Here is a 56700-nt window from a genome sequence, read left to right as displayed (position 1 = left end):
TTGCTTCCGTGTATTCAATGACAGAGAACTTGCAGGAGACGTATTGCAAGAGACCTTTAACAGGTATGAGCCAACGCTCAACAACATCAAGCTTATATCTTGTGCTTATAACCTCAGCTAAATAGCAACCTAGCCCCGTCGTGATATTGAACTTTGGTTGATTGCAGGTGACAAACTAACTGTGTCCTTAGGCCTACTGACAAGAGCTGAATGAATAACAGCAGACACCACATTTCAGGATACTTTGTTACCCATAGATCTAGCTCTACAAACTATGGCTGCGACACTCGCGCTATCTGATGAGCCCCTTGGTGGCTTGCCAACAGGACAACCCACAGGCACGGTACTCGTAACCGCTACTGTACAGGCGATTTAACGTAAGGAGATCATGCAAATGAACCGTCGTAACTTTTTAATACAAGGTGTAACCGCTCTTTCGTTAGCGCGCTTATCCATGGTGTCAGGGCCGGCTATCGCCAGCGGCAATGAAACGTTCGAAATAACACGTACAGAACAAGAGTGGCGTGAATTATTAAGCGATATGGAATTTAAGGTCTTGCGCCAGGAAGCCACAGAGCGTTCGGGCACCAGCCCATTATTGATGGAAAAACGCGCGGGTGTGTATCATTGTAAGGGATGTGATTTAGCGCTATACGATGCTAAAACCAAGTACGAAAGCGGCACCGGCTGGCCGAGTTTTTCTCAAAGCTTGCCTAAAGCCATTGGTACAAAAGAAGACAACACCCTTTTCTCAACGCGCATCGAAGCTCACTGCCGCCGCTGCGGAGGTCATTTAGGCCATATCTTTGATGATGGCCCCGCACCTACCGGTAAGCGTCATTGCTTAAACGGCGTTTCATTAGTATTCAAGGCGGCGTAATATTGATAAATATTCACCTTTGTCGATTTTATTTTAAAACCGTATAGAAGTTACGAAAAAGCCTCACCTATTTATTATATAGAGTGAGGCTTTTTATTACTTAATAGATATAATCTATTATTTTGTAACAGTATTATTATATTATATTTATTACAACATCAACATTTCCGCGCGTGGCGTTGGAGTATGGGCACACCTGATGTGCTTTCTCAACCAGTGCCGTTGCTGCCGTATTATCCATACCCGGCACGCTGACATTTAATACCACGCTAATAGCAAAACCGACGCCTTTCGGATTTTCACCAATACCGACATGAGCATTGATAGAAAGATCGGCAGGCAGGCTGATCTTGTCTGCCGCTGCCACATGCTTCATCGCGCCGATAAAGCATGCGGAATAGCCAGCAGCAAACAGTTGTTCTGGATTAGTGCCTGCTCCATCATTACCACCCAACGCTTTTGGCGTTGAAAGCGTTACGGAAAGTTTGTTATCAGAAGACGTGGATTGACCTTCACGGCCGCCTGTTGTTGTCGCTTCAGCAGTATAAATTGCTTTCATTATCAAACTCCCTTCTTTGGTAAACAATTAAGGCTATCATACGCCCCTATTAGGTATTGCAATAATGGATTAATTTTAGAAAACTGATGATGCAGTGCCAGAAGGCATGGAAGCTTGCTCTGCCGGCACGTGCGTTGGAAAACGAATAACAAAGCGACAACCTCCCTCTTCTGGTGTTTCAGTTCGTATAGAGCCTGACATTAACTGAGTCACCCATTGGTGCACAAGATGAAGTCCCAACCCTGTACTGCCATCACTCCGGTTGCTGGTAACAAACGGGTCAAAAATCGTATCCAGAATGTCGAGTTCAATGCCACTACCGTTATCGGTCACCGTCAATTCCACCTGACTCTCTACCACCCGGGCAGCGAGCACTATCCTCGCTCCTCTGCGTTGATCCAAACCGTGGATCATTGCATTGTCTATTAGATTTTGTAAAATTTGCGACAGTATCCCAGGATAACCACAGAGAGTGATTGGTTTTTCGCTATGGAAGACGGCATCAACTCCGGCAGTTTTCAGCCGTGAATGCAGGGACAGTAACAGATCATCAACCACCTGTTTGAGCTGAAATTTTACTATATCTTCACTGACACGGTCGATCGCCAGACGTTTAAACCGCTTCACTAAATTTGCCGAGCGGTTCAGGTTACTTTCTGCCAACACTATTCCCTGCTCTGCATTACTCAGATAGTCATCCAGCATCTTACGGGTCAACCCTTCCTCTATTGCCCTGCTCAGTACAGCCAAACGTTCATGCTGACTGGTAATGGCAATCAGCGCTCCACCGATCGGCGTATTTAACTCATGCGCCACGCCTGCAACCATCATTCCTAATGAGGAAAGTTTGCGTGATTCCACGAGGTCATCCTGCAACATTTGCTGCTGTTCCAATGTACGGCCCAACGTTTCATTGACGCTAGACAACTCCGCTTTTTCATTCGCTAACTGCTGATTCAACTTCAACAACGACAGCCGAAACCTATAGTCACGTCTAAGTAGCGCGCCGTTGAATAAAAAAAACATCAACGCCAAAAAAATGGTCGGGATCAGCGCATCCCTCTTATTTTCCCACATTACAGTAGCTGGCGTTTCTGTCATCAGGTAGACGCGACTTTGCTTATCATCTATATCGGTATGACTGAGGTTGATGCGCTGATAACTGACCAGCGTATTATTATAGTGCATGTCAATCTGAGTGGGGTTTTTAAGCATTGATTGCCACAGATCAGGTTGCTGTTTTTGCAGGTTATTATCTGGCTGCTGCAAGTCTCGACCCCACTGCATAGAAGACATCGGATTTACAATCCAGTAGCCTTCACTATCCACCAGAGTTATACGCATCGTACTACTATTGAGTGCACGAATCCGTGCCAGCAATTCATTTAGATGGTAGTTAATCAGTAATAGTCCTTTTACCAGCCCGTCTCCCTCTCCGGTCCGGATGCCAGCGCGCACCGTCGGGTCATAGGGCTCGACTACACGACCATGCTCTATATTCAGATCAATCGAGGAGATATAAACCTCTGATGGAGGCATCTGTAATGCATTGATAACGTAGTAGCGGTTACTTTTATCCTGCAAAGACGATACAGACCACGCCATTTTATCATCAGATGACTCTGTCCAATCAACCCGTGCACGCTCCATCCCGCTGCTATCTAGCCAACGCACCTGTTGAAGATCCCCGACAGCGATACCAAACTCAATAAACAGATCGTTTACGGCAGCAATATCGACCGTTGGCCGATTCACTGATAACTCTTTCTGTAGAGCTCGATTCTTGTAAAGCAAGTTTGCCAGGTTAGTAATATTTCCCAGTTCTCGGTGAAGTAACGCCATGGCTTCGATTTGCTGATTTTCCTGCTGGCGCATCAGATTGCTGACTTTCTGCTGCAGCAGCGTCTGATAAACCAACACGCTAACCAGTACCACACCACACAGCATGACGACTGCCAGTAGCTGTACATTTTTACGTAAGCGCTGCAGACTTTTCTCTATCCTATGCATGATCTGTCACCCTCTACGCACAAGATAGCTCCGGTTTAAGCCAGTCGATCAGGACGTTAAGAGGCATCGGTTTGGCAAATAGGTACCCTTGTCCCTGCAAACAGCCTTTGCCTATCAGTTGCTCGCATTCTGTCTCGGTTTCAATCCCTTCCGCAACAATCATAAAGCCAAATTTCTCACCCAATTGCAGCACCATATCAACCACATGCGAGCCAGCCTGATCTTCATCCAACATCGCTGATACAAAGGAACGATCTACCTTCAGCGTGGTAGCCGATAGCTTGGTAACATGCGCAAGCGATGAGTAACCCGTGCCAAAATCATCGATACTAACCCCCATCCCCAACTCAACAAATCGATGAAGTAGCGGATTAATCTTTTCATAATCCTCCATTGCCTGCGACTCGGTAATCTCAATATCAAGCAGCACCGGATCAATCCGCCCGCTGCTAACGGCGTTAAAAATAGTCGCTACATACTGGCCGTTCATTAGATCTGCACAGGTCGCATTAAATGAAATGGGTAGCGCAATACCTGCAGCCTGTAGTGCTTCAATTGCTACAAAGGTCATTTCCAGCACCTCTGTGTCGATCCGGCTAATTAAACCCGATGTTTCAGCAAGAGGAATAAACTGATCTGGAGGGACAAAACTACCATCCGGACGCTGCCAGCGTAGCAACGCTTCAAAGCCGACTACCTGACGGCTAACCAGATGCACTTTAGGCTGCAGCACCAGAAACATATCACGGTTCTGTATCGCGACCTGTAATTCCCTTAACAACTGATGGCGGGAGGTAATCTGTTCCAGCATAACCGGCTGATAGCTCATAACCCGTTTGTGCTGCTGACCTGCCTGATAAATCACCGCTTCTGCCAGATGCACAATTCTCTCGGCTTCTTCTTCAGCCAATAGCTCCAGATCAACCCGTGCCACGGTCAGATGCAGATAGTGATCCAGACCATCAATATTAATACACTGATCGGCCAACTTATTTAAGCACTCTTCATCCGGAGCATTGTTATGCGTCAGTAGTGCGAACGAATGATCATCAGTACGAGCAATCGCATAGCATTGTGGACAGGCAAGCATCAGATTCTGACAAAGTTGCGTTAACAATTGCCGGGCATGAATATTACCGATGGTAATTTCCATCTCTTTGCAGTGTTTAACGTCCACCATGATCATGATGCCACTGGAGCGCTCCGTCGTTTTCATTATATTAAGCTCACGCAGTAGCCAGTTACGATTGTGAATCTGCAACTCCTGATCCTTGTAGGCCAAATCGCCGAGACGATTCGTCAACGCCACATTGGTAAATCCACTACGTATATTCTCACTAAAAACCTTCAGTAAATTTAGATTATTCTTATCGAGTGGTTGCTCAGAATCGACTATCATCATGTATCGCTGCCGATGATGGTCAAGTGCTGAGGTATCAAAATAGAGTACATTGAAGCCGGGATAGAACTGATGCTGCTCAGTTGCCACTGCCTTGCGAAGCGCAGCAGAAACTATATCCGCCTTTGTATCACAGCCCTGTGCTAAAAAACCTTCGATGCTGCCATCAAACTCGCCATACGTGCCGCTGGTAGCAATAACCTCTGCCTGTAACGGATCATCGTTATTATTATCTGCAGCACAGAGAATACCACCGCCACAGGAGACACCGATAATTCGACCGATCTCCTCTAACACGGTATGCCCAAATTCAACCAAATTCTGTTTACTGGTGATCGCACGAGCGGCATCAACAACCATCATCAGGCCCTTACGCGCCTGATGAAGCTCATAAATTGACTGGTAAGTACGAATATGGCTGGCCACAATAGTCTGTAACTTATCGCTGGTCAGGTCGGATTTACACCAGTACTCATCAATATCGTAACGCTGCATAACATCTTGACGGGGGATCATTCCTGGCTGTCCTGTGAGCAGAATAATCCGCACCACAGAATCGCCTAACACTTCACGGATGGTATCTACCAGACGCAAACCGGCATCATCAGTCTCCATCACAACATCCAGCAGAATGACATTAATATCGTTATGACGCGCCAGAACCGCCGCCGCTCCCGTAGCCGAATTAGCCGTTAGTACTTGCAGCGGGCGCTGCATCACCTTCAAATCACGCAAACTGTAGAGCAATGTATCCTGATAGTTCTGATCATCCTCCACACTCAGAATTTTCCATGCAGGTAACGACACACTATGAGAATCGCTTGTATTCGATTCGTTGACGAATTCAAACAAATCACTATTAGTCATAAAAACGCATCCATATTAACCCTTATTGTTATTCGCTAATATAATGATCAAGATCAATGTTTTAAAAATATAATTCAGTATAGATCAAAAAATAAATTTGAACTCGAAATAAACAATTATCTGAATTGCACGCGTTCATTCAGTTTGTAGGGAGGGTATCTGGATACTAAAAAAGTCATCAGAAATCAGGGGATGGGATGGGAATGCTCAACAGCAAAACCTATAAGAGAAGTGATGGGATAACCGTGCAAAATGAACCGTTATTAAGCGGAAATGGAAAATACACAGGCATAGTTAAACTTGAGTGACTACAGACGGCCAAAACTTCGTTTTGACCGCCCCCAATACATTTCATTAATCGGGCGCATACTCGCCACCCTTCTTAAATTTTATGCGGACTTGGGGTTTGCACCGAATTTGTTTTCTTCGCGGCTATCCTGGGCCAGGAAAACGATCAAGACGATAGCACCCAAAAGAGGAATAAATGCTATCAGCTGCCACCAGCCAGTCCTACCCGTATCGTGCAAGCGTCTTGCGGCAATACTTATGCTTGGTATAAGCATTCCCAGCGCATATAGAGATGAAAGAAGCATAGTCCCAATGAATGAATCAATTACAGTCAAAATCGCATAAAAAATCATATAGAAAAGAATAAACATCCAATACTCTTTCCGCCGTGCTCTGCCAGTAAAATCTGCGTACTTTTTAAGCGCCCCTGTAAAATATTCCATTTCAACTCCTTGTTGTTTAATGATTTTGACCACGATTTTACGTCTCAAATGCCGAACCAGCAGAATAAGCCCACTACCGTAAACTAATTTCATCAAAATAACAGCTAAGCGATGCCAGAGTTATCTTCTGAAGCATAAAGAGTGATATATGGAGAGAACTTAAACAGAACGTGCTTTTTAAGCTATTCCTCTTGAAAATCGCCGTAACTTGTAGAGTTACTCGGCCCAAAAAAACAGCCTAACAATGATTTTACGATGGTATAAATTTATAATACTCAGCCAGACCAGCTAGTATGTTGGTGGTAGCAACAGACGTAAGAATAAGCCCCATGACCCGGCTTATGACGCTCGCACCACTATTACCAACAAGCCTATGAATAAAACCAGCCAGTATCATTAGTACGTAAACTAATATCAAAACAGACAACATAACTAACGCTGTTTGCATTTGTTCCCAAACAGTAAATACAGAGTTTTTTGTTAATAACACTGCCGCCAACATCGCCCCCGGGCTTGCAATTGAAGGTACTGCGAGTGGAAAAATGGCGGTTTCCTTATGGGAATTTTGTAATAATTTTATCTCTTCATCTGGTTTACTATCACCAAATATCATATTCAGCGCGAATAAAAATAAAACAATCCCACCCGATATTTGAAATGCGGGAAGCGGAATGGACAATGCATTCAACAATAACTCGCCGCCCACTATAAAAAACAACAACACAAACGCCGATACGATCGTTGCAAGCAAAGCAACACGACGTTTTGTTTTTTGATCGTATTTATCGGTTACGGCTATGAAGACCGGTATGGTGCCAATCGGGTCAATAACTGCAAAAAAGGTTATGAAAACAGCGATATAATCTATCATTTACTATTTATTCCATAATGATGATGACCTGAAAGCACTCGTCATTAAGAGCCTTTTCGCCATTAGATCAAGAGTCTGGCAGATCTTGATTTAAAGATTAAATAAACGCTGATAAGTTCATTATTCTTGCTCATTTAATCGAGTTCCGGACTTTTAGATATCGAAGATACCGTCACCTCATGATCGTGAAGAGGCAAGGTTTAGACTAGTGCCTGATGGCTACAACGGCCTTGGGTACGGAGACCCGGGCAATTAGCACATAGACGAAGATCACTTACCTCTTAAGCGACCCCTAACACCTTCTTACGCTGCTCTGCCCACGTATGGATCAAATGGTCTACCGCCAGGCCGATAAATGCAACGCATAAACCGAGCACAATGCCCTGCCCCATACCGTTAGCTTCAGACAAAGACAGCATGATGAGCTGACCTAGGTCGTCGGTACCGATAAAGGCCCCGATGATAACCATAAACAAAGAGAATATAACGGTTTGGTTAATGCCTAACATGATGTGCGGGAACGCCAAAGGTAGTTCAATTTTTAATAAACGCTGTGTGCGATTAACCCCTGACATGGAGCCTGCATCCTGCAAGGTTTGAGGCACCTTACTCAAGCCTTCGACGGTGTAACGTGTGGCAGGAATGGTGGCGTATACGATCACCGCAATCAGCACTGACAAATCACTCACACCAAACAACATAATGACTGGAATTAAATAGACGAATGATGGGAATGTCTGCAAGGTGTCACACACCAGTAATATAACTTTAGTGGCCCGAGGGCTTCGAGAACATAAAATACCGACACTACAACCAATAATAACGGAAATGATGACGGCGAAGGTTGTCATGTAGGCGGTAATGAGGGCGCGGTCCCACCACGGCGTTAACGCAATAAAAGCGATGAAGGCTGTCACAACAAGGGCAGAACGAAGGCCACCTACAATATAACCCGTGCCTGCAACCAATAATAAGGTCGCAGCGACTGGCATCGATAAATAAGCCTCTTTCATGGGCATCAAAATTGAGGTGGTCATGAAAAAATTGAAGCTTTGCACGCTGTGGTAAGTATTGGTGATAATCCAATCAACGATAAAGTCCCAGAATTTTTCAGTAGTGAGCCCTTGCGATTCATGAATGAAGTAGAGGTAGTTAGCCTTGTCCGGGAAGAACATCGACGCAACATAGGCAATAACAGAGGTGAAAATTAAAATACCTAAGAAAGTTAGCGAATATTTATTGCGCAAGTGGAATGGCAAGTTAGCAAAGTAATCAACCTGCTTGTTAGCCCAGGCCAGGGATAATTTATCCAAAACCACAGCAATCAATACAATAGACACACCTAATTCGAGGGCCTGGCCTATTTTGAGCATGTTCAATGACACCAGTAAGTCGTAGCCCAGACCTTTTGCTCCAATAAAAGAGGCGATGACGGCCATAGCTAAACACTGCATGATGACCTGGTTCACACCGATCAAAATGTCATGTCGTGCGGTAGGGATGAGCACTCTAAACATCAGTTGACGAGGGTTGCATCCACTCATCATGCCAGCCTCCAACACCTCTGGAGAGACTTTCTTAAGGCCTAAAATGGTTAAGCGGATCATGGGAGGCGTGGCAAAAATAATCGTTGAAACAGCACCCGCATGGTCACCAATACCAAAGAACACCACCACTGGAATTAAGTAAGAGAAATGAGGCATAGATTGAGCCACGTTTAACAGCGGCGCCAGGATGGACTCGAAGGTTTTGTTCTTAAAGGCAATGACGCCTAATGTTAATCCCAGAAAAACAGATAAGGGCACCGTCACTAAAACAAAGGATAAGGTTTGCATAGCGGGTGTCCACTGACCAAATACAGCGATGTAAATGGTGCTGGTGCCCGCTAAAATAGCCAGATTACGACCACCAAGATAATGGCCTAGCAAAAATGTGCCGGCAGCAACTGCTGGCCATGGTAGTGCAGGAATTCGGGCCCACTCGTGCTCGCTAATAAAATCCCAACTGGTAAAGGCCACAACGGTTTTAACGCCACCTAATAACAGCTCACGAATCAAATTAATGCTAAAAAGAAGCACGCCAGACAGGCCGCGCGTAAATTCTTTCATCATGGTCGATTCTTCGGTGAGGTCTAACTCCGCATCGTAAGTTTCTACGACCCACCAGTCATCGATGAGGAACTTAAGTCCGTCGTTAACAACGTCAGGTAACAGCCAAAAGCTGGTCTCTTGCAGGCGCCAAAAGTTGCCACCTGTGGCTGGATCGATGGCCATTACAAGGACAAAGAACACCGCAAATAAGGCAGCAAACTGAATCCATTTGTGTTCGGTAAAATAGTGCATTAAATTTGGCTCACGACTTAGTTATTAACTGGCATGCTGCTAGCTTCACCAAACAAGACGTGTATTATGGTTTTGCTGTTTAAAACGCCCACAATCTTGCCTTCGTCATCAGTGACAGCTACTGGCTGCTGCTCGGTTAGCACCGCTTCTGCTACGGTTTCGATAATCGCATCAGTAGATACAGTGATGTCACTCACCTTTGCAGAAGCGTCATATTTTTCCATGATATTTTGGCAAGAGAGTACACGCTCGCGTGGCACTTCACGTGTGAATTTGGCGACGTATTCAGTGGCCGGGTTGAGTACGATGTTGGCTGGGGTATCAATTTGCACGATGACGCCGTCTTTCATAATGGCGATGCGGTCGGCAAGGCGCAACGCTTCATCAAAGTCGTGAGTCACAAATAAGATGGTTTTATTTAATACACTTTGTAAACGTAAGAACTCGTCTTGCATTTCCTTGCGAATCAAAGGATCCAGCGCTGAGAATGGCTCATCAAGGAACCAAATATCAGGCTCCACCGCCAATGAGCGAGCAATGCCGACACGTTGTTGCTGTCCCCCGGAGAGTTGGTGTGGGAAGTCATTTTCACGACCGGTAAGCTCTACCAGATTTACCATCTCCATCGCACGATCCATGCTATCAGTGGTGCTGATACCTTTGACTTCTAATGGGAAAGCAATATTTTCTAATACTGTTTTGTGAGGCTGGAGGGCAAAACTTTGGAATACCATGCCCATTTTGTTACGACGAATATTGATGAGTTCTTTTGCATTCATGGCAAGCAGGTCTTCACCATCAATAAAGATATCGCCTGCAGTAGTGTCGATCAGGCGCGAAATACAGCGCAAAAGGGTTGATTTGCCAGAGCCTGACAGGCCCATGATGACCAGCATTTCACCTTTGTGCACTTCAAAAGAGGCATTGTTAACACCAATCACACATCCCGCTTCAAGTAACGCTGCTGTTTCTATTTTCCCGCCTGACTGTTCCAACATTTTCACAGCGTTGTCGCCAAAAATCTTATAGACAGACTCGCACTTAATAACCGGCTGAGGTGGTGTTGACATAATTAAATTCCTGTAAAAAGGTACTAAAACAATGTGTTTATTGGCACTGAATCAATGGAACTGTCGGACTAACAAGCGCAATCGTTTTTGTTATTGAATAGCGAACCACAAGACCTAACCTGAATGCAGCGCACTCAGGTTAGAGGGCTTAGCTTATAGCCAGGCTTTCCAGGTAACTTCGTTGTCCTTCAGCCATTTAACAGCGGCTTCTTCATGGCTCATGCCATCGATGTCAACCAATGCAGCCATGTTGCCGATATCGCTTTTAGTGAAGGAGATGTTATTGAATATTTTGTAAGCTGTTGGCCATTTTTTAGGCATTTGATAGTAAGCAGCCTTTTTCAACCAACCTGCAGGTGGAGAACCACACTTACCATCACCGCCATCTGCCTTCTTACAACCATCACTATACGCGGGAAATTCCACGAAGCTGCCACCGGTACCGGCATCAGTGAAGTTAGGTGACCAGTTAAATACCACGACGGCACGGTTGTCTTTAGCGGCTGACTCTAACTCAGCCCAAAGTGCACCAGAAGACCCTGCAAACTTAGCGGTAAAGTTCATGCCAAGTGCTTCGATGCGGTCCAGAGTTTCCTGGCCATGCCAGTCCATGGGTCCGTCCAGGTAACGACCTTTGCCGCCACTGCCTGCTGTTGCAAACAGATCAGCACAATCATTTAGTGCTTCCCAAGAAGGCAGGCCCGGGCATAATTCGCCAACATACGCAGGATACCACCACTCTTCTTGAGTGGCAGACGCGTGCGTACCCACATCAATGATGCCGCCAGCGTCTAAAGCGTTGTTAAAAGACTTACCAAAAGTAGACTGCCATATTTCGTGAGAAATAGTGACGTCACCGTTACGAATTGACTCGTAAACCGCTTGGCTATCAGCAGGTACGTAAGAAACATTATCGCCAATGCTTTCAAAAATACCACCGATAACGTACGCCATAGTGATTTGGCTGGTCCAATTATGGGTGGGAATGACAATAGGCTCTTTCGAATCTGCCTGGGCTAAAGTAGCACCAAGTACAAGTGAGCTCACTGCAGCAGCAGTCGCGAGTTTGTTTAAAAATTTCATTCATATCTCCGGATAGTATTGTTATCGGTAGTTAATCATTACTTTCTTTCTTTGATTACAGGCAAAGTCCTGTTTCGTTTATTGCGATCATCCAATTTGCCAACGTCGAGCAGCCTGCCTCGCAGTCAATGGACATGCTATACAAGGAATTTTTCACCTTTTGGGACAAGACCAACCCATAGACGCTATGTGTTCACTTTGGACTCAATCAGCGCATCACTGCCAAAAAATTCTGATTGTCATGTTCAGCCGTATAACCGGTGCGAAAGGCAGTGACTGGGGCCTTGTGGTTATGGGTAATGCGGAAGGTGGTAAGTCTTCAATGGTGACTGGTGATCTAAGCTAAAGATGATCTTTTAAAGTCTTTGCACTCAAAGGGCGTCACACAAGTATAGGCAGAACAAATGCCCTTTTGAGTCCAGTGCCCTTTTGAGTCCAGTAAAAACTATTAAATATAGAAACTAAATATGTATATAAATAGGAAAATAATGATAATTATATAGAAACAACACTAATGAAAAGTATAAATATGAGCACTTATAATAAGATTACTGAAAATAATCAATATAGAAAACCTCTTCATTTTTATTTCTAATGATTACCACAAATGATAATCTGAAACGTTGAAAAACCTATTTATAAATATGAAATATAGTATATAAAACAATGGAGCTACGCTTAACATTAAATAGTTTCAGGTAAATAATAATATATATTCTTATATTTATCTGAATTTACTTTTTCAAAAAACTTGTAGATATTTTTTGAATCCTTAATTTTGACATTATTTTTTGTAGCATATAATTTCATATTATTTATCAATCTATGGTTACATGTCCTGTTCAAACAATCAAGTCTCATTTAGTTTCCACTCAATAACGCACGCTAACACTTTAATTTCAGACAATCAGACCTAAGTCAATATTTTAATTAATGATGATAAGCCATAAAGAAACGCTTAAATCATCTTAAGCTGCCCAGGAAATAATTATTTTTCAATCTATAATTTCTAAATTTTCTTCAATATCAGATTCAATACTTATGTGTCATCATAAAATAACTAAATCTCAATTTACATAAGTATCAGGAAAGTAAAAAGGATTGTTCTTGCATCTTGCAATTTTTCTAGTTATTCAATTTCCCGTCGAATAACTAACACCAAAGTAATCACTTATTTCGCTCATAGTATAATATAGGGCTCTGCATTCCTTCATCACCCCTATCTTTCTATTTCCCACCATCACAAGTCAATTATTATTGAATTAACCCATAAAATAATAGCCTTTAAATACAACAATCGACCACAAAAAACTCAACGTATTAAAAAAATAAAAAGGCAAGAAAAACCATCTACATGACTGTTATTAAACACTTATTTTTAAATTATGCCGCTTTATTTTTTCTCGAAAGACCAACTCCGGCCAACCCTAATACAAGTAATGCAAGTGAGGTAGGTTCTGGAACACTTGTCGCCGTCTTCAAATCCCAACCAATAGCGTCAAACGCCAGCATGTCGATAGTAGATATTGTGCCAAATTCACCAAAGCGGATTGTTGGATCCATAATCCCAATATCTAAATTGTCTTTAAAATGACTGGCCTGGAAACCGTCGCCGCCAAATGAACCGGTCGAAAATGGTGCGATATTAGTCGCTCCGCCGTCAACTGAAAAGTATGCATCGGCACCCGGACGCCAATCTAAAACATCGACGCCTTGCGCTAAACTTTCACCAGAATAACGAAATAAGTCCAGGGTTGTTGCATTCGTATATGGGTCAAGGTCAACGGAATTGACTTCATTATAATAATAATCATAAATATCAACGCCGCTGGTAAAGCCTAGTGCATGTCCAATCTCATGAATGGCAACAGCAACAAAATCTATTTTATCGCTGCTAATGCCGTCAGAGCTATCAAAGTCAAAAGAAAAATTTGAGCTAAAGTTAATACTGGCATCTATTGCATCAAATACAGCTCCAGATCCATTTTCTGTAAAACCAAGAGCCTTGGCATTGGCTTGTGTCATTCCTATTCCAATATTATCCGGAGTACCATCTGCGTCTAAACCTGGTGACGCTGTATCTTCCTCCTGGTCTAGAAATTTTAACGCACAAACGCCATTAGCCGCTGCAGCATTGGCTTGTGACCTATCACATGATAAGTTATTGACTGCTGAAACATCAGTCAATGAACTCACGTCATTAATCAACGCTAAAGCAACATCTTCATATAAAAACAACGATAAGGCTGAACCCGTAGAGCCAATAATGTTTTGGCCAAGCGCGGCAAAGCCAATATTTACGTTAATATTTACTGAATCTGAAAACATGCTTTCCCAAAAACTGGCAGCTTCTTCAAATCCTGCCAGAGCCTGCTGGCCTTTTGCATCAGCAAATTGTGTCGGGTCGTTGTAGCTTAAATCAATAGTTGTCGCATACGCATTTGGTATTACTAATGCTGACGATAAAATAGCTATTGCCATGAGTGAATGTTTATTATTTAACATGTTGATCTCTATTTTTCGCTATGATTTATATATCTTTCTAATAAAAAAACTACTAGAGAATTGAGCTTATAATGTTACCGTTAGAATTAAAATAATATTATTTTAACCGCTTGTCATCAGAATATATGGGGACATTATACTACCCTCTATTTCCGAAATAACAAAGCTACCTCAAATGAGATGGCCATTTCTTTGGGACTGTCGATCTGAAAATCAATAAACATGCCGCTCAGATAACAATCAGTATTATTTTTCCAGTTGTGCGTTCAAACCCTAATGTGAAATTCATTACATTAGGTGCTGTGGATGCTGAGATAGCGGATAGCGGACACATCCGTATTTGTCATCAAATTTCGGCCTTTTTCTGATAATTTTCTTCATTGTGCCTTTAAAAGTGTAAAACTTTCCGATGCAGCCGCAAAGCTAATACTACAGATGCTGTAGGGCAGTATCACAGCAGCCCCGACGTAGTAGTTCGGCTAAATAAAGCGTAGCAGGGCCTGCGCCATCAACATCGACGTGGTAAAGGCGAAAGCTCATAGATCGCTGCGCCCCAACTCTCATATTGAGTGCTTTTAAACTTCCATTTTTTAAAAACGGTTCTATTACCGATAGCGGCAACCAGGCATAGCCTAAGCCTTGCACCACCCATGTAACGGATGTCATTAGATTGGATGCCGTCCAGCGCTCTTCTGCGCCCAGCCAGCCGACATTCATCGATAGCGTGTGAGCCGAATCACGCACAACGATTTGTCGATGCAGCTGCAAATCATCCGGGGTCAGCAGATGGTCAATGCGATGCAGCAGATGGTCAGGACGTGCAACTGCAACAAACTCAATGTTCATTAAGCTTCCACCTAACGTACTATCTATAGAACAAGGTGTAATGCCTAAATCGATTTTACCCGCCAGCATCAACTCTTCGGTTCCTGAAAGTACTGACTCATGGAGCTCGACACGCGTCATCGAATAGCGTTGCGAGAAAACGGACAGCACCTGAGCCAGTAAATTTTGTGGTTTCAGCTACCCAACATGGATAAGCGGGTAGCAGCCAAGGTGCGCGAAGCGATCACCCGTCTAGAAACTCAGGGAGCCATCGTCAGTGAGGTTTCAGTGCCAGAACATAGTCTAGCAGGCGCACTCTGGTCCCCTATTGGCTGCGAGGGACTCACGGCCAAATGATGCACGGTAATGGCATGGGGTAAAACTGGGAAGGGCTCTACAATGTCGGCTTGATGAACAAGTTTTCCGACTGGCTCAATCGTACTGACGAGCTTTCACCGTCGCTTAAAGTATGCATGTTTGTCGGCCAATACGGCCTGGACCAATACCACGGACGCTATTACGACAAGGCACAGAACCTGGCTCGGAAGGCACGAGCTGGTTATGACAAGGCATTAGACGATTACGATCTGCTGATTATGCCAACCGTCCCCATCCTGGCGCAGCCGTTACCTAAGACTGACTGCTCTGTCGCTGAGTACATCACCCGTGCATTTTAAATGATTGGTAAAACTGCACCACTGAACATAACCGGCAATCCCGCCATGTCCGTTCCCTGCAGTATGGTAGACGGTCTCCCCGTGGGCATGATGCTGGTCGGTGCCACTACGCGGAAAGCACCATCTATCCGGCAGCCGCCGCTTTTGAGGCAGGTGGAAACTGGCAGCAAATGTAAACAGAAAGCCCCCTAAGGCTCGGCGCTGTCGGGCCACTTTTCATCCTTGTCCAGAATATGCACAGTTCACATCTGGGGTCAGTATAAAAACAAGTATTCCACAGCATATCATTCAGCGCGGGACGAATCGCCAGGTTTGTTTTGCATCGAGCGGAGATTTCGCTGTCTCTGTGTGTTAGTTGGATGAGAGCGCTTGTGCGTCCAGAATAAGCGCAAACTTGCGGATGGGAGTCTGATTGTTTACAAAAAGCGCCGTCTGGCGCACCGGGAATTTGATGCGGTCGCCCCGGTTGGTCGGAGCGGCATGCTGAACGCCGAGAGTATCAATATATTCATAATTAGAATATATTGATAGGTTATTAATATATAAAGCTTTTTTTAGAAACTTACTAATTATGGAGATGGTATGCGTAAAAAATTTATATTTCTTTCAACTGCTCTTATTGTTTTATTTTCCACTCAAGTATTTAGCATTGAAAATTTTAGTAAAGTAGTAGCATTTGGCGACAGTGTAAGTGATAACGGATTTCAAGACGGCGCAGGTTTTCAGCCCTATACCAATGGCTACGTATGGGTTGAATATTTAGCACATTCTCTGCCTGGCGGACCTGTTCCAGTGAAAAGTCATGCCTGGGGCGGCGCTATGACAAACCAAGCGAACTGGGAAAAAATAGGCTGGAGTGGCCTATTATGGCAGATAGACCAGTATGAAAAAGAAATTGGCCAGGAAGACATTTCAAAAGTACTGTATACAATCTATATTGGTGGGAACGACTTTTGGGGAAAGAAAAAAGACGTAGCTGTGAGCGCACAAAATATAGTAACCGCAATGGAGAAACTTAAAAAATTAGGTGCCAGACATATTGTGCTGGCAAATCAATATACTGCAGTCATCTCTCCTGGATATCTTAAAGGTGATTATGCCAGCTATCGAACCCCTCTGACAGAATTCAAAAAGAGCCTGAATAATAATTTAAAAAATCTCGTAGTAGATAATAAAGATAGCTTTATAAAAAATAATCCCGAAGTAACTGTTTACTACATCAACTCGGATGATCTTTTCAATAAAATTTCAGATGATGAAATGGGATATGTTTTTACAAACAAAACTGAAAAATGGCTGGGTACAAAAGAATTCCCTTCTCCAGAAAAATACCTTTGGTGGGATGAATGGCACCTTATGACAAGAGCCCATCAGTTATTTGCAGATTTTGTTATAGAAAAAATAAAATCTTCTAACCAGGCGCATTAACCTTTCTTACCTGCAGCATAGTTCTGCAGGTTCAGGTAGCAAATGCGTATTCCGGCGAATCCGACCATCTGTTCCGAATTAATTCAATCATTAGTTACGGAATAAATCGATCAGATGGTCAGATCATAGCCATATAAGGTCAATTTTTTTAATCTTGACATCCTATGATTAAACCCTGCGTTGGCCAGTGCAATACGTCAAACTGAATCACCTTTTTTAACAATTAGCGGGGTCAAACAATTAGTGGGGGCAGGTGATAATTATTTTTATAATTCCCGGTATCTTTCATCTTTCCCCATTACTTAAGAGAAATATGGCAAATTTTAATACTCATTTCAATATAGCGACTGCTGCTACAGGCATTGCCTCTGCAGCGCTATTATCAGCAGGTCATGCTGACATCAATACGGCATTATGGTTGTGGTGCTTAGGCACGATCGGGGGATTGTTACCTGATATCGATTCTGACAACTCGACGTCACTTAATATTATTTTCAATATATTTTCCGCCGTTATTATCCTGATGGTTTTGCGCTACATTACCGGAGAGCACTTTAGAGAGATTCGCTTTATTGAATTACTGGTAATACCTTTAGGTGTTTACGGCATTATGAAATGGCTGATAAGACCTTTATTTGAAAAAGTGACGGTTCACAGAGGCAGCTGTCATTCTTTGTTATTTCTCACCTTATGCGGCCTGCTAACAACGCAGCTAACCTGGATATTCAACAGCGAATATGCAACTCAATCGGCCATCGTTGCCTTACTTTCAGGTGGGTTTGTTTTCTTTGGTGGGCTTATCCATTTAACTTTGGATGAAATATACAGTGTTGACTTAAGTAATATAAGAATTAAACGATCTTTCGGTACGGCCCTGAAAATAGCCGATTTTAAGAATAAAAGTGCGACATTTTTGATGTTAGTTGCCAGCATCGCATTAGGTTATATGCTTCCTGAAACTGACACAACGATTAATTTATTAACTAACTGGTCCACTTTTAAGTTTTATTAAGCACATAATTAAGTGGGGTAAGATGAAAATATTTTTTATTATTCCCGGCATTCTTAATCCGAACCCACTAATTCAATCAACCCCTAAACACAATTACTTTAAAACATAAAAATCGGTTAACTTATTCCAATATTCACAATGTAAAACCATATACTACTCCTTAGACTTCTAATTAACAGAGTTAAATATGTACATTAACCATCAGAAAAATTTATTGATTTTAAGTGAAAAAGTAAACAGCATTATATGTATTCATTAAATTAATGAAGTTTTTATGTTGGAATGAAAAAAGAGCCTAACTATGTAATTCATAAGTCTGAGTTTACGATTATCGTAGAAGCGGGTTCGTTTTAAGAGTCCTCTTCAATCCATATTAAACAGTCTGAGGCGTTTGGTGCAATAGAACAGGCGAAATCACTCAGAGAAGGTATGGAATTTAGCCTGTCAAAAATATATGATGATACTTAGAGAGCACAAAGTTCCACAAATAACTGTCACAAATACACGTCAAGAATAACTGTTAAACAGACACTGAAAATCCGTGTACCAGTACCATCCGAACGGGAGTTGAATTCGCCAGTGTCGATGTATGGCTTGGTAAATATGTGTTGAATGAATCATAAACGTATAAATCATATCATCATGATTTCAGTGATTATAGTGGAGTGTGATTTTCTAGAATTTAAATTTAAAACAAGGAAGTATATGATATGAAAAAAATGTTATTTTCTATATTGTTGTTTTTTATGACAATAACAAATGTTATTTCGTCTGAACTAAAAATGCCAGTGTCAGGAATATCTGTTGATATACCTGATGGATACGCTCTCTACCAGGTTGAATTAGGCACCTATTTCGGTAAAAGTGATTTAATTACTAATGAAGTTCAGAGTCTTGTTATTACTTTTATGAAGCCGAATGGCGATTTGCAGGTAAATTCGGATATGGTTGCAGGAATCCGAGATGGTATGGTTAAAGGCGGGTACAAAACATCTGAAATAATGATTGATGTTCATCAAAAGGGTAAAATCAAAGTGTTAAAGGCTCAGTTAGGAAATGAGGTGAGAGTATATATTCCTTACGCACATCAAAATTTGATAATTCTTGCACAAATAGAAGGTGAGAAACCTGAATTACCAGCGGTGTTAATACACATCTTATCTTCAATTAAATAAGCCCAATAAATGGTATAGAGTCGCGTCTCTGTGGAAATGACCACTTTGAATCTAAACCTTTTTTACATTGCTAAGGACCAACAGCGGTCTGTAACATAACCGATGTTTTGGGCTTTTCTATTTCAAGCCAAGTGGGATTCTGCATTTATTTCCGGTCACGTATCCAGCAATAGGCATCGTTAAGCTCTTACCTATCCATCCGGAACTTGTTTATGTATTTTAACTGCCTTAGACACGACAACCCTGAGTTAAAGGCCGATGAGCCTGTGATGATACTTTGCGGATATAGAGGGTGATTTGTCCGACCTCTACGCCAAACTTATGCATCGTTGCCCGATTAATCAGATTATTTTCATCAACCAGATACATCCAATCGTTTAGGTTTATTTCCCAGTGCTTATCATCAACAGGAATAGACAAGACGTAGCTCCAATTCAGTGCATTCCCTGCCACCAAGCCCTTAGCTTCACCTATAACGTCGCCTGCCGTACCCACATACTCTTTGTCTGACTTACTCAACTTCCAGCAACGGTGCTGCTCTTCCCCATCGGCAAAGAAAAACTGCTCATCAAGCACGCCTTTATCATCTTTCCACTGGCCCAGAATATCAGCCCTAAAGCGGCGACTGACTTTGCCTTTGTAATCCTGAACAATTCCGTAGGCTTCAAGATGACCGTTAAAAAACTCACTCAGATCCAGCTCAGGCTCCATATCACTATATTCATCAATATTGACGGCACAGCCGGATAGCAGAGGAATACTCACCACAAGAGCCGCCATCTTCAGATATGTCATATGCTTCAATCTCAGAATTTTCATTGTTTTACTCTCTCCTTAATTATCTCCTTAATTATCTCCTTAATTCTCATCTGAATTCTCCCCTGAGTTGTTTTGCCAAATCCGGATAGTTACTTTTATCAGAAAGCCAGATCTTAATAAAAGCGCTGCTGAACGCCGGATCTTTCAATGAACCAATCCAGCCCTTGTTGTAAAAGAAATGCCCGTCGCCTTCTGAATCAAGCCAGAAAGTCAGCTGATCTCCTTTTAGAATATCCGGCCAAATCTGTAACAATTTATTTAACCAGTGATCTACTTGCTCTGTTCCGGCAAATTGCTGAATCTGCTTTCGGGTTTCTTGCAAAAGATCTTTTCGGCTGATATTGCGGCGATAGTTAAGGTTGAGTATCAGAGGTTTATTATCATCGGAGTAAAACCCATCAGGGGTAAGTAGTTCAGCCTTGTAAACATCAAACCAGAGTATGCTTAACTCGGCTTCGCCTACACGCGTCCAGTTTTGAGGAAGCATTTTTCCGGATACGGCAAAAGAACACAGCAATAGCGCGCAAAAAAACACTTTTATAAACATATGTGTTTACTCAGATATTGACTCATAGTATGGGAGATCCACAGCAGCGCAGGGAACAGCAAAGCCCATACGCCTGCCAGAATAGCTGCGCTAATAACGGGAGCGAGCGGCAACTCAACAGCACCAAAATGTGCTGCCGAAAAGTAGGTAACACACCCTGCAATAGCGCCGGCAATAGAAGCTATCCTGTATTTTTCAGAAAAGAAATGAAGGCTATATCTGAGGGTTGAACAAAAGCCAATCCATAAAAAAAATAACCACACAGGCGTAATACCCTGAGCTTGCTCAAACCTGAAAACGCCAGCGATTGTCAATATATAGTCAACGCTGTAGCCCACCAAAGCGACCACTAACACAATCGGTAATTCAATCCAGGACTTTGCAACAAACACAAAGTGAAGCAGCAAAAGTACGGCAATCCAGAGCAGCGCATCATTACCGATGAAAATACTTAAAGCCCAAATCAGATTGAAACCCATCAAATTGATCCATAATTTCCACGTTAGGCCCAACAACATCTCTACCTCCACTATTTTATTGCATACGGCTTAACTATCGAATTGGATCAGCGCAGAAAAAGAATACCGCCTCTACACTCTTACACTATTGATTTAGAGCACTATGGGAGTTCAAGATAGACAGGTAGCCGGTATACCGATAATTTCCGTTTGAGCAGAGTTTATCAATTCAGATAGTTACAGTGACTGCTCTACGCTGATTAGCCGTATAGCTGACAATTTAAAAATAATTCAGAGATGAGCACTATTTCTTAGGGCCGACCCATGAACATAACAATGTTTTCGCAACAAACAACACTGACTCCTCATACACTCAGATATTATGAAAAAATCGGTCTTTTAAGTAGCATTCAAAGAAGCACTAGCGGTCACCGCTTTTACACCTCCAAAAATTTAGCGTGGGCTAACTTTATTGTCAGGCTCAAAGAAACGGGCATGTCACTAGAAAATATTCTGCAATACTCACAGCTCAGAGCGATAGGAAAAAGCACCCTTAGAGCACGTCAGGTATTGCTAGAAGAGCATCGCGATAAGTTGAAAGTCAGAATTGAGAATGAACGCCAGCACTTACAAGCGCTGGAGAGTAAAATCGAGTACTACATCGAGCATGATCAAGTACAATTAACCCCTTGACTTAGAGTTAACTCTAACTTGTAAGCTTGCTGCATCTGTCTATCAAATGGAGCGAGATGATGAATAAATCAAGATATGAAGCAGGTTATGAAAAGCTAACCGAGATTGATGGAGAGGCTGGACATAATGTTATCGAGAGCCTAAAAGACGTTTGTCCTGACTTGGCACGATACACCATTGAGTTTCCTTTCGGTGATATATACGCCCGCGAAGGTTTGGATTTAAAATCAAGAGAAATTGCAACAATAGCTGCTCTTACGGCATTGGGTAACTGCCAACCTCAATTAAAAGTGCATATAAATGCTGCTTTAAATGTGGGCTGTACGGTAAAAGAAGTGAAGGAAACCGTTTTACAAATGTGTGTGTATGCAGGCTTTCCCGCCGCCCTCAATGGCATGTTCGTAGTAAAAGAGGTTCTGACTGAACGCGGGCTGCTCTAGATATTTTAAATCAGAATTTCAAATTGGGCACTTAAAATTTAAAAGAGCACTCAACTCCTGAGTGCTCTCTCTTATTACGTTTTGTTATTTAAATGATTGTACTGGTTTTGCGTCCATCCCTAATAGTCTGTCAATCGACAGTATCCCCGGCCCCCGCGCAATGAGGACTAATAAAGTAACAGCCCACCACGATGCCGGATTGATCCAGTGATCCCATGTCGGAAAGACAGCCAACTGAATAAATAACACCATACCCATAAGCCCCAACGCGGCGAAGCGGGAGAACAAACCGATAATCAGTAATATAGGCAATAACACTTCCGCTATTCCGGCAAAAACGGCAAGCAACTCTATCATTCTCACAACAAAAGAGCCTTCAACGTAATCGAGTGTTTCGGGGTTACATAGCTGTAATGCACCTTCTCTTACTGGATCAGGGCAGAAAAATTCGTACATGAACAAGTCATATTTACCAACATTAAAGTCTAAAAATCCATTCCATTTGCTAAGCCCTGAGTCAAGAAACACTTTGGCCACCGTAAAGCGCAGCAAAAGCAACGCCAGCGGCTCCAAAAACCGTGTTAGTTGCTGGCCCATTTGTACGTAAAGCTGTCGGAATTTTTCTACTATGCTCATATTTATTCCTTATTATTTTTTATATCAGGTCTGATTCTGGTCTGTATTGCGTCATATCAGTCTCTAACAGCTCATTCTGTAAACAAGCAGAAAAGATGTCACTCACATCAAAATCAGGATCAACCTCTAACGCCGCCGCGAATCCACTATCAAGTGTACTGTCCACCCTTTGTAAGGCTCGCATAAGCGCCGCCTCAGGCACCGAGAGCGATCGCGCTTGTACCGCTCCTTGTCTGCGCCAAAACATAACAAGATCATTTGTTGATGCGCTATTTCCCTGCTCGTCCTCTTTTTGATTGGTTTTCAATGAAAGCCATTGCGAAAAAGCACTTGCGCCCACATCACATAGAATAACGCTTGGGCTAAGCCGTACTTCCACTAACGCAAGATCATGTCCTTGCGCCACCAGCCATGCGACATGTTCACCTCGTAATACTTGCTCCGAATCCGCACTCATCAGGCTTGTTAGCCATGCATAATCAAGATGTGCCAGGTCAGCTATATTGACCGGCAAGGCCTGCGACTCATTAGTCACTAACCCGGAAAAAAAATCCGCAATAAAGCCAGAAAAATTCTGCCCATAACCCACCAAGGTACCCTTTTCAGGCGGATAGTGATCAACATAGATATGGGCGGCATTTCTAAAGCTTTCATTACCCACTAGCTTTTCACACATGGGAAAATTAGCCGACAATGCATCAATACAGCCTTTATAGAATCCATTACGATACACAGCCATACGCTTGATGTGTTCAGGATTAACACAAAAATCATGCATCCTATTTGCGTCACCCGTGCGCAGATAATGCGCAAAGGCAGCGATGTAATCATCAACAGCCATCAACGAGACCCCTTATACGTACACTGGTCCAAAAAACGCTGGGCTTTTTGTTGCTCCCGCATCAATTCGGCAAACGCAGGTATATTTGCATCGCGCTCCACCAACACAGGCTGGTGTCCGAAAATACTCAGTGCTTGCTCTAATAACGCCCAAACAGACGAATCAACCTCAGCGGCATGACTGTCTATCAGTAACGCCCGCCCTAACTCGGGATCGGGGTCGTGCCCTGCAATATGAATTTCACCGACAAGACTCGCGGGGATCTGTTGCAAGTACGCGAGCGCATCAATACCCGTATTCTGGCTACTGATATATAAATTATTAATATCGATTAACAAACCACAGCCGCTACGATTAGCGGCCTCAACCAAGAACTGTGGTTCATCCATTTCACTCACGAAATCCAGATAGTTACTCGGATTCTCAATCAGAATGCGGCGCCCTACACCTGTTTGATAAACATCGATGCCGTCAATCAATGACTGTAGCGCATCGTGCGTTCGAGGTAACGGCATAAGATCCGCAAAGTATCGACCATCGACACGCGACCAAACCGCGTGCTCTGAAATGAGGCGGGGCTGGAATTCATCGATTAAAGCCTTTACCTGCTTTACATGCGCAGGCATTGATTGATGGTCATAGCCCAACGACCCCCCTACTCCGTGAAAACTGAGCTCAAAGTTCTCACGGACTGATCTGAGGTAATTTAATCGAGGCCCACCGGCTACAAAATAGTTTTCCGTATGAACCTCAAACCACAAACCATTACCGGAGGGATTTGCATCCCCCGCAGGTAACGCCAAAACGTCATCCAGATGCTCAGCTTTTAAACCAAGGCCAGCACCCAAATGATCACCAACAATTTCAGATTGCCGAGGCGGGGAAAAAGGATTAGCCTTCAAGTGACCCATTGCCATTAGGCGTCACGATTGATTCACACGTACCCTTAGGCGCAAAAGTCCAGGAATTCGCCTGAAAATCCTTAGTTGACGTTCCTTCACAACTGGTACCAGCGCCCGCGGCACAATCATTCTCTCCCGCTAAAGCAATACCAAAGCATTTATCTTTACGTCCACTGATTTTATCGCCAGCCATCCAGGTTTGAAATTGCTCCTGTACTTTCGCAGAGGCACCTTCAGCAAGCGTTAATTGGCTGTTCGGGCCAGCGACTGCGCCGGTACTTAATAGCGCGACTGATGCACCAAGTAAAAGTGCTGCTGTTACATTAGTTACGCCCGTTGTTTTAGCTACTTGAGTTACGTTTGTTTTTTTCATTATTTTTCGCTCCTGATTATGTATGCGGTACTTTATTTTTTATAAAATTTATCAATCTAAAAGCGGACTATTATCGGTAGCCCGCAAAATGCTTTTCTGTGTCAGAATTTGTAACACATCTAAATATTTCTGAAGTCTATACCAGGTTTGCTAATTCCCCCAACCTCATCGTTACTGCTTGGTGAGTTAACTTTAAACAACCAAACTGAAATGAAACTGAAATGAAACTGAAATAGTCAGATTATTTATACAATAAGTCTCTAATCATGAATGTACGCCGTTAAAAGCTATTAGATATAGACATTTGACACATCATTTTCATCCTACAATATTAGTCTAAATATTTCGATTCACTCTTATACTACACACTGAGATTACTATAGCAGGTAAAGACAGGCAGATTCCTTTCAGAACCGATGATGTAAATTTCGACGCTAAAGTTCACGGCGGCGCCGTGATGAAATGGATCGATTTTTCTTGTGGGTAATATTGCTGAAGTGACCGCTCAAGTTATCTACACAGGCCGCTGCCCCATACATATCGGTATTGATGTGCGCACAGGGAATCCGACAACACAGGATCACCATCTCACGACTCACTGTATTATTATGGTTACCGTAGATACTTAAGGAAAACCTACTGATCACGCTATACCGCATTTAAAATGATCAACACGCCCGTAGCTGATAGCTGGCTTTTTTGCTATGCTTTTCGACCCTGTTCATCGGGCATGCAGAACAATGCCCTCCATCGGATAATAAGTGATTGCCATGAGTAAATATTGGAGCGAAGCGATCCAGAACCTGACCCCTTACGTACCCGGCGAACAGCCTAAGGGCAGTAATATCATTAAATTAAACACCAATGAAAATCCGTTTCCACCATCACCTAAAGTAGCAGAAGCGATTCATCAGTTTGATACTGATCGTCTGCGCTTATATCCAGACCCAGATGCGTCAGCACTCAAGCAGACGTTGGCTGATCACTTTGAGGTCGCTCCTGATCAGGTATTTGTCGGCAATGGCTCCGATGAAGTATTAGCACATACGTTCATGGCCTTTTTTCGCCAGCCAAAACCACTGTTGTTGCCTGACATTTCCTACAGCTTCTATGATGTGTACTGCAACTTATATGCTATTGAAGCCGTTCATATCCCTCTTCAGGATGATTTTCTGCTGGCCCTGGAAGATTATACTCAAGCTAATGGTGGCATTATATTCGCTAACCCGAATGCTCCTACAGGACGTGCATTAACGCTGGATCAGATAGAAGTATTATTACAACGCAATACAGAAACAGTGGTTGTCGTTGATGAAGCTTATGTCGATTTTGGTGCAGAAACTGCTATTAAGCTTGTCAATCAATACCCTAACCTTCTAGTAATCCAAACTTTTTCAAAATCGCGTTCCCTGGCCGGCATGCGCGTTGGTTTTGCGATTGGTAATGCAGAACTAATTGAAGGATTGGAGCGTGTTAAAAACAGCTTTAACTCCTATCCACTGGATATGCTCGCACAAGTCACCGCGATTGCTGCCATAGAAGATAATCAATATTTTCTTGAATGCACACAGCAGATTATCCAGACGCGTGATTGGACCACCGTGCAATTAGAGTCGTTAGGGTTTAAGGTTATACCGTCAAAAACAAACTTCTTGTTCACCTCTCATCGCTATATTGCCGGTGCGGAGCTGATGGGATTTTTACGCACACATAGCATTCTGGTTCGCCACTTTAGTCGTCCGGGCATTGATAATCACCTACGTATTACTATTGGTACAGAATCTGAAATGCAGGCGTTAATTGATTGCATCAAACGCCATCCCGATATTATTTCGCTTTAGCTCTCTTTTGATGTGACTCTTTACGATGCGGCTACCTCGCGCTATCCATGTATAGTGCGAGGCTTCATTAGTTAATATTACTCACTTCATTTAAAGAACAATGAGTTCCCTTGCTGTATCGGTAATGGCTGTTAGACTCCATCTTTAGCTCTAGGATGTATGTTGTGACTGAATCAAACCGTGGTTTATTACTTGCCCTATTCGCCTATACGATGTGGGGTGGTTTCGCGCTGTTCTTTAGCCTGTTAAAGCATATTCCCGCCACAGAAGTGCTGCTGCACCGCGTGCTCTGGTCTTTTGTTTTTGTCGCTATCATCCTGACATTCACCCAACATTGGGCACGCGTAAAAGCAGCGCTGATGAACCGCACGCTTGTTTTCTCATTATTTTGCTCTTCACTATTAATTGCTGCTAACTGGGGAGTTTATATCTGGGCGGTGAGTGTCGGCCGTGTGATCGACGCCAGCCTCGGTTATTTTATCAGCCCTCTTGTCGCTATCTGTCTAGGGGTTATCTTTTTTAAAGAACAACTCGCCGCTTACCAGAAGGTAGCGATAGTGTTGGCCATCCTGGGAGTCGGATACAAAATAGTGGGTGTGGGTGAGCTTCCCTGGATTGCCCTTACTTTGGCGCTCTGTTTTGGATTTTACGGACTCGTGCGCAAAAAGACACAGGTTGATACAGTGACTGGCCTCATGCTGGAAACCTTATTGTTACTTCCCTTCGCCCTAGGCTACTGGCTCTGGTTATCGCAACAGAGCGAGCAACACTTCACTATAGGCCTGAATGGGGTTCTACTCATACTAACAGGCTTTTTAACTGCCTTGCCATTACTGGCTTTCGCCGCAGCAGCACATCGGCTTAGCCTGACAGTATTAGGATTTATTACGTACCTTGCTCCCACGCTACAACTATTAAGCGCGGTACTGATTCTTGACGAGCCTTTTGATAAAAGTGATTTAATAACGTTTTCACTGATATGGCTGGCACTTCTGATATTTTCCGGCGGTGCAATCTGGCGCCGTATAAAAGCGCCAGTGGTCATATCTTAAACACTTAACGCTTACACTTCGTCCCCTTCAATGCGGTTAGTGCCACTCTGCTTGGCAATAAACAAATTTTCCTCAGCACGCTTGAGCAGACTATCAGGTGTGTCCTGAGAATCACGCAATGATGCTGTACCGATACTGACGGTAAACTCAAGCTCACCCGACGGCCCCACAACACACTGCTCTTGTGCCAGTTTACGGACGCGCTCTGCAGCTAACAACGCCTGCTCACGATTGGTTTCAGGCAGGAACATGACAAAACGATCATCCGCATACCGGGCAAAGAAATCTGCCGTCCGTTGAAAAGCATGCATGGCCTCAACAAACTGCTGCAAGACCTTATCTCCGGTATCCAAACCGTATTGATCATTAACCTGACTAAAATGATCAATATCGATCAATAAAACCGAACAAACCCAATCATAACGTTGCGCCTGCGCCACTGACTGCTTAAGAATAGTCATGAGGGAACGTTGATTGTATGCACCCGTTAATGGATCCCGTTGTGACAACTTAACTACTTTTTGCTCCTGTTGAGCGGGTTGAGATATATTTTTCGCAACCCAAATCAACTCAGTGTCACTTACATCTACCAGCTTTGTCTCCCATGTTTGAGTGAGCCTCAGGCCCAACTCATGCCAATGAAAAGAATGCTCTGGCTTCATCAATAGTGTTAATTTCTGTGGCTCATGTGTTTCAAAAGCCTTATCAATCTGTGCCGATACGTCGCCTGCCAGGTCCTCAGAAAACAACGCTGAAAAAGTTCTGGATATCATTTGATCTGTCTTCAGCCAATCAGCGCTGCCTGCATTAACACTAATCACTTCTCCCGCGCCATTTAAATGTATAACTATTTGATCGATAGCTGTCAGTAAACACTCAAAGCGACGTTGCTGCAAACCTTCGGAGTCCGTCATTTCAATCTCCCTTACCAAAATTATTTAACAAACGTTATAGCACAGCTAGTGAAGCTTGTTATCCGAAATTAAGATTAAATAGGCTCATTGTTATTACTGTATAAAAACAGACGCTTTATAGACGCTGTTTAGCCATTAAAACCATCGTCGGTGTATCTGATTTTTATAAAGCATTCATGAACGCCTATTAACAGAGCTACTTAATAAACCGTCTAACCAAACGCGCTGAATCCCCGAAGAGATCCAACGAATAATGTACAGGATGTTTATCCAGCGTCTCAATCAGACAAGTTATATCTTCAGGCTTACCGGTAAAACCAGCATCCAATAACAACGTTGATTCGCCTTCCAGGTGGAGACGAACACGCCCCAATGACAGTTGGTCTTCATCTTCATTGTGGACGCTGCGCTCCCAACCGGACGCAATCAATCCCGAGACCAACACCTGGCGCTTTTGCTGTGTTTGAACGGTACCCAATAACTTGTAAATTTGCATCGCATTTCCTAGCTGTAACGGATCGGGGAGAATAAAGTTACTGTGCGCACGCTGCTTGCTCCGCTAATAAGCGCACCCGGACTAAACGCTTAGCTTCACGCCGTTCCTGCATCGTCAATACCGCTTCATCACCAATATGTCCTTCGCCACGTTCACGCGCTATTTGCATCTGCTTTTCGCGCTGACTGAAGCGATCAATCTGGTCTTGAGTATGCTTACCGAAACAATGGGGGCAGCTTACGCCCTGCTGAAAGTGTTCACTAGCTTTGTCTATTTGCGTAATCGGCATACGGCAGGCGTTACATTGCTCATATTGCCCTTTTTCAAGTTGATGATTTACCGTCACCCGATCATCGAAAACAAAGCACTCCCCTTCCCAAAGAGACTCGTCCTGAGGAACTTCTTCTAAATATTTAAGAATCCCACCTTTCAGATGATACACCTCATCAAAGCCCTGCTGCTTCATGTATGCCGTCGACTTCTCACAACGAATGCCACCGGTGCAGAACATAGCGACCTTTTTATGCTTTGCGGGGTCCATATGCTGCTTAACATACTCAGGAAACTCTCTAAAACTATCGGTTTGTGGATTAACAGCGTGTTTGAAAGTACCAACCTGCACCTCATAATCATTACGGGTATCCACCAGCACAACATCTGGATCACTGATGAGTGCGTTCCAGTCTTTGGGCTCAATATAGGTGCCCACCACACGTTTCGGATCGATGCCTTCTACGCCCAGCGTGACAATCTCTTTCTTAAGCTTAACTTTGCAGCGCTTGAAAGGCTGCTGTTCATGCAATGATTCTTTATAATCAATATCAGATAAACGCTTATCAGAGGCAAACCAAGCCAGTAATGTATCAATCGCTTCACGTGTTCCTGCAACGGTGCCATTGATCCCTTCTTGAGCCAACAACAGTGTTCCCCTCACGCCGTTACTCTTCATCACATCATGCAAAGGCGCGCGTAGCTCCTGATAATCCTCCAGTACAACAAATTTATACAGGGCACACACGACTGTGTGGGACATAGAGATTCTCCGAATTCAATTCAAAATGACGCACAATTATACGCAAATCCAAGCAAACTGTCGCTAATAACCACATGTACTACGCTTGAATTAATTTCTATTAGACGTTCTCCACCGCAACTGAGATGATTAGACTACTCATGCTTATTTATTTAACCGCTTAAGAGAACTTTCATGAAACAATTTATGCTTAGCGCTATTATGATCATTGCATCAACGACAATAGCAAACACGGCCAGCGCGTCAGATAGCATTCCTTTTAACGCGGGCAAATGGGAGATTGTCAGCAAGGCAACGATGCCGATGCTAGCCCAACCCATAACCAATAAAAATATTGAATGCATCAAAGAGAACACACTCAGCGCTGCTCACTTTGCTGAAAAAACGCAGGGCAATTGCCACGCTACAGATGTGAGTGCAGCAGGCCAGAATATCAAATGGAAGATGGCTTGTAATCTTAATGGAAGCCAAATGACGGGCTACGGAAACATGCACGTAGCTGACACTTACATTAAGGGCAACGTCACCATGGTGATGTCTTTACAGGGCATAAATATGGATATGAAAACCACGTGGGAAGGCAAACGTTTAGGCGCATGCAACTGACGGTTGACTTCAATTATTTGCAACGAAAATATTCGACACATTCTTGAGCCACGACCATCACGACAAGGTCGAGGCTCGATCAGGACTAGCCAATAATCACATCGAGATCCATCAAAAAAAGGTAAGCTAATTCGTGCTACAAATATCAAGCAACGTTATGCTCCATGACAACGAGATAGAGCTCACCCCTATTCGCGCTCAGGGAGCTGGCGGACAAAATGTTAATAAAGTATCGAGCGCTATTCACTTACGGTTTGATATTACAGCATCCTCGCTGCCAGAATTCTACAAAGAACGGTTGTTAAACCTAAATGACCAGCGCATCAACAAAGAAGGCGTTATCGTCATTAAAGCACAACAGTATCGTACTCAAGAAAAAAATAGAGACGATGCCTTCGAAAGACTTACCGAACTGATTAGGAGTGTAACTGCACCACAAAAAATCCGGCGACCGACCAAACCAACCAAAGGATCAAAAACAAGAAGACTGGATAGCAAAAATAAGCGTGGCAAAACAAAAGCGATGCGCGGAAATGTATCTGAGTGATCGCTACCTGAGCGGATACACTCTTTTAATACATGCTGTATATGCATCCGGGACTAATCCAGCATATAACCCTGAGCATTCACACTAGCAGAACTTTCAGATTCAGAAATTGCATCTAACGACTTCTCGATCCATTGGCCACTTTCTCCTCGCATCCAGCTGGCTGACAATTCATTTTGCAGAAAATCAGTCCAATTTGTCACGTTCAAACGTTGTGACACTGGCAATTGTAATGGCAGGTTCTTGAGTATTGAAAATACTTCGAAAGGAATCTTAAAGTCGCGAAACTGCCTGCGGGCAAATAACTGTAATTGCCGCCCCGTACATGCCGCAGGAATTAACACTTTGCTCGATGCAACCTGCATCCAGGGATCGACCCCTTTAACTCCCAACTCTTCGTAAGAGAGCGGGGATATACCATAAAAGTTAAAAGCCCGAAGATAAATCTGCCTTAAATAAGCATCATAACATTGGTTTTTAATTGCATCTAAGCGCCGCATGCAACTCATTTTCTGCACCACCAATGCAGCCGAAGCCAGCGCATAAGGGCGACCCAGAACCGCAATCTCTTTTAGCTCTTCATGCTCTTTTCTGATCCAATGACTGACTGGTCTCTCATGGCGCCAAATACGAACCAAAACCTTTTCATTCAACTGAAAGGGTACATTAAGATCAGCAAAAACACCGCCAACACCAAAACGGACTGTCAATAGATCTGGTTGAATACTCCCCAACAGCGCTTCGATAGCACATCCTGCCCGCTCATGAAAACGAGTGTAATCAGCAGCATACTTATCAGCATACTCCTCAGGCTTATTAAGAATTGAGATCAAATCAGGAACAAACCATTCAGCCAATAATCGCAGCTCAGCTTCGGTCACTATGCTGCTTACATCTGACTCAGGCTCAAGCAGACTAAACGCATGACCCTGGCTAAACGTACTACCCGGAATCAAGTCTTCAGAAGTATCGGGGGCTTGTAAGCGCTGACTGAACCGAAGCATAAATACTCTCTAAAAAGGGCGTACAAAATAGTACATAATTATGAAGACCAATCACTCCATAAAAAAATATCTCTATTTTACTTTAGTCTCTGAGTATCCTACTCATATGAAGAGGACTCTACTTCAGACTTTAGCATGATTTTATTCAGTACCCGTGAGGCTGCGACCATGCCGAATGTTGCCGTCACAACAGTTGCAGCACCAAAACCACCGTCACAATCCAACCGAGTCTGACCATCTGATAAGCCTTTTTGGCTACCTACGGAGCCATCCGGTTGCGGATAACGCAACTGTTCTGTGGAGAATACGCATTCAACACCAAATTTCTTACCACTTTTACTGAACCCATAATGACGCCGCAGGTATGAACGAACCCTAGCCGCTAACGGATCGTTAAATGTCTTCGACAGGTCAGCAACACTCACACCGGTAGGGTCTATTTGCCCACCCGCACCGCCGACCGACACAATAGGGATTTTAAAGCGCTTACAAAAACCGATAAGCGCCGCTTTGTCTTTAACGCTATCAATCGCATCAACCACATAATCAAAACACTCTTGTATTAGCTCAGGAATGTTCTCACTATTAACGAACGCATGCTCTTCATGCACCAGACATTCAGGATTAATCAAGCGTATACGCTCGGCCATCACAGCAATTTTAGAGTGCCCGATAGTGCCATCCAACGCATGAATTTGACGATTAATATTCGTTTCACAAATATCATCCTGATCAATCAGAGTAATTTCACCCACACCCGAGCGTGCCAGTGCTTCAGCTACCCAGGAACCGACTCCGCCAATACCAATCACACACACGTGCGATCCACGAAAACACTCAACAGTATCTACACTGTAAAGACGACGCGTTCCGCCAAATCGATTATCAAATGCAGACACTACTAAACCCTATCTATAAAAAGCTGTAAATTTAAAGATCATCGTCCGTTAATTCGGTATAAACCTGCTCACCACATTGAGAACACGTACCTTCCACAAAAATGGTTCTATCAAGTTCATACTCAACAGGCGTATGCATGCCTAAGTCGGCTGCCTGGCATTTATCACACCACGTCTGAGTCAGAAACGCTTGCTGCTCTTCTTCATCACGCGAAAAAAAATCACGCTCTATTCTTTTATCATCTACTGACTCATCGCTGACCTGACTATCTTTTTTTGACATTATGACAACTCCTGTTTTTGGGCTTAATAATAAGGCTCAATAAATAATGCGGGATCACACCGCTATGACCAATACTTCGTAAGATGTTTACGTAGAAGAAGGGATTCATGGGTAAATCGGAATAATAATTCATATCTGATTCAAATAATAAACTGTTCAGTCATGACTACCAGCCCATTTCCTGCTTGATAAAAGGGATAGTCACTTTTCTTTGCGCTCTCAGCGACGCTTTATCCAAGCGATCCAACATCAGACAGAGATCATTCATACTACGGCTGGCATGATGCACCAAATATTTAGCGACCTCTTCAGGAAGCTCAATTCCACGAATTTTTGCACGTAACTGAATCGCCTGAACCTTGTCATCATCATTCAACGCTGTAACGTTAAACACTGCGCCCCAGCTTAAACGGGATACCAGGTCGGGGAGTTTAATCTTCAGTTGACGTGGGGCTGAATTAGCGGCAACAATCAGGGTATTCTGCTCCTGCCTGATACGATTATATAAATGGAACAGCGCCTCTTCCCATTCGGGCTTATTAGCAACCGCTTCAATATTATCGACACAGATCAGATCCAGATACTCCATCCCTTCAAGAATAACCGGGCTTAAGCTCATCAATTCATTTAAAGGCAAATAAACAGCAGTCAGTTTACGCGGCTCAGCCGCATGACATGCCGCTTGCAGCAAATGAGAACACCCAGAGCTCTTTGCGCCCCAGATATACAAAAATGACTCACCTTCTCCAACCGCAGCCTGACGTAGCATTTCACAAACAAGACCATTACTTCCCGTCTGAAAATTTGCAAATCGCGCAGCATCCCTCAGAGTCACCCCTAATGGAAGCTGTTGTGGCGCATTAGCGCTGCTCATTAACTTCTGTATCCTGTACGTTCAACGATTCATCTTCGGTGATTTCTTTAACCATTCCAGTGCCATACAGGTGACTGTTTTTATAGCCATGATGGAGGTGACGCAAAAATACCATAATTACAGCGGCTACCGGAAGCGCTATCAACACCCCGACAAAACCAAAAAGCTGTCCTCCGGCCATGATAGCAAAAATCACAGCAACAGGATGCAATCCAATTTTATCGCCGACAAGCAATGGGGTAAGCACCATGCCTTCCAATGCCTGACCCACACCAAAGACAGCAGCCACCCATAACAATATCATCGGGTCATGGAATTGCAGGTAAGCGGCAATTCCCGCCGCAATAATGCCGACGATAAAGCCCATATAAGGAACAATACTCGCCAAGCCAGCGAGCATACCTAACAGCAGCGCTAAATCAAGACCAATCAGCCAAAGCCCCACAGCATAGACACAGCCTAATACCAACATAACTAATAGCTGGCCTTTCATGAAAGCGCCCAGCACCTCATCGCTCTCTTTAGCCCAGCGAGAGACAGTAGGCTCAAGATTACGGGGCAGAAGATAACCAATTTTTTCAATCATCACATCCCAATCACGCAGCAGATAAAACGTCACGACGGGGATCAATAACAGATTAGCCAGCCATCCGACGATAGCCAATCCAGAACGGGTAATATAAGCAGCAACCTGCGCCATAATATCGCCCGTTTTCTGCCAATGGCTAGCGGCAAGATCCTTAAATGATTGTAAATCACCAAAAGAAACGTCATCACCCAGATAAGCCTGAATAGCGGGAAGCGCCTTGTCTTCAAATAATGCGATAACGGATGGTACCTGCAGAATCATCACCTGAACCTGATGGCTCAACTTAGGAACAAGCAGAAGCACAAGCAATATTGATAGCGTTATCAGAAAGACGAACACAATCACGACAGAGTTCGTACGTGACACACCCGCCAACTCCAGACGGTCAGCAACCGGGTCTGTGAGATAGGCCAGTAACGCCCCCACCAGAAATGGTGACAATATAGGCCCCAGCAAATACAATAAATAACCAGAAACCAAAGTAACCAGCAATAGGAAAAAGCGTTGTGACGTGACAAAATCATCCATTAAAACGACCCATTCAAACCATTTATTAAAGCTACCATTGACATCTCACTTACTGCGTCTACTTAACCAACGCCACTGTAAAAATTGATCTACTGACGGCTGCAAAGAACGCATTAACATCATCCTTCGATCAAGCCCCAGCATCTTTATTAATACCTTCTTATTCAATCTGCTTTGCAACGACAAGTTCAAGGTCTTATTGACCATAGAGACAACCACTACATCATCAATGACAGCGAACGCGCGAACATACTCAAGAATTGCTGCATAGTCTGCCATATTTTCTACGCTTGTCACGGTTATCTGGTACGTATTTATCTTATCTATACCCGTTCCATATCATCCCAGAAGCTTGCATCACCGATTCGAAACTCTTTAATATAGGCTGAAAGTGCTCGCGGCAAAGCATTTGCGATAAGCGCAGCACGCGTCACCCCACTGGCTTTTACCAATACCTCTTTTATCCCAGCGTTTAAAGAAAGCTCATCCGCAACGACTAGCTGGTCAGAAACTAACATCTTACTTTGATACAGGTTCCCGACAACGCCGGCCTTAATAGCCCCGGAGCTTAACCCTAGCATTGCGAACAAACACACCAAAAATAAGGATTTACCTCGTTTACCCGACAAAAATTATACAACCCTACAGAATATCAATTGAAAACTTTAACATACAATAGCCGCCACCTCTCCAACCTGTTAGAATGCAGCCCATATTTTTACCTGTTATTTTACCCTGTCCTGAAGGTTTAGCTGCATGTCTATTGGTTCTGACAAAACATCCCTGAGTTACAAAGACGCTGGCGTTGATATTGATGCAGGAAATGCATTAGTTGATCGCATTAAAGGTATCGCCAAACGCACAGCACGTCCTGAGGTTATGGGCGGTCTGGGTGGCTTTGGAGCACTGTGCGAAATCCCTGAAGGATATAAACAACCGGTTCTCGTATCTGGAACTGATGGCGTTGGTACGAAACTACGCCTGGCAATGGAACTACAAAAACACGACACAATCGGTATCGATCTGGTTGCTATGTGCGTCAATGATTTAGTGGTTGCTGGTGCAGAACCCCTTTTCTTCCTTGACTACTATGCAACAGGGAAATTGAATATCGACATGGCCGCTGATGTTGTTGAAGGCATCGGTAAAGGCTGTGAACTTGCTGGCGCTGCGCTGGTAGGTGGTGAAACAGCTGAAATGCCTGGCATGTATGAAGGCGACGATTACGATCTCGCAGGTTTCTGTGTTGGTGTCGTTGAAAAATCTGAAATCATCGATGGCAGTAAAGTCCGCGTGGGTGATACGCTGATTGGTTTAGCTTCTTCCGGACCACACTCAAATGGTTATTCGCTTATACGTAAAATAATCGAAATATCCAAAGTAGATCTGGAACAAGAGATAGAAGGACGCAAACTAAAAGAGGCGTTACTTGAACCAACGCGCATTTATGTTAAGTCTGTCCTGAATTTAATTAAAAACGGCCAGGTTAATGCCCTATCGCATATTACCGGCGGCGGCTTACTGGAAAATATTCCTCGCGTACTTCCAGAGAACGCCAAGGCGGTAATCAACACTAACTCCTGGATCCTGCCGGGCGTATTTCAATGGCTACAATCCGCTGGAAATGTTGAATCACGCGAAATGTACCGCACATTTAACTGCGGCGTCGGTATGGTGCTTTGCGTGCCTGCTGAACACGCTGATAAATCTCTGGCTCTGCTGCGAGAATCTGGTGAGAACGCATGGGTTATTGGTCATATCGATTCAGCCCAAGCGGGCGAAGAACAAGTAGAGCTTATCGACGCGGAGTAATCTGATGCCCCTGAAACGGATTGTAGTACTGATTTCGGGAAGCGGCTCCAACCTGCAAGCAATTATTGATGCCATCAATTCTGGTCGTATACATGGCCAGATTGTTCAGGTTATTAGTAACAAAGCCGACGCGTACGGTCTCGTACGCGCCGCTACTGCAGGGATCCCCACGGCCTGCATCGATCATAAAACCTACTCTTCACGAGAAGCTTTTGATGCAGACGTTCGCCAAATCATTGATGACACTGAAGCCGATCTGGTTATATTAGCCGGATTTATGCGCATCCTTTCTGCTGAGTTTGTAAAACACTACTCAGGCCGTATGCTGAACATCCATCCTTCGCTATTACCTAAATACAAAGGACTCCATACGCACCAACGCGCACTCAAAGCCGGAGATAATGAGCACGGCTGTACTGTTCACTTCGTTACCGAAGAACTAGACGGAGGGCCATTGTTAATTCAGGCCGTTGTCCCCGTAACCAGCGCTGATGATGAAGAAAGCCTCCAGCGCCGAGTCCATACTCGCGAACATATCGCCTACCCTCTCGCGGTAGAATTAATTTGCTCTAATAGAGTCAAATTTAGCACAAAGGGCATTTATCTGGACGATAAACTCTTACCGGACTCAGGCTTCAGATTAGGGTACGACGCTTAAGCCTGCTTTAAAGGAACTCAATTATGCAAACACTTCTTAAGGGCTTATTGTCAGCAGCCCTACTTATTTCAATGCCTGCGTATGCAGACAGCTCACCACCTGTGCAACCCTTTAAGGCTACTTACACCTCCGAATGGGATGCAGGTATAGCGCTGACAGGTGAAGTCGAGCGTTCGCTTTCCAGCACGCCTGAAGGTCAATGGATATTTCGCACTTACGCCAGCGCTATGATTGCCTCTATTGATGAAAAAAGCACCGTTACTTTCAATCAATCTGACGTCATCCCACAGCAATACTACTATCAGAAAACTGTACTGGGTAAAAAACGCGAGGCCAAACTTGCCTTTGACTGGCCAAACATGAGCGTTAATAACGACATTGATAAAAAACCCTGGAATATGGCGATACCTACAGCAACCCAGGACAAATTAAGCTACCAACTACAAATGCGACTCGACCTTAAAACCGGAAAAAAAGGCCCGCTTAGCTATAAAATAGCAGATGGCGGACGACTTAAAGAATACAACTTCAACATCATAGGCAATGAGACCATTCAATCACCTCTGGGTGAATACGATACGATTAAAGTCGAAATGGATCGAGGACCCAATGCCAGCCGGGAAACCTATATATGGTACGCCCCCGCACTAGACTACATGATCGTTAAACTTAAACAGATCGAAGGCGATGGCACCGTCTATGCTTTGCAATTAAAATCAATGAAAACCTTTTAATATGCCTAAAATCGGCGGTGAGACTTTATCCAACACTGCCAGAAGATAAACTTTCAGAAAAAGATATTAAAGGCATAAGAGCGCTCTTAGCAGAAGCCGTATAGCAATAGCAATACGCCTATATTGTGCACTGCACAATATAGGCGTAGACTTTAGCCTGATTATATCGCTTACTGGAGTTTACCCATGAATTTGAATGGTATGAAATTTACAGGCGTTGCTAATGATGACCGCCGTATTGCAGCTGAACTGCAAGCTATGGGCGCATTTGATCACGCTAACGAAAAACAACCATCTGCTTTAGTACAAATAGTAGAAGCAGTTGGACAGTTTGCCGAGTGGGCGCGATGGAAAGGAGAGGTCGGTGTATACGGCTGTAGAGTTGGGGCATCGCATGCCCGTCGCGCAGAAGCGAGACATCTGGCGTAAACAGCGTAACGATTGTAGTTAAGATTAAGGGCCAAGATTAATAACTAAGATCAACAGCCAAGCAGAAAAGATCCGACCTTAACTACAATCACTTTTTATCTGGATTCCAAATCAACACCCAGCGCAACAGATCGCTTCTCCATCGCAGAATCAATCAACGCATCATTCAATGTACCATTATTTTTCGAAATCAGAATAATATGCTCACATTGCTGCTGTTGCAACAGCATATTTTGACCAGCCTCCTGACCATCCTGCCAACCCATTGCCGCTTTACGGCTTTTCACATACTCCGCAGTAAAGCTTTGCAGCGAAAACGCCACCTCAGGTTTAAATCTCTGATTTATCTGCTTGATAAAAATACTCGTCATCAACATAGCCGACGTAGATTGACGGAATGCATAACGCTTACTAACAGCCGGCCAGTTATTCCTGAGTACCGCTAATGACTCGCCATTACCCTCGGCTTCCAGATTATGCAACAGCGCATAAGTACCATCATAAAATCCAGAACAACTGGCCCCCAACGCAGAAGCAAATCGCATTTGTTCCAGCCCAACACTGCTCTTTTCAGCAGCGCCAGAAACAGAAGATATACTGAAAGGGATCACGACTAACAGTGAGCGGATCAACAGCTTCGATACTGCAAACATAAAGACTCCCTCATTAAAAAATAGTCCCGGAATTTTACCGGATATTCCACTTCTCAGATACTCAATCCACCTGAGAATATAGTAAGCCAAATATAGAAAATCCGGCATATACATTCACACAGCCATATCTATCTGTTGAACAGATCCAACATTTCCTGCCTCCGTCAGATAAATACCACTTTTAGAAACTTTTCCAAGCATTTGATTATTGTCACCTTTAATATCAAACGGCGTTTCTTCTGAACCTAAATAAATGGCCCCAACAGCGCTTTTCGTTAGCGGCAGCAGGTGATCCAGCTCCTCAGTTTTTGTCCAGATTAAAAGATCCTTAAAAACACTGTCTGCAGCATCAATAAATCCATTGTTATCTTCATCGAACTGTCTGAGCTCGTCAAATCCTTGTCCTGTTTTGCCACCAAACAACTCAGAACCATTATCAATTTTTCCATTTTCATCGCCATCCAATGCCAGCCAACCATTAGCCCCTGCCAAATAATGCAACCATTCCGTTTCACCATCTGCATCGATATCAAACTCAAAAGAAGCATCAGACAACTCAGCAGCGGTGCCGTCAAAGTTAAGCAGCAAAGGATCCTTAAAGCGCACTTCACGCGAAAAGCTCATCTCATGTGTTTCTGAATAATACCGCTCCATCGTCATATTCAAATTAAGGTCAATCATTCTCCCATCCGATGTCTTTACTGATCCCGCCGCGACAAAACGAGACACTTCATACTCCTCAACAGACTGGGCCACATGAACAGTTAACTGCATAGCTTTACTTTCAGAGAGAAAATCTGTTGCCTCTGAGCGCTGAACCCGGCCTTTTGCAGCGTCCATATTCGATACTTCATTTACCCCCGCATTCAGACCATCATCAATAACCGGCAGCTTCTTCCCCGTTATCGCTTCAAATAATGCCTTAAATAGTCGAGCCCGTGTGTAGCTTTGCTGATGAACACTTACCTCTTTCTCCTCTGACGTATTAAATTTCAAACCATCATCGGTCATTATTAACACTGAAGGCTCCGATACAGAAGGCACTAACGGCGCCACCCCACCCGTTTCTTGCGGCCCTACCCGTGTCGCCAACAGCGCGGACGCGCTATCAAATTGCTGACCAAAACCGGATATGTTAGTTTTCTGCATATAACTCACCGACTCAGATTTTTTATGATCAGCACTCATCGACATTACACTTTGTTCAACAATCATATTAATCCACCTCATATTCAGTTGTTAAGCCCATAGCGGCCATTCTTTGCCTACAACGCCACTAATCACGGCAACAGGAGAGATCTTTAACGCACAGGACAGGCAAAGCGAATGACAACAACTCACTGAAATTCAGCCTCTGCTCATTGAAACGACAGACCCTCTTGCATCGCCACTAAGAAGCTAGCAAGATGCAGGCCTAAGTCAATTTAAAGGAAAGTACGGATGTTTACCCGCAAGACACATCGTCAGTTTTCATTAAAAATCATGGCAAGCAGCTGCTTTACGCTATTGTTAAGCGGCTGCAGTCTATTCACACCGCCCGCTCCTGGTATAAGCGATGCCACCTGTTGGAATAATTTACAGGGCTGGCAACAGGACCCACTCATCGAAGCCCTACCTGCTCTCATCAGCCAATGCCCCAGACTCAGCAAAACCACACCGGACTGGAAAAACATTTGCACGGCTGTGGATACACAAGCACTCGTATCGACTCAAGACTTACGCGCATTCATTGAACAGTATTTTGTTCCGTACAATATTATCGGTACTGCGGGTAAAAATAACGGCCTGATCACCGGCTACTATGAGCCAACACTTAATGGCAGCATGACACCGGATGAGCAATATAATTACCCTCTGTATCAACGCCCAAGCGATATGCTGAACGTCAATCTGGCATCGCGATTTCCTGAGTTAAAAAATCGACGCGTCAGAGGCCGGATAGATAACAACACGGTTATCCCCTATTACAGCCGTGCAGAAATAGACAACCCAACGACGCCCCTTAAAGGACAGGAGTTGCTTTGGGTGGATGACTCAGATGCCGCTTTCTTTCTACATATACAAGGCTCAGGTCGCGTACAACTACCCACTGGCGAGATTGTAGGCGTAAGCTACGCGGATCAAAATGGCCACCCTTATGTAGCGATTGGCAAAACATTGATCGACCAGGGTGAGCTCACACGCGAAGAGGTATCTTTACAGACAATAAGGCGATGGCTGAATAACCACCCGGAACGCGCTGACGCATTAAAAAATCAGAACCCCAGCTATGTCTTCTTTAGTTTGAGAAAAGAGGAAGGCAGCCCGCGCGGATCACTCAATGTACCACTCACACCCGAGAGAAGCGTCGCAGTAGATCGCAAAGTGATACCGCTAGGCACGCCATTATGGATCAATACTACGCTACCGGGCACTGGGAAGCCGTATCAACGACTTGTTTTTGCACAAGACACAGGCGGAGCCATTAACGGTCCGGTTAGAGCAGATATGTTTTTTGGTCGCGGCAGCCGCGCAGAAAAATTGGCAGGTGAAATGAAACAGACTGGCAGCATTTATGCACTACTACCAAAAAGCGCGAACGCTACAACAAACCCCACTGGCTGCCCATAACTCAATATAATCTTCAGAATGAGCAATATATCGAAGCTATTAATTGAACTCAAGCAATAAAAAAAAAGCAAAAAGGCAATAAAAAAGGGTAAGACTGTTAAGTCTTACCCTTCTTATTCTCATCCCTATAAAAGGGAGAGCTAATCGGTAATTAAATTACTGATTAGTAAGTTATCTAACGAATTAGATAGCTACGATGTTTTCTGCTTGAGGACCTTTCTGGCCCTGAGTAACAGTGAACTCAACTTTCTGGCCTTCAGCCAAAGTTTTGAAACCGTCACCAGCGATAGCGCGGAAATGAGCGAATACATCCGGGCCATTTTCCTGCTCAATAAAACCGAAACCTTTATCTTCGTTAAACCATTTAACCGTGCCAGTAGTTGTAGACATAATAATATCCTGTAAATTCATTAGTAATTGAAGCCGTCTCTTTTTGATAAGGCCTTTAACGCTGGAAGAATTGATACTACTTATGGAAAACAGAACGAGCACTAAAGACAGGACATCGAAATGGGACACATAAATATAATTCGTAATTTCAAGCTGGGGTAAGTATATACAGCTTTCCCCCATTGTCAAAGCGCATTCACCCTGAATACGCAACATAATAAAAAAGTCAGATGCTTAATATAAGCGTTAAACGCTAACCTTTACTTTATTATTTGTGTCCCTGCTTTGACGAATCAACTCGTCATTAGCAAGCGTTGTAGCCGATTTCGCTAAACGATCATACAACACAACATTGACCGTGGCGGCGAGGTTCATACAGCCCACCGTAGGGACATAAACCACAGCATCAGCCTTATCAATAACATCTTGATGAATAGTACCGTCTTCAGGGCCAAATATGTAAAAGGCATTCTCTGGATGCTGGTACTCCGGCAAAGGGATAGCACCCTCGACCAAGTCAACACATACTATTTTTGCATCATACGGCACGTTTTTTAACAAACACTCAACGCCGCTTAGCATAATCTTATTAGCGGCATCTTTTGTATCTGTATTAAATTTAGCCGCTCGGGCATATCGCTCTCCCGTGTAAAAAACAGCGTCAACCCGATAACACCCTGCCGCACGCATTACTGCACCAACATTTGTCGGACTTTTGGGATTACTTAATCCAATACAGACATTTAATCGTTTCATTTAATCGTTTCATTTAATTATTCAGTTAGCTTTGCCAGATAACGCCTACCATCACCCCCAGACATTGGGCAAAGAAGGGTTTGAGTAGCCGGAAACAAATAGCTGCTTATTGCCTGTGTCCAGATCATAAGTATGACGATTAACGATACCAATATTCGCACCGTAAATATGAATACTGATCGACACCTGATCATTGAACGAATTTGATACCCGATGAATATCTCCCACCTGCGGAGAGACCAGATCAACGCCGCCGATCTCCAACAGATGTTTACCCTCTGCCACAATTAACCCTGTAGAGTCATCGACACAAAACTCCTCACACAGCTCGCCTCCTCGCATAACACCCACCATACCCCATACCGTATGATCATGAATGGGAGTGCATTGGCCAGGCCCCCAAACAAAACTGGCAATAGAGAATCGCTCCAGAGGGTCACAATGCAGTAAATACTGCTGATATCTATTCAAATCTGCTTTCGCGAAATCTTCGGGTAACCAGTCATCATGCAACACAAGGTCCTGTAGAAGCGATTTTCCTGATACAAAAATTGCCTGTTCATCATCTCCGATGCGATCAACCAGACGGGTAAATTCCTGAATAAAAGTCTTAAGTCTCGTTAGATTTTGCATAATGCATTCCCTTTATTGATGGCACATGAATAAATATATTCATGTATAAACCTATCAGTTACAAATCGACCCACCAATCAAAAAGCGCCTGCAAAATCAACTTACTGCGTGAATAATAAACGCAGCCTTTCAAGATCTTCCAGTGTATCAACACCCGCCGGGGGAAGCTCATCAGCCACAGCAACATGGATGCGTGCACCGTTCCACATGGCCCGAAGCTGCTCAAGACACTCTGCCTCTTCTATCGGAGCGGGTGCCCAACGCACGAACTCATTAAGCATTTTAACCCGATAAGCATAGATCCCAATATGCCGCTGCCAGCTATAACCTACTGGCATCGAGTTCCGGTCTTTCATAAACTCATCACGCGGCCACGGGATAGGCGCACGACTGAAGTAAACAGCCATGCCGCGATGATCAGTCACCACTTTAACTACATTAGGATTCAAAAGGCTGGCGATATCCTCAATAGGCTCAGACAAGGTGGCTATGCCTGCATCAGGTTCAGCTCTGAGGTTGTGTGCGACCTGATTAATAACACGAGGCGGTATCAGAGGCTCATCACCCTGCACATTCACCACGATATCATCCGCATAAAAACCTAAGTTATGAACGACCTCCTGAAGCCGGTCCGTACCTGACGGATGATCCGCTTTTGTCATACAGACCTCTGCACCAAAGGCTTTAGCCACGGCAGCAATACGCTCATCATCGGTGGCGACAATCACACGCTCAGCTTCACTTTGTAAAGCCCGCTCATAGACATGCTGCACCATTGGCTTACCGGCTATATCCGCTAAGGGCTTACCAGGAAAACGGGTTGACGCATATCTGGCGGGTATAATAACGCTGAATCCCATCGTGAATTCCTATTTTCCTTTCAGACGCTCATCTGTCGTTAATGTGCGCGCTTCGCTTTCTAACATTACCGGTATGTCATCCCGAACAGGATAAGCCAGGCCACTCGTCCGGCAGATGAGTTCGTTGGTATCTGCATTGTATTCAACCGGTGCTTTGGAGACAGGACAAACCAAAATATCCAAGAGTTTTTTATCCATTTTTGTTACTCACTTTTTTAAATTTCTGAGCAGTAGCTGTAACTGCTTTTTAAATTCCGGAGGCAGCTGAGCTTCCACTTTCAAATAATAGGTCGAAGCAGTTATCGGCAAGTGACGACATTTAACGGCATCTTTTTCCGTCATGATAACAGGAAGGAGATCATCAAAAACAACGTCCGTTAGTTGATAGGCGTGGTGATCAGGAAAACTGTGCTCTATCGGATTAAAGCCAGCTTGGCGTAAGGTATCATAAAAGCGATCAGGGTTACCTATACCAGCTACAGCATGTACTCGCACCGAATCAACAACAGTGACTGCATCACTTTGACCATCCGTCAGACTCACCAAGGCGGTAGCGGCCAATTGCATCTGAATGGCATTGTCTACATGAAAACCACCAACACCATTCACCACGACCATATCAACCTGATTAAGTCTTTCAGGTAATTCACGTAATGGGCCTACCGGCAAACAATGGCCATTTCCCAATCCACGTTTTCCGTCAATAACAACAATTTCAACATCACGCCCCATGGCATAATGCTGCAGACCATCGTCACTGATGATAATATCGCAGCACTGAGTTTTCAATAATTGTTGACAGGCCCGCACCCGATTCGGGTCGATAACCAGGGGAACAGCGGTGCGCTGCACAATCATCAGTGGCTCATCACCCGCTTCAGAAGGCGTGGAGCTTGAAAGAACAGTAAAAGGGTATTCAGAAGGATGTGCAGCATAACCCCGACTGACCACTCCAGGCTGATATCCCTGCTCCCGCAGCAACTGGATTAAAGCGATAACCAGCGGGCTTTTTCCTGTACCGCCAATGTTAATATTGCCCACAACAATAACCGGGACGGGCGCCTGCCATTGCTGTAATTGATGCTTTCTCCGACGATAACGTGAAACGGTGATAAACAGCTTTTCTAGAGGCAACAGTAACCAAGGCCATCGCGCGCCGCTATACCAGGCTTTTTCGAGTATTTGCATCCGCTACTCTGTCGTTTGCATCGTCGTGATACTTAATTTTTCAAATCCCAGCTTTCCTGAGATATCCATAGCAGTCACTACCGATTGATGCGGTGTTTTAGCGTCTGCCGTGATAACCAAAGGAAGCTTTTCATCATCTATCATCAACTTGCGAATAGCCAGCCGCAATGTTTTGGCTTGTGTGTTGACCAGCGGCTTACCATCGACGCTATACTGCCCCTCTGCATCAATAACGATTTCAATAATTTTTCCAGGACTTTGCGAGGAAGGAGCATCAGATGCTTGCGGCAGATCTATCTCAAGACGGCTATCTTTTGTAAATGTCGTTGATATCATAAAGAAAATCAGCAACAGAAATACCACATCAATGAGTGGCGTTAAATTAACACTGACCTCTTCTCTACTTTGACGCTGAAACTTCACAAAAAAACTCCGCTACTTTTCATGATCAACTTCACGCTCACCATGTACAGCCTCGACCAATTGCACGGCCTGCTGCTCCATTTCTACGACCAGTGAATCTATTTTTCGCTGGAAATGACGATGGAAAATCAGCGAAGGAATCGCCACCGCAAGCCCTGAAGCGGTGGTAATCAGCGCTTCAGAAATACCTCCCGCAAGAACAGAAGCATTACCTGTACCCTGAACCATAATTTCTGTGAACACTTTAATCATCCCGATAACCGTCCCCAACAACCCCAGCAAAGGAGCAATGGCGGCAATGGTACCTAGCGCTGTCAGAAAGCGCTCGAGCTCATGAATGACTTGTGTTGCCGCTTCCTGAATACTCTCTTTCATGATTTCACGACCATGACGAGCATTATTCAACCCTGCAACCACTATCCGGCCAAGAGGGCTGCTCTTTTTAACCTCTTTCATTTGCTCTGCTGTCATCGAGCCACTTTTTAACCAATACCATACATTGGTCATCAGCTCTGGCGGCGCAATTTTACTGACACGCAACTCCCACAACCGTTCCATGCAAATAGCAAGGGACAGGATTGAGCAACCAATAATAGGAATCATCAGCCAGCCACCGGATGTAATCAATTCAAACACGCTCTAATCTCCTTTAATATGGCATTACTTTAGCACACCGGGCTGCATTGGAATATGCTCTCAACTGGCTGACCAGTAACGTTTTTCTTTTTCCCTCCATGTATCAATTCGACATTTGCCGTTTCTCGTTTCACCCAACACAATAGCACCCTGCTGATCGGTACGCAGAATACGCGAGCCCGAACGCTCTATTCGCTCAATAACATCTGCGTGCGGATGCCGATATCGGTTAAGAAAGCCTGCACTAATCAGTACCGCTTCAGGCGATATAGCCTGAAGAAACTCCTCACTAGTTGATGTTCGACTACCATGATGCCCTGCTACCAACCAGGTCACATGATCCATACTTTTGAGCAACTGACTTTCAACAGCAACACTGGCATCACCGGTCAACAGCACACTGCAATGTTGACTGCGAACTTCCAAGACACAAGAGCGGTCATTATCGGTCGCCTTTAACGCGGGTTCTGGATGATGGTAACGAAACTCAACACCATCCCATTTCCACGATAAATCAGACGGACAATTTTGCGCAGGAATGTTTAACGCCTCCGGCATACCGCTTTCAACCAACCCTAAAGAGAGTTGCTCAGCAACCTTACGCACACCACCCGCATGATCATTATCATCATGGCTCACCACTAGCTTATCGAGGAAAGAGATCCCCTGCTGATTCAAATAAGGCAATATGGCGCGCTCGAAAGCCGTCCCTCCATTAGGATAGCCAGCGCCCGTATCAAACAACAAGGTATGCCGATTCGTTTCAATTAGCACAGCTAAACCCTGGCCTACATCAAACACCAGTGCTCTTATCTGCGCGGGAGGCACATTATCCTTTATGGGAAGAAAAACAGGAAACCAACACAACAAGCCCACCAGCTTTAAGCGCACGTTCACAGGCTGCAGTATCATCACAGCGCCCAATATCGCAAACGTAATAGCAATAACACTGGGTTGCGGTATTGCCAGCACCCACTGATCACTCAGCGCATTAACCCATGATAAACCAGCCCACAGTGCTTTAATTAACACCCCGAGAATATCAAGCCCCCAACTAAAACCGAGGACACTGATTAGCAGCGCCGGTATCGAAACGACGAGCACGAACGAAACAAAAGGGATGGCCAGGATATTTACGATCGGAGCACTTAATGATAGCTGACCAAAAAACAATAACAGCAGCGGACTGAGTATCAGCAGTATCCACCACTGACTTTTGAGTAGCATAAATAAAGCCATATTTTTATGACGCTGCGTTACCAAAAACAGCAAAGCCCCCACAGCGCTAAATGATAACCAGAAACCAATTTCATGCATGGCTAACGGCTGCAACGTGAGCACCACAGCCATAGACAGCCACCAACGAGTCCATACAGCAGGCCGCTGCGTCCTTAACTGCCCACCTAATAATACAGCGGCCATAATCCAGGCACGCTGCGTAGGAATACTGAAACCCGCCAATCCAACATAAGCACCGCTTAACAGCAATGCAGTTATCACAGGCAGCCAATGCTGCGGCACATTATATTCTTTACCCCGGAATAGAATGACAGCTATCAATCGACCGAACCACCAACCAAACGCAACGCAAACACCGATATGCAAACCACTCACGACCATAAGGTGCGTGGTCCCGGTATTACGCATCAGCGTCCACTGCCAATCCTCAAGCGCCCTTTTATCTCCCAACAGCAACGCCTGTAATGTGGACAACACCACCGGCTGATCTTTTAAACGCTCTGTTAGCCATAAAATAAAACGGTAGCGCAGTAAATCAACCCCCGTATCTGTGGCGGACTGATGATCAAGCATTTGTTTTACGTAACCTACGGCATCAATATTACGAGCCAACGCCCAACGCTCATAATCAAATCCGGCAGGATTCCATAAAGTATGTGGGGGACGCAGCTTCACATTAAGCGTTAAGCGGTCACCTGGCTTTAAGATGTGACTGGCTTTATACCAACTAAGCCTCATGTAACGCGGCTCTGGATTTGGCGGGATACCACGCTGATCAGAGATTGTCGCAACCTGCAACGTGAAGCGAGCCTGCTTACCCTGCTGATCAGGAAGCTGAACAACCACACCTGAGACCTTCCAAATGCTTTCTACCTGAGCTACATCAAACCGATAATGTAATTGAATATGCCCATAGACGAGCGCTATAGCCATGCCTAAAAGGAGACTAAACGCATGTGACCGAATATCGCTACAGTAGCGGAAAATTATTAGGCCGACGACAGGAAAACCGACTAGCCAAAGCAGTGACGGCAACCATGGCAGCCAGGCAATAATAAAAAAACCTACAATATATGTGATCATCCTTGATCCCTAGGTTGGATTACACAGCTGCGCTGTGCATAATACGCTTACCTTTTTCCGATGAAGTACACTTCCCATGCCCCGGAAGCTTATCAAAAAGTTCATGCCAGACGAAGCATTCCTTCGTAATCACAAATACCTTAGCTGGATGGGCAGTCATTTACACGACCCTTCTCTTTGGCACCTGACGCGAAAATCGGTAGCGAAAGCTTTTCTTGTCGGTATTTTTTGTGCCTTTTTACCTATTCCAATGCAAATGCTGGTCGCTGCAATACTTTCATTATTCGTCAGGAGCAACATACCTATTTCGGTAAGTCTTGTATGGATCACCAACCCTCTCACCATAACACCGGTATTTTATTTTACCTATGTGGTGGGCACTTACCTGCTAAACACCCCCGTTTTGGATATTGAGTTGAAGTTTACTTACGAAGCGCTGTCTCATGACCTATCTGCTATCGGATGGCCACTCTTAGCAGGATCACTATTCTGTGGCGTTATATTTAGTCTGATTGGATACTTTAGTGTGTCGTTTTTATGGATATGGCATGTACGTAAAACGTGGTCAGACAGACGCAAGCGTTAAGCAGTCAGCAGTCAGCAGTCAGCTAGCTATTGGGCAGGATTGAACTGTCAGAAGGATAGAGCGCGGGGCAATCAGGTAGTAGCAGATGCGTCGGGACCAGAAATTTGATGTAAGCCACCCTCTCTGAGCTCCATGACCCGATCCATACGGTAAGCTAATTCTGAATCATGTGTCACGATGATAAATGATGTCTGAAATTCTTTATTCAAACTCTGCATCAGCTGCTGCACATCATTAGCCGTATGATTGTCCAGATTCCCCGTCGGCTCATCCATCAACACACAGGCCGGACGTGCAATCAATGCGCGAGCAATCGCCACACGCTGCCGTTCTCCTCCACTCAACTGAGCTGGCTTATGAGAAAAACGAGCAGATAAACCAACAGCCACCAACATCTCCTGCGCTCGTGAGCGGGCTTCATTAATAGCAACATTCCCTAGCAACAAGGGCATTGCAACGTTTTCAACTGCATCAAACTCTGGAAGCAAATGATGAAATTGATAGACAAAACCGAGTTGACGGTTTCGAATCTGCGCCCTTTTTTCTTCAGAAACAGAATAAAGTGCTTCGCCTCCTACACTAACGCTTCCTTGTGTTGGCGCTTCAAGCCCACCCAAAATATTCATCAGCGTACTTTTACCCGAGCCCGATGTTCCTATAATAGCAATACGCTCGCCTTTACCGACAGACAGACGAATATCACGCAATACTTCTAGTGCACTACCTGCCTCGGTATACACTTTACCTACGCCTTCACATAGCATTACCGTCGAATTATTCATAGCGTAGCGCCTCTGCCGGTTGTGTTTTAGATGCACGCCACGCCGGATATAAGGTGGCCAAAAAACTGATTATCAATGCGGAAGAGGCAATCATGACGACATCGTTCCAATTCAGCTGTGAAGGCAAGTAACTGATAAAATAGACATCAGACGATAAAAACTGCATATCGAGTACTTGCTCTACCCACGCGACCAGGTCAGTCACTGTCAACGCAAGAAGCACTCCCAATGCTGTGCCGATCAACGTGCCGGCAAAACCAATCACAACACCTTGCACCATAAAGATACGCATAATCAAACCAGGCGTTGCTCCCAGCGTACGCAGAATGGCAATATCAGACTTTTTATCTGTAACGACCATAACCAGCGTCGACACAATATTAAAGGCAGCGACAAATACAATCAGAAAGAGCAGCAGTCCGATCATTTTCTTCTCCATCTGAATAGCCTGGAAAAGATTACCGTGCGTGCGGGTCCAATCTGAAACAAGAAAATAGCCATCAAGCTGGGCCGCTATTTCACGTGCAGCAATCGGCGCTTTAAACAAATCCGTAAAGGTAACCCGAACGCCTTCAACGCCTGCCTTAATACGTTTTAGGCGAGCAGCATCATCAATATGGATATAAGCTAAAGAACTATCCAGCTCAGCGCCTACTGAAAAGGTACCAACGACGGTAAAACGTTTTAGTCTTGGTGTGACACCGGCCACACTGATCGACGCTTCAGGCAAAACAAGCGTCACTTTATCGCCCATACGAGCGCCAAGGTAGCGGGCTAGCAAATCACCCAGGACAATACCAAACTCACCACTTTCAAGGTTATTCCATTCCCCTTTAAGCATATGTTCAGACACGATGGAAACTTTACTTTCAGCAACAGGGTCAATACCTTGCACCAGCACCCCACGTACCTGGCCTCCATAGGTCAACATACCTTGAGCACTGATAAATGGAGCCGTCGCAATGACGCGAACATCTTGTTCGACAATATCAGCTACAAGGTGCCAATCTTCAATTGGTTTTTGATAGCCAGTGATACTGGCATGTGGAACCATGCCAAGAATTCTGTCTTTTAACTCCCGATCAAAACCGTTCATTACTGACAGGACGAGAATCAACGCCGCAACTCCCAGCATCAACCCCAGCATAGAGACCAGGGAGATAAAGGATATAAAATGGTTACTGCGTTTGGCTGCGGTATAACGCAAGCCTATGTATATAGAAAAGGGTCTGAACATGGTCGCGGATTAAATCACAGTTGGCCCAGTAACTCTAACAAAATTAAGAAATTCTCCGTTATACTCTATCCTGATACATAAACAGGGGGTGACTGTGAAGCAGGAAAGAAGACAGTTTTACCGGGTCGAAAAAAATGTGGCGTTAGAAATCCAGCCTATCACTGCGAATGAGGTTGAGCATTCTATCCAACCCACTCAATTTGATGTTTCTCCGTACTTTGAACTACTCTCCGAAGTTCAGAATATCGACAAGCAACAAGCTGATTTACTGGCGCAACTATCTGATTCACACCCACTACTTGCCCAGCTGTTCTGTTTACAAACAGAGAAGCTGGATTTAATTACCCGCACGTTAGCGACCAGCAGTTTAAAGATTGAAAAACTAACTAAACAATCAATCAATCTAAGCGAAGGCGGTATGCAATTCACGACCACCACTCCTTATCAAATAGATGATTTTTTGGCTATCAAACTCATTTTTCAAGAACCTTTGACAGGCGTCCTTCTCTACGGAAAAGTGCAACGAATCATTAAAAACCCTAACGATTCCGAAGTAGCGATATCATTCTACCGAATGCCTGAAAACTGCCGCATGTTGATCGCGCAGCGCGTTATTAAAACGCAGCCAACGCACTCAGTCGCCGTAGAGACGTAAATAAACATGGTAATTTCTCACGCTCTATTGGACGATGTCATCGAAGCATTTGAGCTATTGAAACTATCTCTGTGTTTTTTCGACCAAGAACTATCGCGCTCAGAACGACCTGTTTCTCTGCCAACAGAGTCAGATACAACCATCATCACACATAACGACGCTATCAATCAGGTTCGGCAAAGATACACTGACATCTGGCATAGCGACCAACAGGATGGCCGCAGGACACATTCCAGTTACGGACTAGTAGGCGCTGACGAGAACTTACTTAATGCCGCCTTCCAGCTTAATATCTGCAAAGATCGTTTACGGCATACAGTTAGCGCGTTAAAAAAATCCGAACTGAGCGACGTATCGCAACAGCTCTACCAAAGATCACACGCACTAGCACTTGCTCTGAACCATCAAGGATTAGGCCGCCTGCATTTAAAGCAATGCTATCGACATATTCCACAACTGGATTCCCGTCCAGATACAATCAGATTCAGCTGGTACAGTAGCGGCCGGAGCATTTGTAAACTAACTGCGAAAAATGCAATGGAAATGCTGCTGAAACTTGATACATCACAAGAACATATCGTAAGGCAGATAGAGAAATTATCCCCCTTAAACAAAACAACGATAATGGCCCAGATACAAAAGCAAGCACCGGTCATTCGCGCCAATATGGCATGGAAAACCGGCGTAAAAAGCTGGCGACGAATGGCCAGAAATTGTCCACTCCCTATACTCGTACCCCTGACGGAAGATGAATTTCTACCCGAATATAATCATTTAACATTAACACCACCACCCGAAAGAAGTCGTGCCCTTCGCTCAGACAGCCTAATTGATCCTGAGCCTTTTTTACCGAGTTTACGTATTCATCTTTATAGGAACTAATGCGTTATGAATACCAATACACTTCATCATCTTGCCACCGGTCTGGCTTTTGGTTTCTTAATTGGCTGGTATTTTCTGTTCAAAACGCTGGGTTTTATAGAATGGACAACAGCGCAAATGCCTGAAGGATATGAAGGAAGCGGGCTCATGCTGGCAATTGGAACAGTAATGGCACCGGCGTTTTATATCTGGAGTCGTTTTAACCGGTTTGTGGAGAAAAAACTGAACATTAAAGGCATATATTATGAAGATAGTTATTATCAGAAAGATCTCCGACCTGATAATACTAATAAGAAAAAAGACCGGGACTAGCCCGGTCTTTATCAATTAAGCCACTTATTACAAATTAGCGATTCGATTTAAACCTGCAATCGCAGCAACACGATACGCTTCGGCCATTGTTGGATAGTTAAAGGTTGTATTAACGAAGTACTTAATCGTATTCGCCTCGCCTTCCTGACGCATAATGGCTTGCCCGATATGGACAATTTCAGACGCCTGATCACCAAAGCAATGAATACCTAAAATGGCTAGCGTCTCACGATGGAACAGGATTTTTAACATACCGACCGGCTGTCCTGAAATCTGTGCCCGTGCCGTATCTTTGAAGAAAGCCTGACCGACCTCATACGGAATACACTCTTTAGTCAGCTCCTCTTCGGTTTTACCCAGCGAACTAATTTCGGGAATAGTGTAGATACCCGTAGGGACCTCATTTATATAACGAAAACTATCATCGCTCACTAAATCAGCCGCCGCAGAACGCCCTTGATCAAGCGCGGCCGAAGCTAAGCTTGGCCATCCGATAACATCACCGACAGCATAAATATTATCTACCGAGGTTTTATAATGATCATTAACGGCCAGTTGACCACGACTATTTGCTTCTAAACCACTGGCTTCAAGGTTCATATTATCGGTATTACCAGAACGACCATTACACCACAAGAAAGCATCAGCGCGAATACGTTTACCTGATTTCAGATTCAGAATAACGCCGTGGTCATCACCTACTACACTCTCATACTCTTCATTGTGACGAATTTTAACCGATGTATTACGCAAGTGATAACTCAGCGCATCAGAAATTTCACCATCAAGGAAAGACAACAGACGATCTTGCGTATCAACAAGGTCAACTTTAACGCCCAGACCACTAAAAATGGAGCAGTACTCACTACCAATAACACCAGCACCATAAATAATTAAGGTTCTTGGCGTATGACTCAACTTCAGAATAGTATCCGAGTTATAAATACGCGGATGTGAAAAATCAATATCAGGCGGGCAATACGGGCGAGAACCGGTGGCAATTACGACACTCTTTGTGCGTAGGGTTTCTTCACCTTTTGCTGACTCTTTTACGATGATAGTATTTTTATTTTCAAATTCAGCTCTACCAAAAAAAACATCTACACGATTGCGTGCATAAAAATTAGTACGCAGCATTACCTGATTAGACATGACTTTTTCGGCGCGTTTCAGCACCTTTGAAAAAGAAAACCACCGCGGCTCCCCTATATCACGGAACATAGGGTTGGTATTAAATTCGATAATCTGTTTTACCGAGTGACGTAACGCTTTAGAAGGAATAGTTCCTTTATGAGTACAATTACCACCAACGGAGTCCTGTTCTTCAATAATCGCGACCCGACGCCCATGTTTAGCAGCATTCATCGCCGCGCCTTCCCCAGCAGGGCCAGATCCAATCACGACAACGTCATAGTCATAAACAGCCATCAATATCCCCTTAGTTTTACATTATACCGCTTTAATATCAGTCAATTAGGTTCACATATTTTGAAATAGACTGCAATTGATAAGCAATAAATCAACTTTTTGTTTTAACTTCATAAGCCAGATCATCTGTTTTAGCTAGCTGCGTAATGCGACGATTTTTTTCATCTTCATCTTCGCAAATAGTTTTATCACCACCACAGACATCACATGCAGTATCCATCCCTAACGAAGCCATGCCACCGCATGAGCCCGCAATTGGCTTTCCGCCCATAATAACACCGACAGACATCGCAAGAACAATCAACAACAACGCCGCAAAAACAATTAAAAAAATACCCATAATAACCTCAGTTTACCAAACGTTTATCAAAGCCTGGTGTCATTTTCTCTATAAAACCCTGTTCAGATTTCACAATAAACAAAGCATCTATATTGTGTTTGACAGCGTAATCATAAGCAACAGTGTCACCCATCACCATAAACGCTGTTGCCATCCCATCAGCTTCTGCACACGTGGGCATCAGAACCGTAACGGACGCTAACTGATGCGAAATAGGCCTGCCCGTTGTTGGATTAATAGTATGGGAATAACGAACACCATTCTCTTCAAAATAATTGCGATAATCACCCGAGGTGGCTATGCCGGTATCACTGACACTAAGAACATCCTGAACCTTACGCTCACCAATGAGAGGGCTTTCTATCGCTATTTTCCAATCTTGATTTTCAGGCTTAACACCTTTTGCCCTTAATTCGCCGCCAATCTCTACCAAATAATTATCGATGCCATTTTTTTCCATGATGCCAGCCAGCACATCAACCCCATAACCTTTTGCGATCGCCGATAAATCGACATATAACGCCGCCTGCTTAGAGGCTCGTTTACGATCAGCATCGAGCACTAG

General features: G+C 44.1%; 66 protein-coding genes (1 of these 66 cut by a window edge). 23 read left to right on the top strand and 43 right to left on the bottom strand.

Translation table 11 applies throughout. The features are described 5' to 3' along the window. Positions 1-394 precede the first annotated feature (394 nt). Complete coding sequence (gene msrB, locus Nant_RS09200) at positions 395-880, top strand: peptide-methionine (R)-S-oxide reductase MsrB (RefSeq protein WP_054341350.1); 486 nt, start codon at positions 395-397, stop codon at positions 878-880. Between the two features lie 136 nt (positions 881-1016). On the opposite strand, the gene Nant_RS09195 is transcribed toward msrB, so the two are convergent. From Nant_RS09195 to Nant_RS09160, 8 genes are all read right to left on the bottom strand, one after another. Further along, positions 1017-1439 (bottom strand): organic hydroperoxide resistance protein, encoded by a 423-nt coding sequence (locus Nant_RS09195; RefSeq protein ID WP_054341349.1) that lies wholly within the window; start codon positions 1437-1439, stop codon positions 1017-1019. Positions 1440-1514: 75 nt separating this feature from the next. Then, on the bottom strand, positions 1515-3449 hold the full coding sequence (locus Nant_RS09190; RefSeq protein WP_054341348.1) for a sensor histidine kinase: 1935 nt from the start codon (positions 3447-3449) through the stop codon (positions 1515-1517). A gap of 13 nt (positions 3450-3462) precedes the next feature. Beyond that, complete coding sequence (locus tag Nant_RS09185; RefSeq protein WP_054341347.1) at positions 3463-5715, bottom strand: EAL domain-containing protein; 2253 nt, start codon at positions 5713-5715, stop codon at positions 3463-3465. Positions 5716-6104: 389 nt separating this feature from the next. Continuing rightward, the gene (locus tag Nant_RS09180) at positions 6105-6539 is read right to left on the bottom strand and encodes a DUF805 domain-containing protein (protein WP_238377103.1); all 435 of its coding nucleotides are present in this window, start codon (positions 6537-6539) and stop codon (positions 6105-6107) included. Between the two features lie 157 nt (positions 6540-6696). Next, positions 6697-7317, bottom strand: coding sequence for a MarC family protein (locus Nant_RS09175; RefSeq protein WP_054341345.1), 621 nt, complete (start codon positions 7315-7317; stop codon positions 6697-6699). 281 nt (positions 7318-7598) lie between these two features. Continuing rightward, on the bottom strand, positions 7599-9659 hold the full coding sequence (locus Nant_RS09170) for an ABC transporter permease (RefSeq protein WP_054341344.1): 2061 nt from the start codon (positions 9657-9659) through the stop codon (positions 7599-7601). 17 nt (positions 9660-9676) lie between these two features. After that, positions 9677-10729, bottom strand: a complete 1053-nt coding sequence (locus Nant_RS09165; protein ID WP_054341343.1) for a quaternary amine ABC transporter ATP-binding protein — start codon at positions 10727-10729, stop codon at positions 9677-9679. Positions 10730-10882: 153 nt separating this feature from the next. After that, positions 10883-11812, bottom strand: a complete 930-nt coding sequence (locus tag Nant_RS09160) for an ABC transporter substrate-binding protein (RefSeq protein ID WP_054341342.1) — start codon at positions 11810-11812, stop codon at positions 10883-10885. A 160-nt stretch (positions 11813-11972) separates the two neighbouring features. Here Nant_RS09160 and Nant_RS09155 point away from each other — a divergent pair, with 160 nt between their 5' ends. Next, the gene (locus tag Nant_RS09155; RefSeq protein WP_054341341.1) at positions 11973-12158 is read left to right on the top strand and encodes a hypothetical protein; all 186 of its coding nucleotides are present in this window, start codon (positions 11973-11975) and stop codon (positions 12156-12158) included. Between the two features lie 1037 nt (positions 12159-13195). On the opposite strand, the gene Nant_RS09150 is transcribed toward Nant_RS09155, so the two are convergent. Both Nant_RS09150 and Nant_RS09145 read right to left on the bottom strand, forming a co-directional pair. Further along, positions 13196-14317 carry an NF038122 family metalloprotease gene (locus tag Nant_RS09150; RefSeq protein WP_054341340.1) on the bottom strand — a complete coding sequence of 374 codons (1122 nt, stop codon included), beginning with the start codon at positions 14315-14317 and terminating at the stop codon, positions 13196-13198. A gap of 429 nt (positions 14318-14746) precedes the next feature. Then, on the bottom strand, positions 14747-15322 hold the full coding sequence (locus Nant_RS09145; protein WP_274378327.1) for a LysR substrate-binding domain-containing protein: 576 nt from the start codon (positions 15320-15322) through the stop codon (positions 14747-14749). Positions 15323-15349: 27 nt separating this feature from the next. On the opposite strand from Nant_RS09145, the gene Nant_RS21550 reads away from it, so the two are divergent. The 5 genes from Nant_RS21550 to Nant_RS09125 all read left to right on the top strand — a co-directional run bounded on the left by Nant_RS21550 (position 15350) and on the right by Nant_RS09125 (position 19434). After that, the gene (locus tag Nant_RS21550) at positions 15350-15499 is read left to right on the top strand and encodes a hypothetical protein (RefSeq protein WP_202904980.1); all 150 of its coding nucleotides are present in this window, start codon (positions 15350-15352) and stop codon (positions 15497-15499) included. Positions 15500-15552: 53 nt separating this feature from the next. Further along, on the top strand, positions 15553-15819 hold the full coding sequence (locus Nant_RS21855) for an amidase family protein (RefSeq protein WP_202904979.1): 267 nt from the start codon (positions 15553-15555) through the stop codon (positions 15817-15819). A 582-nt stretch (positions 15820-16401) separates the two neighbouring features. Beyond that, entirely contained in the window at positions 16402-17247 is an 846-nt protein-coding gene (locus Nant_RS09135) for an SGNH/GDSL hydrolase family protein (protein ID WP_054341338.1), read from the top strand. Between the two features lie 253 nt (positions 17248-17500). Continuing rightward, positions 17501-18259 carry a metal-dependent hydrolase gene (locus tag Nant_RS09130; RefSeq protein ID WP_202904977.1) on the top strand — a complete coding sequence of 253 codons (759 nt, stop codon included), beginning with the start codon at positions 17501-17503 and terminating at the stop codon, positions 18257-18259. Between the two features lie 710 nt (positions 18260-18969). Then, positions 18970-19434, top strand: a complete 465-nt coding sequence (locus Nant_RS09125; RefSeq protein ID WP_054341336.1) for a hypothetical protein — start codon at positions 18970-18972, stop codon at positions 19432-19434. A 228-nt stretch (positions 19435-19662) separates the two neighbouring features. Here the strand turns inward: Nant_RS09125 and Nant_RS09120 are convergent, their stop codons facing one another. The 3 genes from Nant_RS09120 to Nant_RS09110 are packed head-to-tail and all read right to left on the bottom strand — an operon-like array spanning position 19663 to position 21279. Further along, entirely contained in the window at positions 19663-20253 is a 591-nt protein-coding gene (locus Nant_RS09120; RefSeq protein WP_238377102.1) for a DUF3833 domain-containing protein, read from the bottom strand. Positions 20254-20299: 46 nt separating this feature from the next. Then, positions 20300-20800 (bottom strand): chalcone isomerase family protein, encoded by a 501-nt coding sequence (locus Nant_RS09115; RefSeq protein WP_054341335.1) that lies wholly within the window; start codon positions 20798-20800, stop codon positions 20300-20302. Beyond that, positions 20791-21279, bottom strand: coding sequence for a DUF2878 domain-containing protein (locus tag Nant_RS09110; RefSeq protein WP_162224930.1), 489 nt, complete (start codon positions 21277-21279; stop codon positions 20791-20793). The genes Nant_RS09115 and Nant_RS09110 overlap by 10 nt, the downstream gene beginning before the upstream one ends. Before the next feature lie 303 nt (positions 21280-21582). Here Nant_RS09110 and Nant_RS09105 point away from each other — a divergent pair, with 303 nt between their 5' ends. Continuing rightward, positions 21583-21951: a MerR family transcriptional regulator gene (locus Nant_RS09105; protein ID WP_054341333.1), complete on the top strand. Its 369-nt coding sequence runs from the start codon at positions 21583-21585 to the stop codon at positions 21949-21951. A 56-nt stretch (positions 21952-22007) separates the two neighbouring features. Further along, a complete protein-coding gene (locus Nant_RS09100; RefSeq protein ID WP_238377101.1) occupies positions 22008-22391 on the top strand; it encodes a carboxymuconolactone decarboxylase family protein in 384 nt (127 codons plus the stop codon). A gap of 84 nt (positions 22392-22475) precedes the next feature. Here Nant_RS09100 and Nant_RS09095 read toward each other — a convergent pair whose 3' ends face one another. The 4 genes from Nant_RS09095 to Nant_RS21700 are packed head-to-tail and all read right to left on the bottom strand — an operon-like array spanning position 22476 to position 25143. Next, the gene (locus tag Nant_RS09095) at positions 22476-23027 is read right to left on the bottom strand and encodes a DoxX family protein (protein WP_054341331.1); all 552 of its coding nucleotides are present in this window, start codon (positions 23025-23027) and stop codon (positions 22476-22478) included. A 19-nt stretch (positions 23028-23046) separates the two neighbouring features. Then, complete coding sequence (locus Nant_RS09090; protein ID WP_054341330.1) at positions 23047-23868, bottom strand: HvfC/BufC N-terminal domain-containing protein; 822 nt, start codon at positions 23866-23868, stop codon at positions 23047-23049. Beyond that, positions 23868-24785, bottom strand: coding sequence for an MNIO family bufferin maturase (gene bufB, locus Nant_RS09085; protein WP_202904976.1), 918 nt, complete (start codon positions 24783-24785; stop codon positions 23868-23870). The genes Nant_RS09090 and bufB overlap by 1 nt, the downstream gene beginning before the upstream one ends. Next, positions 24760-25143 carry a BufA1 family periplasmic bufferin-type metallophore gene (locus Nant_RS21700; RefSeq protein WP_054341328.1) on the bottom strand — a complete coding sequence of 128 codons (384 nt, stop codon included), beginning with the start codon at positions 25141-25143 and terminating at the stop codon, positions 24760-24762. The genes bufB and Nant_RS21700 overlap by 26 nt, the downstream gene beginning before the upstream one ends. A gap of 479 nt (positions 25144-25622) precedes the next feature. Between Nant_RS21700 and Nant_RS21530 the strand changes: the two genes are divergently transcribed. From Nant_RS21530 to rarD, 3 genes are all read left to right on the top strand, one after another. Then, positions 25623-25772 carry a hotdog family protein gene (locus Nant_RS21530; RefSeq protein WP_202904975.1) on the top strand — a complete coding sequence of 50 codons (150 nt, stop codon included), beginning with the start codon at positions 25623-25625 and terminating at the stop codon, positions 25770-25772. A 141-nt stretch (positions 25773-25913) separates the two neighbouring features. Next, entirely contained in the window at positions 25914-26984 is a 1071-nt protein-coding gene (hisC, locus tag Nant_RS09075) for a histidinol-phosphate transaminase (protein ID WP_054341327.1), read from the top strand. A gap of 164 nt (positions 26985-27148) precedes the next feature. Further along, positions 27149-28036, top strand: coding sequence for an EamA family transporter RarD (gene rarD / locus Nant_RS09070; RefSeq protein WP_054341326.1), 888 nt, complete (start codon positions 27149-27151; stop codon positions 28034-28036). Positions 28037-28047: 11 nt separating this feature from the next. On the opposite strand, the gene Nant_RS09065 is transcribed toward rarD, so the two are convergent. From Nant_RS09065 to trhO, 3 genes are all read right to left on the bottom strand, one after another. Next, positions 28048-28950: a GGDEF domain-containing protein gene (locus Nant_RS09065; RefSeq protein WP_054341325.1), complete on the bottom strand. Its 903-nt coding sequence runs from the start codon at positions 28948-28950 to the stop codon at positions 28048-28050. A 196-nt stretch (positions 28951-29146) separates the two neighbouring features. Beyond that, positions 29147-29446: a hypothetical protein gene (locus Nant_RS09060; protein ID WP_054341324.1), complete on the bottom strand. Its 300-nt coding sequence runs from the start codon at positions 29444-29446 to the stop codon at positions 29147-29149. Positions 29447-29483: 37 nt separating this feature from the next. After that, the gene (gene trhO / locus Nant_RS09055; protein ID WP_054341323.1) at positions 29484-30479 is read right to left on the bottom strand and encodes an oxygen-dependent tRNA uridine(34) hydroxylase TrhO; all 996 of its coding nucleotides are present in this window, start codon (positions 30477-30479) and stop codon (positions 29484-29486) included. 174 nt (positions 30480-30653) lie between these two features. Here trhO and Nant_RS09050 point away from each other — a divergent pair, with 174 nt between their 5' ends. After that, positions 30654-31085: a DUF3617 domain-containing protein gene (locus Nant_RS09050; protein WP_054341322.1), complete on the top strand. Its 432-nt coding sequence runs from the start codon at positions 30654-30656 to the stop codon at positions 31083-31085. Positions 31086-31218: 133 nt separating this feature from the next. Further along, entirely contained in the window at positions 31219-31632 is a 414-nt protein-coding gene (arfB, locus tag Nant_RS09045; RefSeq protein ID WP_054341321.1) for an alternative ribosome rescue aminoacyl-tRNA hydrolase ArfB, read from the top strand. A 53-nt stretch (positions 31633-31685) separates the two neighbouring features. Here the strand turns inward: arfB and Nant_RS09040 are convergent, their stop codons facing one another. The 7 genes from Nant_RS09040 to Nant_RS09010 form a co-directional block, all read right to left on the bottom strand. Then, positions 31686-32636 (bottom strand): hypothetical protein, encoded by a 951-nt coding sequence (locus tag Nant_RS09040; protein ID WP_054341320.1) that lies wholly within the window; start codon positions 32634-32636, stop codon positions 31686-31688. Positions 32637-32734: 98 nt separating this feature from the next. Continuing rightward, entirely contained in the window at positions 32735-33535 is an 801-nt protein-coding gene (tcdA, locus tag Nant_RS09035) for a tRNA cyclic N6-threonylcarbamoyladenosine(37) synthase TcdA (RefSeq protein ID WP_054341319.1), read from the bottom strand. A gap of 31 nt (positions 33536-33566) precedes the next feature. Then, positions 33567-33818 carry a hypothetical protein gene (locus tag Nant_RS09030; RefSeq protein WP_054341318.1) on the bottom strand — a complete coding sequence of 84 codons (252 nt, stop codon included), beginning with the start codon at positions 33816-33818 and terminating at the stop codon, positions 33567-33569. Between the two features lie 166 nt (positions 33819-33984). Next, positions 33985-34692 carry a DnaA regulatory inactivator Hda gene (hda, locus tag Nant_RS09025; protein ID WP_054341317.1) on the bottom strand — a complete coding sequence of 236 codons (708 nt, stop codon included), beginning with the start codon at positions 34690-34692 and terminating at the stop codon, positions 33985-33987. Continuing rightward, the gene (locus tag Nant_RS09020; RefSeq protein ID WP_054341316.1) at positions 34679-35809 is read right to left on the bottom strand and encodes an AI-2E family transporter; all 1131 of its coding nucleotides are present in this window, start codon (positions 35807-35809) and stop codon (positions 34679-34681) included. Before Nant_RS09020 ends, hda begins: the two co-directional genes overlap by 14 nt. Positions 35810-35854: 45 nt before the next feature. Next, entirely contained in the window at positions 35855-36088 is a 234-nt protein-coding gene (locus Nant_RS09015) for a hypothetical protein (RefSeq protein WP_054341315.1), read from the bottom strand. Between the two features lie 44 nt (positions 36089-36132). Beyond that, positions 36133-36390, bottom strand: coding sequence for a DUF2066 domain-containing protein (locus Nant_RS09010; protein ID WP_054341314.1), 258 nt, complete (start codon positions 36388-36390; stop codon positions 36133-36135). Positions 36391-36565: 175 nt separating this feature from the next. Between Nant_RS09010 and purM the strand changes: the two genes are divergently transcribed. The 4 genes from purM to Nant_RS08990 all read left to right on the top strand — a co-directional run bounded on the left by purM (position 36566) and on the right by Nant_RS08990 (position 39442). Next, on the top strand, positions 36566-37621 hold the full coding sequence (gene purM / locus Nant_RS09005) for a phosphoribosylformylglycinamidine cyclo-ligase (protein WP_054341313.1): 1056 nt from the start codon (positions 36566-36568) through the stop codon (positions 37619-37621). A gap of 4 nt (positions 37622-37625) precedes the next feature. Then, positions 37626-38279: a phosphoribosylglycinamide formyltransferase gene (gene purN / locus Nant_RS09000; RefSeq protein ID WP_054341312.1), complete on the top strand. Its 654-nt coding sequence runs from the start codon at positions 37626-37628 to the stop codon at positions 38277-38279. A gap of 23 nt (positions 38280-38302) precedes the next feature. Next, complete coding sequence (locus Nant_RS08995; protein WP_054341311.1) at positions 38303-39013, top strand: DUF3108 domain-containing protein; 711 nt, start codon at positions 38303-38305, stop codon at positions 39011-39013. Between the two features lie 186 nt (positions 39014-39199). Next, positions 39200-39442, top strand: coding sequence for a hypothetical protein (locus tag Nant_RS08990; protein ID WP_054341310.1), 243 nt, complete (start codon positions 39200-39202; stop codon positions 39440-39442). 95 nt (positions 39443-39537) lie between these two features. Here the strand turns inward: Nant_RS08990 and Nant_RS08985 are convergent, their stop codons facing one another. Both Nant_RS08985 and Nant_RS08980 read right to left on the bottom strand, forming a co-directional pair. Further along, the gene (locus Nant_RS08985; RefSeq protein ID WP_143773529.1) at positions 39538-40095 is read right to left on the bottom strand and encodes a hypothetical protein; all 558 of its coding nucleotides are present in this window, start codon (positions 40093-40095) and stop codon (positions 39538-39540) included. 114 nt (positions 40096-40209) lie between these two features. Beyond that, positions 40210-41310, bottom strand: a complete 1101-nt coding sequence (locus tag Nant_RS08980) for a hypothetical protein (RefSeq protein ID WP_054341308.1) — start codon at positions 41308-41310, stop codon at positions 40210-40212. Positions 41311-41535: 225 nt separating this feature from the next. Between Nant_RS08980 and mltA the strand changes: the two genes are divergently transcribed. Beyond that, positions 41536-42705 (top strand): murein transglycosylase A, encoded by a 1170-nt coding sequence (gene mltA, locus Nant_RS08975; protein WP_054341307.1) that lies wholly within the window; start codon positions 41536-41538, stop codon positions 42703-42705. 183 nt (positions 42706-42888) lie between these two features. On the opposite strand, the gene cspE is transcribed toward mltA, so the two are convergent. The 9 genes from cspE to Nant_RS08930 all read right to left on the bottom strand — a co-directional run bounded on the left by cspE (position 42889) and on the right by Nant_RS08930 (position 49913). Then, positions 42889-43095, bottom strand: a complete 207-nt coding sequence (cspE, locus tag Nant_RS08970) for a transcription antiterminator/RNA stability regulator CspE (protein ID WP_054341358.1) — start codon at positions 43093-43095, stop codon at positions 42889-42891. Between the two features lie 246 nt (positions 43096-43341). After that, positions 43342-43851: an RNA methyltransferase gene (locus Nant_RS08965; RefSeq protein ID WP_054341306.1), complete on the bottom strand. Its 510-nt coding sequence runs from the start codon at positions 43849-43851 to the stop codon at positions 43342-43344. Between the two features lie 51 nt (positions 43852-43902). Further along, complete coding sequence (locus Nant_RS08960) at positions 43903-44484, bottom strand: cysteine dioxygenase family protein (RefSeq protein WP_054341305.1); 582 nt, start codon at positions 44482-44484, stop codon at positions 43903-43905. A 101-nt stretch (positions 44485-44585) separates the two neighbouring features. Further along, positions 44586-45344, bottom strand: coding sequence for a 3-deoxy-manno-octulosonate cytidylyltransferase (gene kdsB, locus Nant_RS08955; protein ID WP_054341304.1), 759 nt, complete (start codon positions 45342-45344; stop codon positions 44586-44588). A gap of 9 nt (positions 45345-45353) precedes the next feature. Then, positions 45354-45542 carry a Trm112 family protein gene (locus tag Nant_RS08950; RefSeq protein WP_054341303.1) on the bottom strand — a complete coding sequence of 63 codons (189 nt, stop codon included), beginning with the start codon at positions 45540-45542 and terminating at the stop codon, positions 45354-45356. 9 nt (positions 45543-45551) lie between these two features. Further along, positions 45552-46532 (bottom strand): tetraacyldisaccharide 4'-kinase, encoded by a 981-nt coding sequence (gene lpxK, locus Nant_RS08945; protein WP_054341302.1) that lies wholly within the window; start codon positions 46530-46532, stop codon positions 45552-45554. A gap of 3 nt (positions 46533-46535) precedes the next feature. Then, positions 46536-46955, bottom strand: a complete 420-nt coding sequence (locus tag Nant_RS08940) for an ExbD/TolR family protein (RefSeq protein WP_054341301.1) — start codon at positions 46953-46955, stop codon at positions 46536-46538. Positions 46956-46967: 12 nt separating this feature from the next. After that, positions 46968-47591 (bottom strand): MotA/TolQ/ExbB proton channel family protein, encoded by a 624-nt coding sequence (locus tag Nant_RS08935; protein WP_054341300.1) that lies wholly within the window; start codon positions 47589-47591, stop codon positions 46968-46970. Between the two features lie 60 nt (positions 47592-47651). Further along, positions 47652-49913 (bottom strand): DNA internalization-related competence protein ComEC/Rec2, encoded by a 2262-nt coding sequence (locus Nant_RS08930; protein ID WP_054341299.1) that lies wholly within the window; start codon positions 49911-49913, stop codon positions 47652-47654. A gap of 76 nt (positions 49914-49989) precedes the next feature. On the opposite strand from Nant_RS08930, the gene Nant_RS08925 reads away from it, so the two are divergent. Continuing rightward, positions 49990-50499, top strand: coding sequence for a DUF2062 domain-containing protein (locus tag Nant_RS08925; protein WP_054341298.1), 510 nt, complete (start codon positions 49990-49992; stop codon positions 50497-50499). Between the two features lie 71 nt (positions 50500-50570). Here the strand turns inward: Nant_RS08925 and lolD are convergent, their stop codons facing one another. Then, the gene (lolD, locus tag Nant_RS08920; RefSeq protein ID WP_054341297.1) at positions 50571-51281 is read right to left on the bottom strand and encodes a lipoprotein-releasing ABC transporter ATP-binding protein LolD; all 711 of its coding nucleotides are present in this window, start codon (positions 51279-51281) and stop codon (positions 50571-50573) included. After that, complete coding sequence (locus Nant_RS08915) at positions 51274-52518, bottom strand: lipoprotein-releasing ABC transporter permease subunit (RefSeq protein ID WP_054341296.1); 1245 nt, start codon at positions 52516-52518, stop codon at positions 51274-51276. The genes lolD and Nant_RS08915 overlap by 8 nt, the downstream gene beginning before the upstream one ends. Positions 52519-52612: 94 nt before the next feature. On the opposite strand from Nant_RS08915, the gene Nant_RS08910 reads away from it, so the two are divergent. The 3 genes from Nant_RS08910 to Nant_RS08900 are packed head-to-tail and all read left to right on the top strand — an operon-like array spanning position 52613 to position 54367. Next, positions 52613-53173 (top strand): PilZ domain-containing protein, encoded by a 561-nt coding sequence (locus Nant_RS08910; protein WP_054341295.1) that lies wholly within the window; start codon positions 52613-52615, stop codon positions 53171-53173. A 6-nt stretch (positions 53174-53179) separates the two neighbouring features. Continuing rightward, complete coding sequence (locus Nant_RS08905; RefSeq protein ID WP_054341294.1) at positions 53180-54055, top strand: DNA replication terminus site-binding protein; 876 nt, start codon at positions 53180-53182, stop codon at positions 54053-54055. A 6-nt stretch (positions 54056-54061) separates the two neighbouring features. Then, complete coding sequence (locus Nant_RS08900) at positions 54062-54367, top strand: hypothetical protein (protein ID WP_054341293.1); 306 nt, start codon at positions 54062-54064, stop codon at positions 54365-54367. 27 nt (positions 54368-54394) lie between these two features. Here the strand turns inward: Nant_RS08900 and sthA are convergent, their stop codons facing one another. The 3 genes from sthA to Nant_RS08885 form a co-directional block, all read right to left on the bottom strand. Continuing rightward, on the bottom strand, positions 54395-55795 hold the full coding sequence (gene sthA / locus Nant_RS08895; protein WP_054341292.1) for a Si-specific NAD(P)(+) transhydrogenase: 1401 nt from the start codon (positions 55793-55795) through the stop codon (positions 54395-54397). Positions 55796-55886: 91 nt separating this feature from the next. Next, the gene (nqrM, locus tag Nant_RS08890; RefSeq protein WP_054341291.1) at positions 55887-56135 is read right to left on the bottom strand and encodes a (Na+)-NQR maturation NqrM; all 249 of its coding nucleotides are present in this window, start codon (positions 56133-56135) and stop codon (positions 55887-55889) included. A 7-nt stretch (positions 56136-56142) separates the two neighbouring features. Next, positions 56143-56700 carry the 3' portion of an FAD:protein FMN transferase gene (locus Nant_RS08885; RefSeq protein WP_054341290.1) on the bottom strand. 477 nt of this gene lie beyond the right edge of the window, so the window shows 558 of its 1035 coding nt (coding positions 478-1035); the start codon falls outside the window, past its right edge; it ends in the stop codon at positions 56143-56145.

The sequence above is a fragment of the Neptunomonas antarctica genome, from assembly GCF_001305295.1.
GTDB classification, from domain to species: domain Bacteria; phylum Pseudomonadota; class Gammaproteobacteria; order Pseudomonadales; family Balneatricaceae; genus Neptunomonas; species Neptunomonas antarctica.
The sequence above is the reverse complement of the archived record's forward strand: the minus strand, read 5'-3'. Positions and strand labels throughout refer to the sequence as shown.

Bases quoted from the DNA above. Each gene is read 5' to 3' on its own strand.
- msrB (WP_054341350.1), top strand. From the start codon at position 395: ATGAACCGTCGTAACTTTTTAATACAAGGTGTAACCGCTCTTTCGTTA.
- Nant_RS09195 (WP_054341349.1), bottom strand. From the start codon at position 1,439: ATGAAAGCAATTTATACTGCTGAAGCGACAACAACAGGCGGCCGTGAA.
- Nant_RS09190 (WP_054341348.1), bottom strand. From the start codon at position 3,449: ATGCATAGGATAGAGAAAAGTCTGCAGCGCTTACGTAAAAATGTACAG.
- Nant_RS09185 (WP_054341347.1), bottom strand. From the start codon at position 5,715: ATGACTAATAGTGATTTGTTTGAATTCGTCAACGAATCGAATACAAGC.
- Nant_RS09180 (WP_238377103.1), bottom strand. From the start codon at position 6,539: ATGAAATTAGTTTACGGTAGTGGGCTTATTCTGCTGGTTCGGCATTTG.
- Nant_RS09175 (WP_054341345.1), bottom strand. From the start codon at position 7,317: ATGATAGATTATATCGCTGTTTTCATAACCTTTTTTGCAGTTATTGAC.
- Nant_RS09170 (WP_054341344.1), bottom strand. From the start codon at position 9,659: ATGCACTATTTTACCGAACACAAATGGATTCAGTTTGCTGCCTTATTT.
- Nant_RS09165 (WP_054341343.1), bottom strand. From the start codon at position 10,729: ATGTCAACACCACCTCAGCCGGTTATTAAGTGCGAGTCTGTCTATAAG.
- Nant_RS09160 (WP_054341342.1), bottom strand. From the start codon at position 11,812: ATGAAATTTTTAAACAAACTCGCGACTGCTGCTGCAGTGAGCTCACTT.
- Nant_RS09150 (WP_054341340.1), bottom strand. From the start codon at position 14,317: ATGTTAAATAATAAACATTCACTCATGGCAATAGCTATTTTATCGTCA.
- Nant_RS21550 (WP_202904980.1), top strand. From the start codon at position 15,350: ATGGATAAGCGGGTAGCAGCCAAGGTGCGCGAAGCGATCACCCGTCTA.
- Nant_RS21855 (WP_202904979.1), top strand. From the start codon at position 15,553: ATGAACAAGTTTTCCGACTGGCTCAATCGTACTGACGAGCTTTCACCG.
- Nant_RS09135 (WP_054341338.1), top strand. From the start codon at position 16,402: ATGCGTAAAAAATTTATATTTCTTTCAACTGCTCTTATTGTTTTATTT.
- Nant_RS09125 (WP_054341336.1), top strand. From the start codon at position 18,970: ATGAAAAAAATGTTATTTTCTATATTGTTGTTTTTTATGACAATAACA.
- Nant_RS09120 (WP_238377102.1), bottom strand. From the start codon at position 20,253: ATGAAAATTCTGAGATTGAAGCATATGACATATCTGAAGATGGCGGCT.
- Nant_RS09115 (WP_054341335.1), bottom strand. From the start codon at position 20,800: ATGTTTATAAAAGTGTTTTTTTGCGCGCTATTGCTGTGTTCTTTTGCC.
- Nant_RS09110 (WP_162224930.1), bottom strand. From the start codon at position 21,279: ATGGGTTTCAATCTGATTTGGGCTTTAAGTATTTTCATCGGTAATGAT.
- Nant_RS09105 (WP_054341333.1), top strand. From the start codon at position 21,583: ATGAACATAACAATGTTTTCGCAACAAACAACACTGACTCCTCATACA.
- Nant_RS09100 (WP_238377101.1), top strand. From the start codon at position 22,008: ATGATGAATAAATCAAGATATGAAGCAGGTTATGAAAAGCTAACCGAG.
- Nant_RS09095 (WP_054341331.1), bottom strand. From the start codon at position 23,027: ATGAGCATAGTAGAAAAATTCCGACAGCTTTACGTACAAATGGGCCAG.
- Nant_RS09090 (WP_054341330.1), bottom strand. From the start codon at position 23,868: ATGGCTGTTGATGATTACATCGCTGCCTTTGCGCATTATCTGCGCACG.
- bufB (WP_202904976.1), bottom strand. From the start codon at position 24,785: ATGGCAATGGGTCACTTGAAGGCTAATCCTTTTTCCCCGCCTCGGCAA.
- Nant_RS21700 (WP_054341328.1), bottom strand. From the start codon at position 25,143: ATGAAAAAAACAAACGTAACTCAAGTAGCTAAAACAACGGGCGTAACT.
- hisC (WP_054341327.1), top strand. From the start codon at position 25,914: ATGAGTAAATATTGGAGCGAAGCGATCCAGAACCTGACCCCTTACGTA.
- Nant_RS09065 (WP_054341325.1), bottom strand. From the start codon at position 28,950: ATGACGGACTCCGAAGGTTTGCAGCAACGTCGCTTTGAGTGTTTACTG.
- Nant_RS09060 (WP_054341324.1), bottom strand. From the start codon at position 29,446: ATGCAAATTTACAAGTTATTGGGTACCGTTCAAACACAGCAAAAGCGC.
- trhO (WP_054341323.1), bottom strand. From the start codon at position 30,479: ATGTCCCACACAGTCGTGTGTGCCCTGTATAAATTTGTTGTACTGGAG.
- Nant_RS09050 (WP_054341322.1), top strand. From the start codon at position 30,654: ATGAAACAATTTATGCTTAGCGCTATTATGATCATTGCATCAACGACA.
- Nant_RS09040 (WP_054341320.1), bottom strand. From the start codon at position 32,636: ATGCTTCGGTTCAGTCAGCGCTTACAAGCCCCCGATACTTCTGAAGAC.
- Nant_RS09030 (WP_054341318.1), bottom strand. From the start codon at position 33,818: ATGTCAAAAAAAGATAGTCAGGTCAGCGATGAGTCAGTAGATGATAAA.
- hda (WP_054341317.1), bottom strand. From the start codon at position 34,692: ATGAGCAGCGCTAATGCGCCACAACAGCTTCCATTAGGGGTGACTCTG.
- Nant_RS09020 (WP_054341316.1), bottom strand. From the start codon at position 35,809: ATGGATGATTTTGTCACGTCACAACGCTTTTTCCTATTGCTGGTTACT.
- Nant_RS09015 (WP_054341315.1), bottom strand. From the start codon at position 36,088: ATGGCAGACTATGCAGCAATTCTTGAGTATGTTCGCGCGTTCGCTGTC.
- Nant_RS09010 (WP_054341314.1), bottom strand. From the start codon at position 36,390: ATGCTAGGGTTAAGCTCCGGGGCTATTAAGGCCGGCGTTGTCGGGAAC.
- purM (WP_054341313.1), top strand. From the start codon at position 36,566: ATGTCTATTGGTTCTGACAAAACATCCCTGAGTTACAAAGACGCTGGC.
- purN (WP_054341312.1), top strand. From the start codon at position 37,626: ATGCCCCTGAAACGGATTGTAGTACTGATTTCGGGAAGCGGCTCCAAC.
- Nant_RS08995 (WP_054341311.1), top strand. From the start codon at position 38,303: ATGCAAACACTTCTTAAGGGCTTATTGTCAGCAGCCCTACTTATTTCA.
- Nant_RS08990 (WP_054341310.1), top strand. From the start codon at position 39,200: ATGAATTTGAATGGTATGAAATTTACAGGCGTTGCTAATGATGACCGC.
- Nant_RS08985 (WP_143773529.1), bottom strand. From the start codon at position 40,095: ATGTTTGCAGTATCGAAGCTGTTGATCCGCTCACTGTTAGTCGTGATC.
- Nant_RS08980 (WP_054341308.1), bottom strand. From the start codon at position 41,310: ATGATTGTTGAACAAAGTGTAATGTCGATGAGTGCTGATCATAAAAAA.
- mltA (WP_054341307.1), top strand. From the start codon at position 41,536: ATGTTTACCCGCAAGACACATCGTCAGTTTTCATTAAAAATCATGGCA.
- cspE (WP_054341358.1), bottom strand. From the start codon at position 43,095: ATGTCTACAACTACTGGCACGGTTAAATGGTTTAACGAAGATAAAGGT.
- Nant_RS08965 (WP_054341306.1), bottom strand. From the start codon at position 43,851: ATGAAACGATTAAATGTCTGTATTGGATTAAGTAATCCCAAAAGTCCG.
- Nant_RS08960 (WP_054341305.1), bottom strand. From the start codon at position 44,484: ATGCAAAATCTAACGAGACTTAAGACTTTTATTCAGGAATTTACCCGT.
- kdsB (WP_054341304.1), bottom strand. From the start codon at position 45,344: ATGGGATTCAGCGTTATTATACCCGCCAGATATGCGTCAACCCGTTTT.
- Nant_RS08950 (WP_054341303.1), bottom strand. From the start codon at position 45,542: ATGGATAAAAAACTCTTGGATATTTTGGTTTGTCCTGTCTCCAAAGCA.
- lpxK (WP_054341302.1), bottom strand. From the start codon at position 46,532: ATGCAAATACTCGAAAAAGCCTGGTATAGCGGCGCGCGATGGCCTTGG.
- Nant_RS08930 (WP_054341299.1), bottom strand. From the start codon at position 49,913: ATGATCACATATATTGTAGGTTTTTTTATTATTGCCTGGCTGCCATGG.
- Nant_RS08925 (WP_054341298.1), top strand. From the start codon at position 49,990: ATGCCCCGGAAGCTTATCAAAAAGTTCATGCCAGACGAAGCATTCCTT.
- lolD (WP_054341297.1), bottom strand. From the start codon at position 51,281: ATGAATAATTCGACGGTAATGCTATGTGAAGGCGTAGGTAAAGTGTAT.
- Nant_RS08915 (WP_054341296.1), bottom strand. From the start codon at position 52,518: ATGTTCAGACCCTTTTCTATATACATAGGCTTGCGTTATACCGCAGCC.
- Nant_RS08905 (WP_054341294.1), top strand. From the start codon at position 53,180: ATGGTAATTTCTCACGCTCTATTGGACGATGTCATCGAAGCATTTGAG.
- Nant_RS08900 (WP_054341293.1), top strand. From the start codon at position 54,062: ATGAATACCAATACACTTCATCATCTTGCCACCGGTCTGGCTTTTGGT.
- sthA (WP_054341292.1), bottom strand. From the start codon at position 55,795: ATGGCTGTTTATGACTATGACGTTGTCGTGATTGGATCTGGCCCTGCT.
- nqrM (WP_054341291.1), bottom strand. From the start codon at position 56,135: ATGGGTATTTTTTTAATTGTTTTTGCGGCGTTGTTGTTGATTGTTCTT.